Source organism: Dulcicalothrix desertica PCC 7102 (assembly GCF_003991905.1).
In the GTDB taxonomy this organism is placed as follows: Bacteria; Cyanobacteriota; Cyanobacteriia; order Cyanobacteriales; family Nostocaceae; genus Dulcicalothrix; species Dulcicalothrix desertica.
Map to the genome: position 1 here is coordinate 46,638 of NZ_RSCL01000021.1, position 57,671 is coordinate 104,308.

Sequence of the window (57,671 nt, forward strand, 5' to 3'; positions counted from 1 at the left end):
TGACGCTGCACCTGTAGCATTAACCGCACCTGCGATTAACGGTTAATAGTTGAAAAACAACTAAACAACTGATAAGAAAGCGCTCCTAGAAATAGGGGCGCTTTTTGTATTTCAAATAGGCGCCGTTAAAATTCTTGTAGGTTGGGTGGAGGCTTTGCGTTTACGTAGTACGCCGTAGGCGCAACCCAACAAAAAGCTCAAAAGTTTTTTTAGGTTTTCCTCATGTTATGACAACAGTCGGCAACTACACACGGCTTTCACTCAGCGAGCTTGAACCGCTTATTGCAAATCCATATAAGTTAGATGACTTCTTATGTGAGAATGCTAATAGTGAGCGCAGCCTTTATATTAATATTTTTTGGCACTTAATTCATTTGTTGCTTACGGGTGATGCATGGAACGGCGATGAAGTTTTACGAAATTTAGTTCTTGGAGGAGAAGAACTAAGCGAAAATGAAGTTGGCTTCGGTGAGTCAGTTAGATACTTGCTTCCCAACCAAGTAAAAGCTACATATGAAGCAGTGAAAAATGTTACTTCAAATCAATTATGGTCTCGTTTTGATAGAAAAGTGGTTACAGATGCGTATATATATCCAATCGGTTATTGGTCTGAATCATCAGAAGAATCTGTAAAGGAATGTGTATTAGATTACTTTGAGAAATTAAAAGAGTTTTTCAAAATTACTGTAGAACATGAACAAGCTATGCTAATCTGGTTCTCTTGATAACCGATAAGCAGTTAGTTCAGTAATTGACTTGTTTAGCGCAGAACTAGATTCAAGTAGGGCTTTGGGTTAAATAACATCTGGCATCAAAAAAACCGTAATGCTGCAACTGAGAAATGCTCATCAGCTAGCCTGCTGAAGTTCAGAATGCAGGGGCAAATTTAACAGGACATTCAATCGCAATACTACGTCTTTACGCCTTAATTCGCTCAATTTCATGTAGCGTTTCTGTTGTAAAATAGCTAGCTCCACAATTAGAACAGCTAATAAGCGGAATATTTTCTATAACCAGTAAATTATCACCTTTGCCGTAAGCTCTGGATATTTTACGAATACGGGCGCCTTGTTGTCCACAAACATCACAATTCATTACCACCCTCCTCTTCTAATCAAGCATATATAATAAGGGGTCAACCTCACTATCATCTTTGGATTCCCTTTCAGATCGAATTGCATCAGCAATCTCTTTAAAGTATGGGTCGTCTTTAAAGATACCAGCAAATCTAACCCAAGGATTTGGAGAAACTTGAGCATGAGATGCCTCTATTTCTAAAGGAACTATTTCCGCGTTTTTTAAACGACTATCTAAAAGTTGCTTTATAGCTTCAAACGCTTGTTGACGATTCGCTGCTTCTACTTTATAAGCGGGAAATTCTATAACAGAGGCAGTTATTGTACCATCTTCTTTGTCTTCTAACAGAACATTAAGCTTTAAGTTAGCAGCATGTTTCATAATTAAGTTTTGATTGGTTAAATAGTTTATATAATTACGATGTTTAAGCACATTTGCTAGATTTTAGCAAATATTCTTTGACAAAAGCCAAATTTCATGAATATTGCGTACTTAGCGTGCTAATTTAGTGAAACATTAGCTTAAAATCCTTGTCGGGCTTATATTACAGCCATTATTATCTTAAAAATGGTGTTCTTGTCTGAAATTAAAACTATAAGCGTCTGTAAGCCTTGTAAATAAAGCATACTTATAAATTTTAATTAAAATTTAGCACGCTATGTACGAAAGAACCGTTTTTTTACCTTCTTCGGATATCACAAAAAAATCAAAATTAGATATATCCTCATCGGCATGGACATCATAAACACGATGAACCCTTCTTATTCCTCCTTCTTCATCGTATTTATTTTGATATTCAGCCAATTTTATTTGAAGCTTTGTATCAGAAGATTTTTCGCCAATTGTAATACCTTCTTCTTCAATTCGGGGTAATTTATAGCCAAAGAACAAGTGCCGCAAAAAATTACTGCTTGTATTTTGGGAATATGGGAGAGCAACACTTGACCAACTTTCTTGCCGAGCTTCTACAATATCAAGCAAAGTGCTAGGTGATGCGTTGCTAGCATAGAGCTACGACTGCTTCAATAAAAGCACTTTTGCCAGCATTATTTTTACCGACGACCAGGTTGACTCGGCCTAGTTTTTCTACTTCTATATTTTGAAACAGTCTAAAGTTGCTGATATGGAAGGATTTCAGCATATACACTCCCGTGCGTGTTTTATGTTGGGTTGTGCCTCCGGCATACTGCGTAAACGCAAAGCCTCCACCCAACCTACAATATTATGGAAGCTGGTTGAATTTTAGCAAAATTATTGAGCTAGAATTCTCTAATGGTGTCATTATAAGTAAAGTACAGATTTACTGGAGATACGACTACGGTTTACGCACGCCCTTTAGCACGGTTAATTGAACAGTTGCAACGCTTACCCGGAGTTGGACCCAAAACTGCCCAACGTTTAGCGCTGCATATTTTGAAGCGTCCCGAAACGGAAGTCGAAGCTCTTGCACAAGCTCTTATCGAAGCTAAAAAAAAGATAGGTTTGTGTAAGGTTTGCTTTCATCTTTCCTCTGAACCTGTTTGCGAAATTTGTCGGAATAATACGCGCGATAATACTACTTTATGTGTTGTCGCAGACTCACGCGATGTGATTGCACTTGAAAAGACTCGCGAATTTAAAGGGAAGTATCATGTTCTAGGTGGTGTAATATCTCCTATTGATGGTGTCGGACCCGAACAGCTTACTATTCAGTCATTAGTACGACGGGTTAGTAAAGACCAACCTCAAGAAGTCATTTTGGCTATTAGTCCTAGCGTTGAAGGAGAGACTACTACTTTATATATCGGTCAACTTCTCAGACCTTTTACAAAAGTTACACGTATTGCTTTTGGTCTACCTGTGGGTGGAGATTTAGAATATGCTGACGAAGTTACACTCGCGCGCGCACTTGAAGGGCGCCGGGAATTAGATTAATCATGTCTAAAATATCATTTATAATTAGGCAGCTAATTAATAAGTAAATATCAAAGTGGAAACACTACGTCCTTTCGTTGAAAAAGAAATTTTAGAAAATCTCGCCAAGCAGGTTCCGGAACTTGATGTAACCTCCGTCGAAACTTGTTTGGCTTTTCTTCATACTACTGCCGAAGTTTACACTGCTTTAAATACTCATTTCGCTCGCTACGGTCTCTCGATGGGTAAATTTACCCTATTAATGCAGCTATTTCACGCACCCGAACAAGGTTTAACACCATCTGAATGTGCAGAACGTGCAAAAGTTACGCGCGCTACCATTACTGGTTTACTTGATGGACTCGAACGCGATGACTATATCAGGCGCCAACCTTCATTAACAGATAGGCGCATGTTAACTATACATCTAACTGAAAAAGGGCGCCTGCTATTAGAGAACATGTTACCAGACCACTTTTGCCGCACTACTAAACTAATGGCTAATCTATCTTACGCTGAAAAGCTCATGCTAATTGAATTATTGGCAAAAGTAAGTGCCGGAGCGCCTGCCATGAGTTAGTAGGTTGGGTTCTGCAAAGCCTCTACCCAACCTATTTTTTACCACAGAGGACACAGAGAAAAGAGGTTGCTTTTTCATACCTTTAGAGATTAAATATAATTAGCTCCCTAATTATAAACTAGCTAATCATATGAAGAAATTGAGTGTAAAACCCAAAAACTGGTTACTATCATTCCACGTCGCATCAGGAGGAATATGGTTCGGTGCCGCACTATGCATGGTAGTTGTCGCGCTCTTCAAAGGAGGTAAAGCCGGCAACGGTGACGAGCTTTACGCGATTAACTATATATTGAAAGTACTCGATGATTTTGTAGTGATTCCATCTGCTAACTTATCGTTATTAACGGGTGGATTACTTAGTTGGCTAACTATATGGGGATTTTTTAAGCATTACTGGGTAATTTTCAAGTGGGTTGCAACAGTGACGCTTATAGTTAGTGGTACTATTTGGCTGGGTCCGTGGGTTAATGCCATGACGAGTATTTCTGAAGCGGAACGACTACAAGCGCTGCATAACCCTTTATATTTATTTGACCAAAGAGGCGCCTTAATTGGTGGTGCAATTCAAACAAGCTTAATTTTGGTTATTATCGCAGTTTCAGTTATTAAACCTTGGGGTCGAAGAATATTGAAGACTAAGCCATCAGAAGAACCAAGTGCTTCTACTAGTTAAAGTTTGTTTAAAACTATCTGGGTGTTTCGCATCCAGAGACTGAAGTATCTGATAACGCACAATTTGGGTTATTGAAAGATGAAGGTTTTGGTCTACTAAACCAAAACAATAGAGGAATTAAGGTAAGCAATGAGGCAAGCAGAAGCTTAAGTCGATGCTTTATTAAAAAATGAGCAACGACTTTTTTGTCAATAGAGCCAGGAAATAAATCGATTTTTCCATGAGCAATTTCAGCAGCACGCATTGCCGCTTCAGTGGCACGTTGAGCGGATAATGCTGCGATTTTAGCTGTTTCGGCTTCCTGTTTGGCAGCTAAGGCATCTGCTTGCGCGGTTATCGCACCAATTTTAGCTGTTTCAGCTTCTTTCCAAGCTTTTTTGGCTTCTGCCCTAAAAGTTTCGGCTTCTCGTAAAGCTGCTTCAACCAAAGCTTTGGCAATTTCGATTTCTTTAAGAGCAGTTAGGGCACCAGTTTTAGCAGTTTCGGTTTGTTTGAGAGCAATTTGGGCGTCAGTTTTAGCATCTTCGGTTTGTTTGAGAGCAGTTAGGGCGCCAGTTTTAGCAGTTTCGGTATCTTTGAGAGCAGTTAGGGCGCCAGTTTTAGCAGTTTCGGTATCTTTGAGAGCAGTTAGGGCGCCAGTTTTAGCATCTTCAGTTTGTTTGAGAGCAATTTGGGCGCCAGTTTTAGCATCTTCAGTTTGTTTGAGAGCAATTTGGGCGCCAGTTTTAGCAGCTTCGGTTTGTTTGAGAGCAATTTGGGCGCCAGTTTTAGCAGTTTCGGTATCTTTGAGAGCAATTTGGGCGCCTAATTTTGCAGTTTCCTTGTTAGCTTCAGTATCATTTTTGGGAATAAGAGGATTGGTAGTTGGTTCTGTGGATAGGTTTTCTGTTGATACTTGTAGGATTCCAAATAAAGATTGAAAAACATCCCAATTATCGAGCTTGGAATGTTCTATTGTTGGCTGTTCGATTCCCAGAAATAGAGATTGCAAAACTTCCCAATTATCGGGAGTGCTTTTTGGAACTGCTTCTGATTTTTTACTTGTCATTGAGTCCCCCCTCTCCCTAAAATTTTATTACAAGTTATACCTCTAAATAATTACCACTATTCTAATTCACTATTTTTCATACTTACTGTATCAGGGTTGTGTCTAGCCAATCTTGCGCCTCTTCTGCACCTACATAAGGCGCCATGATTGTTCCACTACTAGGCTGAGGATTCCATCTTGCGTGCGCTAAAAATACTGTAGTACCACGTTTTTCGCTATAAGGGCAAGCTCCATATGTAGATATGTTCCATTTTGTCTCATCATGAACTTTAAAGTCTTGTCCATGTCTTGTACTAGTAAGTCCTGTCTGAGGCCATCCTTCTAGCTGTAAAAAAGTATTATAGTCACCAATAATTGGCATAGACCAGGCTGTACGACCAATTAAAAGTGATACTATAAATGGACAAACGTTAGGTGTTATTTCACCAGTAACAAAATCTGGGTAAACTTTCGCGGTCTTCAAGTTTCCTGCTGAAACTGGCTTAGAAGCAATAACTTTTGCATAGTGAGAGTGGTAAAGTGCCCAGGCGTTATTGAGAGGAAATTGATCATAAAAATTAGGTATTTTTTGTCCATTAGTACGTTCATTATCTCTGGAACTATCAATGATAACAAAGTGCGCTCCTACTGCGAGTAGTTTTAATAAATCCTTAATGTGTTCTGGATTTCCTTGAATAGAGTTTATATTTTTCTTGGAATATCCAGTTAATTTGTATTTGACTTTATTGTTAACAGCATTGATTTTTTGGAGGTCTGGTACATACATGCATAGTTTGTGATTATTTATGTACTTACATAAATGCGTTATGATGTTGATGTCACTTGGGTGAGTTTGATTTAAAAGGTTTTGGTTAACTTGGGTAGTTGGTCGTATGATGCTAGGGTTTGTCATCTCTTGAAGTGTTTTGTTCCATACGTTAAGCCAACACCCTAATATTATTTCCTTTTCCGAACTAGTAATCAGCCAAGCTTCTTTTTGGTCTGGGTTCAAATTGATAGCTTTCTCAATTTCGGCTTTCCAGTTTAAGCGAACATCTGGTTGAAACAGGCTATTTACAAACTTATGAATATCTTGCTCATTATTAAAATTTTCTTTAAGTATAGCATTTGAGGGTCGAGCGAATTGTTCGGCAAAATTTCCTTGACTTAGAGATTCCGCAAATGATGAGCGCTTTTCAGTTCGTCTCAATGGATTCTTATTAATTAAGCCTTTTTGGAGAGTTTCCTGTCTTGACTTTAAAGATTGCTCTAGTTGAAGCAAACGATTTTCTGAAATTGACTCTGAGTCATTTTTATTAAATTCTTTTGTTTCAGAAAATCCTGCTTGAGATTGCTGTTTTATTTGTTCAATTTGCTTTGCCAAACTAAATAGTTTATCACTCATGGTTCAATTTATCACTCTTACTTTTTTGTTGACTTTTTGAAATATTTCTGTTGGGTTACGCAAAGCCTACCCTGTGGGAAAACTCGGTTTACACCCAACCTACACAGTAATATTGCACTATACGATTTATATAAATAGGTTTGGGTCTATAGCTCCACCAAGATTTTGTGCCATTGCATTAATTGTCACTGCTCCACCTTGATTGGCAGTTTTTAGTTTAGCGGCAACATTTGATAATTTGCCTGACAAATTTGGTACTGTTGTTAGGTCAAGCAACATAAATCCTGTATTTCCAGACCCAGAAGGTTTTGTCCCTATCTTGTCAATTTTTAATCCACCTGTTGGCGACATCTCTGCTTCTTTTCCACTAAGGTCGTGTGTATAGCCAAGAGGATTTGTTGAATTATATTTAGCATTTTCAACACCAATCAAAATTCCTCCAATTTTTGTGTTTTCGGGTTTACGGTAGCCAAGATAAAGATGTCCGTAAGAACCGTTGGGTAAAATCGGATTTCCATTAACATCTAAATTACCAATTCCACCTACTGCCAAGTCCAAAGCGTAGTGCGTCATGGCAAAGTTCGCAATTACTTTTTTCTCTTTGAATTGACCACCTTGCTTAATTTTTAAGTCATGGGTAGAAGAGAGTCTAGTGCCAACACCTGCTTGTTGTTGAATTGCAGGACTCACAAATAGCCAATTTAAAATGCTATCATCTGTATTTGCAGGGAGTTTGACATTGACTCTACCACCGTGAGAAAGTGCAACGGCAATATGCTGTGTCCAAGCTTGATAGGGATTATTACCATTTCGATATTGTAAACCTAGATGTAACAATGCAAAAATACGCTGTAAAATATCTCTAGTTGCTGTGTTAATAAGAAGTTGTTGCTGTACATTAGACGGAATTCTGGCTATCGCAGCTGGGCTGGGTTCACTGAGAGTACGAATCCAAATGTCGCGGTCACGGTCATAGATAGCTTGTCTTGATGTAGCAGCAGTTGGGCTGGCTGGATTGGAATTTGCATCTATAGAACGAGCTTTCCAATATCCTGGCTTGTTGCTCATGTCTACAACAGGTGGATTGTGGGCGCCCCATTGATGAGTAGCCACTTGCAAACGTGTAGGTTTAGGAAGTTTTTCCCAATAACTAAAATTAGTACCATTTGCATAATTAACCATTGCTTGATAATCCATCAAGCCACGGTCGGTTAATGCTTTAGTTCCAGATGCTCCAGCTGCGGCGCCACCTTTACTTAATCTTTGTATTTCTGCTATTTCAACTGGTGTTAAAAGTCTTGCAGGAGTAGTATTAGTACTATTATAAATATCAGTCAAACCTTTTAAAGAAGGTAACGTACTAGTTGCAGCTGTTACAAACGCTCCACTATATGTCAAATTCTCAGAAAGCAATCGCTGCATCTCCATTTCTGGCGATTCTGGGTCGGGAGTCTCTGCTATCTCATCTGAACTTAATGCTTTGCCAATTTCTTCTACTGGAATTTCTTCGTCTGAAGAGTTAAAGCTATCAGATACACCCAAAGCAGCTAAATCTGCCGCCATTTCCTCTTCGTCAAAAGCTTGATATTTAGCAGATTTATCTTCTTCAACATAAGCTAGAGATTCGCTGTCTTGTTCATCTAACATCCGGTCAAACTCATCAAAGCGTTGCTCTAACGAGAAAGTACCCAAATCAAAGGCAGTAGCATGAGATACATTTCTGCCCATTTGGTCAAAAACATCATGAGGACGTGGTTGCTTGGGTGGTGCAGGTGGGGTTGAAGATTGAGGAACAGGCGTTTCTTTGGGAGGTGGGGCTGGTAATTGAGGTTGGACGGGCGTTTGTTTTGGAGGTTCGTAAACTTTTTCACCCCGTAATATAGATGCTAAATCGGCTGTAAATGCTTCTGCATCTGATGCACGTCCTTCTGTTGACGCGCGTTCAAATTCGTCAAAATCATCATCGCTTAATGCTTCAACTGCTTCAGGCGCCTTACTTGGTGGGCTAGACCAGTTCGCTATGTTAACATTAACGGGGTCTTCCTGATAATTAGATTTTTTTTGATAAATAGGTTTTGGTTCATCATCAGCATCAAAACCATATGCTTCAGTATTATAAGATGCTTCTGCTACGTAGTCTGATACATAATTATTATTATTATTATTATTATTATTATTATATTTGCTTGAATATTCGTCATTTGTAGCTTCTACCTGCGGTTCTTCCACTTCAAAGGCTTCCACTTCATAGGTCGGTGGTTCATCTTCCACACCAAAACCATAACTTTCATTGCTGGGAAGCCAATCAAAAGATTGAGCAGTAGGATAAGCGGATTCTTCGTATTCTAAAGCAATTGCTTCATCCCAATCAAATGCCTGCGACTCTACAGGTTGGCTCTCTGGTTCTTCTTCGTCCTCAACTGAAAATTGCACGGATGGTTGGTAGGCTGCATTAATTCCCAGCACACTTTGCTCTAAGGCAAACAGGGAATTAGATTGAGAAAGTGGGTCTTGATCATCAAGTGTGGGTTCTGCTTCTTGGACTTCAAAAGCTTGGACATCGTAGGTTGGAATATTTTGTGCCAAATCCATTTCGATAGCTTCGTCCCAATCAAATGCTTGTGCTTCTATATGTTGGTTGAGATGTTCCTGTGCCTCAAGAGACTCTTGGGGTGGAAATTGCTTTGGTGCTAATAAGCTTTGCTCAAGGGTGAGAAGAGAATTTGGGTTGTAGCCGTTGGAGTTAGACATAGATAGCTAATAAAGATGAAGTAATTATTTTTACCACAGAGACACGGAGGAGGGAGTAAGAGGCGCCTTGCCATGACATTTAATCTTTATTCTCTGTTTCATCTGACTCTGCTGAGTCGGCAAACTTGTTAAGTCTTGCTTCTTGTAATGCTTTAAGTAAGGAACTATAAGATGCTTCGCTGTCAGAGAAAGTAGTATCAGAAACTAAGCTAAATTCAGTTAAGTCTGGTTCTGGAAGCTCAATTTCTGGTAATTCTAATGTGGGTTTAGGTGTTGGTTGCTTTATGGTTGTAACTTTTTGATGTAAATCAGAATAAGATTTTTTAATAGTGTCTGACGAAAAACCAAACATTTGTTCACGAGGTAATGGCGCCAATTCATCCTCTTGTGTTTCAAGTTGAGCTATATTACCGTTAAAACGTTGACTGGCATTGTTGGATAATACTGATGCTAAACCGGAGTAAGATAAGTTATCTATTTTTATAAATTCATCCATATATCTATAATCTAATGGCGCCGAATCTTTTTGAGGTTCCTGCTGTTCAAATTCTTCATCTATATTTATACCATCTGAATTTTCTTCTATAGTTTCTAATGCATCTCCTTCCGCTTCCTGTAGAGTTACTGGAAAAACAGGTTTATTTTGTGGCACCTGCTTCCATTTGTACAGTTCTTTTTCAAGGGCTAAAAGGCGATTTTGGCTAGAATCGTTAGACATATTTTTGACCTTGTGTTGTATTATAATTTGAGAAAGTCGGTTTATTCCGCAGTCCGATTAATTTTTATTTTTTAAGTTTTGTTATAGGCAATTGTAAATTCATAGTCACAATAGCATAAGGGTCAAGAGCTATTTGCAACTGACTTTGTTCACCTTGTAAATAATTATCATTAACCTGAATTTTTAATTCTTTCGCGTTTGCCGAAATTACTTCCACCACTTGACTATTAATAGCCGCAGCCGGAAATTGCTCGCTCGATTGGGCTATTGCTAAATTTTCTCCCTCTAATGTTAAAATAGTTTTACCTTGCGATTTGGAAAAACTTGCTTTGGAAACTGTAGGTGCCAGTTGTTGGCGCCGGGACTGGTTAATTAAGTTGGCAAGTCCTTTATAATCAACTTTTTTGTCTGTAACCTTTTCAATATCGACATTTTGGTCTTCGATAGTGCGCCTTAAATCCTCGGCTGAACGAATCCCCAGCTTTTTAAGCTCTCTTTTTTCTGGTTCTGGGAGGTTAATTTCTTCAAGAGAAATATCACCGCGCGTTAGAGGTTTTCTAGAAACTTCTTGGATTTGATGGTCTCTAATTGACCCCAGTAAAAAAGTCACTTTAGATGCTCCTATCTCACCTGGTTGAGCAGTGACAAAGCGAACTGTTTCACCATCAAATTCTGGAAATATTTGTAAGTCGAGGGAGACATCTTTCACAGTATATGTTAATTTTCGATTCATTCCTTTGACAGACAGTGTATCTTGAGCTTTATCCAACTCATAGATTAATGAATCGAGAAAAGTTTCTAAATTCCAGGTGCGGTTGTTACTAGTCGCCATCTCTAACTATCCGTAGTCGCATTTGATGAAAAACAGGCATAACAGTAGTTTTAACAAGTTGGGTTGGGGGTGAACCCTTAATGTTAACTTTACCATCATTATTGACAGTCACTTTTAATTCAATTGGCATATCCACAGTTAGCTGCTCAATTGTCATGGCTAATCCCGTTTTGTAATCAACTTGCTGTTTTTCGTAATTTGTTAGTTCCTCCACAAGTTGAGCAAATGGCATTAACAAACTGCGGTCATTTTGTTCTGTTGGCGGTTTTGTTGTTTTAACGGCATCAAACATATCAAGTTTTGGCAGGTTTGATTCACTTGGTTTATTTTCAGGCGCCATTACGACGTGCTTCCTCTTTTGATTCAAGATTTACAGGGTAAAGTCCAACAGATTGGTCAAAGATAACTTTCATGCCATTCAGCAAAACTGGTTCGTTGGCTAGAGCATAGTTGAGTCCCGAAGGCGCCCAAGGGAAAACTGAATTAGCATTAGATAAGGCGCCTGCAAGAGTAAAGGGGTTAAAATGGAAGCCAAAAACATGTGCAGATTTTTTAGTATCTACATACTTTTCCAAAAATTCATCTTCCTTAAGTTTGCTTAATTTATCTAAATGTTTTTGGTCAAATGTTACAATATCTGGCTTTTTATCAGAGATATATCCTACGCCATTCATCCCTCTTATTATAATATCTTGACCATATTTTTCCTTTTTCAATGTTTCACTCACTAAAAAAGTTATGGCACCTACTGTACTCACCTTTCCTTGGTCTGCTTCATTTCCACTATAGATAAGAGTTTTCATACTATTCAAAGCACCAGCAGAGATATTAATAATTACTTCTGGAGGGTCTGCAACTCGCTGGTAAGTATCAATATTTAATGCTGACTCACAACACCAAATGCTGATTTTATTTATTTTTAAATTCAAAATACAAAAAATAATAAACGGTGTAATTTCTTCAATTTTGTACCCACCTATTCTTCTAGCGCTTAGTGATAATCCCTTAAGCTTGCTTATATTTTGATCGTGAAAAGGGGTGTCGCTTGGAAAAAAGCGTGAATGACCTGTAATTATCAATTCATTAAATTTTTTCCCATCAATGCTTGTGTGAGCATACTTCGGTGATATCTCGCTAAACTTGATGACAGTTACAGTATTTTTCTGAACATTTTTTTCGTGTTTTTCTATAGCACTAGTCATGCGCCACATTTCACCATCACTATCATCTTTAAGACATGCCACAATCAAAACGTTTTCCGGCATTTTTTCCTCACTTGTATATACTGTATTAGTTTTCTGACCATGAATAATTACATCAAAATTTATGTTGACTGATTAACCTGTACTCACCCCAATAAAATGAGCGGTTGCGGGCATGGGAAAATAAACTGGATGTTCTCTCAATCCCAGCACATGACCATGAGCATTAGTATTTTCTGCACGCTTAAGTATTACCTGTTGCAGTTTAACTTCGGGATATATCCACAGTGCAACTGTTTCTCTGGGTCGTCCTTGAAATTTTACCTGGGTGCGAGCTGCATTATTAAACCGTTGTCTAAATTCTGGCGCCATCAGTGCTGATAATTCACCCGAACTTAGTCGAGGATGTTGGGAAATTTGTCCCAGCAGTTCGTTCAACACGTAAGGCGCCATAATTAAACCTGATTTTAGCCTGCTCTTTCGACCCGCTAAATCTTCTTCTAAAACCTGCGTCACTGTCTCCATGCGAGCGTTTTCAGTGCGTTTCGTTTCTAGCGTGTAGTAATATTTACAATCAAAATTCACTCTGCGTACATTTTCAGTTAAATCTCCCTGCCAAACTTTGTGCCAGTAAGAACGGAATTTCTCTACATTATTTAGCGGTATTGTTTCACCTGAACTTTCTACACGGTCAAACAAGTATTCGCCTACCAATGTAAACATTTGTACAGTACTTGTTCCCAGACGTTTAACTTGTTGTGTCTTTTTAGATCGACCCTGCCAGACTAATGCGGCACAAACTAAATATTCTTGATTGGGAGCTAGTTTTTTCAGATGCTCTTTACTAATTCTGGGTGCTACGCTTAACATACCAGAAGTGGCGCTTTCAATTTGATAGTTTTGCTCGATTAATATTTTTAATGTTTTTGGGTGTTTAACCAGCAGTTGCAATCGTGCTTTTCTAACTGGCTGGGGTGTTTGTAATTTTAGTGGGAAGGCAATATCCTGGTCTTGGCGATATAAAAAACGTGAACGTCCGTGCATCATTACAGGTTTTACATCGCTAAATTCTAAGGTAACGGCGCCTACTCGTTGGTATATTAAGTCTGGTGTTGCAGATGCTGCCATTGCCAAACTCAAAGCAATTAATACTGCCTCATCCTCTGCATCTTCTCCATCAATGCCCAGCATCATACTCATTTGACCAGATGCTGCTGTTTGAGGATTGAGTAACGACGTAAACATATTCATCAGTTGAGGGCCAAGCGTTGAGAGTAATGTTGGCGCCAGAGATAGCAACTTCGGTGCAATGGTAGATAATATGCCACCAAGAGCAGGCAGAATTGCGCCGATAAACATTGACTCCGCGTATTCAGATGACATTGCATCTGCATAATCTGAAGATAGGGAAAGACCATAGGTATCTGCCTCATCCTCATCTTCATCAAAGTCTAAGCTTGAATAGTAATTTTGTGCTGATAATGCTAAAGATTTAGCTCTTGATACCCCACGTTTTTGAGCAGGCGCCACACGACTCATAACCGGTTGAGGTCGAGGTGTTGTAGTAACTCTAGGTTGTGGTACAAGTGCGCTAACTATGTTTGCGACGTTTGAGGTAGCTGGTGCTGATACTGGTGCTGTTTGTTCTGGCGCCGCGACAGCACTGCCGACTTGTTGGAGCAACCCAGTTAAAATACTCGTTAACTGGCTAGCATCTGGAGGTTGTCCTGTTGCGGTCGGGGTACTTCCATCTGTAGAAGTGGTGCCACCTGTAAGTTGGGGTAATAATCCGCCAATAACACCCGCTAATTGCGGCAATATTGAACTAAGTATACCAGTAATTCCACCAGATGCTCCACCAGATGCTCCACCAGTAGCTATTCCCGTAACTGCACCAAGAATAGGCGCCGCAACGCTTTTGACTGCATTTAGTATTCCACCCAAAAACATCGCCTCGCTGACGGGTTGAACTTCTCGATATTGAAAGGGTACTGTTTCGATTGGAGCTTTATCCATTGCCGTTTCCATTGCTGTTGTTAAGCTAAACGAAGTTGCAGGTGTAGTTCCAATCGCGACCGTGACAATTTCTGAGATGGCAGGTCCAACCCGTTGACGGTCGCGAAAGCTAGTAATTTGGATGGCACGGTGTTTTGTATCAAATTTGTTGTTGGGAACTTCAAAAATTGTTCGTCCTAGGTTTTCAGGTGATAAGGTAAGTAGCTCGGAGGTATAAATAGGGCTTTGTAGCATTTTTAAGCCATTGACATCATGCACCTCTAAGCCACCAATTTGATATTGATAAAACCGATTTGTGCCTAAATCAATTTGAAATCGGCTTTTGGCGCCGTCACTTTCTAAAAATCGCAGAATTGCCAGTGCCATAGCTTCTGGTTGTTAAGGGGTTGTTGGTGGAGGTGCGGGTGGTAATTGTTGCGGAGGTGTTGCTGGTGGAACTTGGGACTGTGGTGCGGGAACTTGTCCTTGACCTAAATCGAAGATTTCTCTGAAGTTATCCAATTTGAAGTAGTCTGATTTAAATTGAATTTCTACAAAACCTTCCATTTGTGCTGAAAGTTCTGAACCCATCTCAGTGTTTGATGTGGCAATGCTAACTTGTGATTTTTGCCGTGAGAAACCTCCACCAAAACCAAAAAATCCGGTGTTGAAGGAAGACCCTTCGTTTCTACTTTCTTGCGCTCTATCATCGTTAACGGTATCTTCGTAGGCATCAATATTAAATTTGACATTGGCGCGGATTACACCTTTTTCAACAACCATACGGGAAACACCCATTAGCAAAGTTTCTCGCAGTAATGTTCGTCGCTCCTTTGCCAAAGCCAATCTCGCATCCAAGATTTTAGCTTGAATGGCAGCATCATTCATATTGGCTTCTTTACCCGTTGCCTGGTCAATAAGAACGGGTTTTGGTGGTTCGGCGCCTTGGGCAGGTTCATTTGCGTTTCGTCGTCCTCCTCCTCGGCGCCTACCAGTACCTGCTTTGCTCATTGACAAACGATATTGATTATTACTTTCTACTAAACGTAGCAAAGCTTCTTCATCCCCAACTTGTCGGACATATTCAGCAAGTGACTTAGTAGCTTGCTTCATTAAATCCATAAATACCCGCATCTGCCGCTCGTTGGCATCTTGGTTCGCATCGAAAACACCCACGAGCAAATCCCGTACAAAGCCAGGAAAATTCACTTTATTAACGAGTTTGCCTAAAGTATCCGCAGCATCCTGATTTGCATCCCCAATACGACGATTTATATGTCGGTTTGCGTCAATCATATCACCAGCAGCCATTTCAGTTGCTAGTCCTTGTTCTTCGGCTAAGTCGTTGTAGTTGGCATCAACTAATTCTTTGTATAAGGACATTTGTTCTTCTCTATCCATCGCGCGGAAAGATTGCGAGTGAGATAGAAGAGATCGAGTTTTGGCACGAGCTTGTTCTTTTAGTTCTTGTTGATTGGGCATGGTAATAACTTCCTACAAAATTACTTCTACAAAGTTGATAAATGAGAGAGTTTAAACATCCCAATCATCGAAATCATCATTGCTAGACCGTTTTTTTGGTTTTGCTGCCGCTAACCGATGAGAATTTTTATGGCTTCTGCCGTTGTTGCTGTTTCTATTACCGTGAAACTCACTGTCATGACGAGCTGACTCCATCGATGCTTGGGAAATAATCCAAGACTCTGCGGCACTTAAAAGCATGTCAAAATCAACTTCCCGTACTCCACCTTCAGATTCAAAGCCGGCAATCCATTGAAAAATCTTGTTTCCTTCAACTGCAATAGTTCTGAGAGGAGCGGTTGGCACTGTAGTACCTAAGTCTTCTTTTGCTACTCGCTCAATTACACTCCAAAGAGTTTTACGTCTTCCACCAAAGTGATTAATAATATCTTCTGACCGAATAATATCAAGGGCTTCTTGCAAATGAGCATAGTCTTCTGTCACTTGGACGTGGGACATACCAGTCATATGCTCGGTTAAATTATATTGCAAATTTTTGGTTGCTTGATATAGAGGCGCCCGTGATACCCAAACGTCTTTACTACGTTCTGATTTGCGAATATATTCCACTACTTCTGCCATCAATTGATGCCAGAGTCCTGCAAAAGCGGTATTTGCCACCATACTAGAAAGTAATTTACCGTTACCTCTATTTAATACGCGCTTATAAAGCATTGCCCTTTCTGCTGAGGTGCTTCGTTCATTACGTAATTTATGAAAGCGGTAGAGAATACTTGCTGTTTTTCCTTCTGGAACATCAAGCATTCCACTTGCCCAACGCAGTACTAAAGCATTTGCTACGTCAAATACTCGCATTCCTTCACCAATGAAGTATATGTAGTCTAATGCTCCTGCTGCCTTAATATTTTCTGGAATTATACCTTGACGGTCAACAGCATCAAAGTTGTCTACTACAAAATTCCAAGTGACTTGACCACCCTTAATACGTGCGGTATCAATTGGGTCATCGGCAACGGCGCTCATTTTTTGAGCTTCGTTGTATGCTAGGGCAAGATATTCATCATTATTTTTAAAGTCATCATCCGATCCAAACTTCACCCCTAACTTAAGCAGGTAATCAATCATTGATTGCTTAATAGCTGGAGTGAACGAGCTTTCTTCTACGGCGCCGCTTCTAGCATATAGTTCAACATAGTAGGGAACTTTCCCTTCTTTGTAGACAATATTTAAGAGCGCAACAACCGCAGAGCGAACTTGACCCGCACGGATATCAATACCTTGCTTACGAGTAAGTTCAACCAGTCGAGGCCAGTTTTTATTCGGGTCGTTTAGGACAACTTGAACGTTTAAGTCATCGGTAACATTCGCTAGTATCCTTGCAAAAAAGTATTGCTTAGGAACATTATCAATTCGTAACACAACGGCATTTGCTAAACCAACAATATCATCTGACTTAACAGAATCAACTGCCTGTAATAGTACAAAAGCATAAATGCTAGAACTAGATAGCAGTAACCTAGGTATATCTCCCAGTCCGTTTGTATCAAGTTTCTTGGTTAGCTGGTCAATCTTATCAATTGATAATTTTTTTGCTAGGGTATCTTTTGCGGTTGCCTCTAATGTGCTTCCTGGGTTTTCCTTTATATATTCCCCTTTATACTCCTCCCACTTAGCCGTTCTTATCCACTCTTCGGTTTCCTTCAAAGCAGATGCTGCATAGGAGTCAATACTGGTTGGCGCCCTAAAAGCCAGCGCTCTATCGACAGCATAGCTTTGGGGAACGCCATTAGAATTGTTGCTTGTTGTAGTGCTGGGTGTTGCCATAATGTAATACTTTTAATTAGGGTTTAATACAATCCGAAATATGTTTTCAGTACTTCTTAACTAAGCAGAACCTTTGATTTTCTTTGTTTTTAAATCAAAGAACTCCTCAAAATCATCCCAATTTGTTTCGTCTGGCGGCAATTCTTTTTTCTTGCTTTTGCTTGTGCGGGTAGTATCAGTATTGTTCTCAAACAATTCCCAGATATTTTTAAAGTTAGGACCTTCTAATGGAGTTGAGCTTTTGGGTACATCTAAACCACTTTCAGCAGCTTTAGCCAGCTTGTCAACCTCTTGTTTTATTTTCTCAATCTTTTCTGGAACTAATTTAAGTTCTTCTAATGGCTTGCTAATTCTACCATACGCAGCTTTTGCTTCTTCTTCCTTTTCAGCAATATTGTTTACTGAAATTTTTAATATATCTAATTCGGTAAATTTATGGCTTTCTTCCTCCTGATTTTCTACATCTTGAACTGCTGTTTCAGCGTTTTTAACTTCATTTACAATTATTGTAAAAATTGTTTCAGCGTTTTCCAATTCTTTTTGAACAATATCATCCTGTTTTATTGCTTGATTAGCAGCTTCATCAGATGCTTTTGCTTTTTCTGCTGAAAGTTTACTTAATGCCTCGGCAGCAGCCTCTCTAGCTTGTTTAACTACACTTTCGACACCACTCCTTAATGCCTTAATTTGATTGTATATATTTGTTGCTTCTGCCAACTTAATAGAGGCGCCTCTTGCAGATTCTTTGGCTTTGACTAGGGAAGCAGAAGCCTCAGCTCTATAAGCTTGTATTTGTGCTGTTTTTCGTGCCTCCAAAACAGTGGTTTGTACTTCAACTATTCGATTTAATAATGGCTCAACTTCTTTTTTAACTTCTGCAACAACACTATCTTTAGCCTCATTAACATCTCTAGTCGCTTCATTTTTTGCTACATTAATCTCTTTGATATTACTATCTTTGACAACATTGACTTCTTTAACTGCACTATCTCTTGCTCCATTAACACCTTTAACCACGCTATCTCTAGCAATATTAATATCTTTTATTACATTGTCTTTTGTTTCTTTAATTTTTTCAATTGCTTTATCTTGGCTGCTATCGACCTCTTCAATAACTCTATTTTTAGCAGCATTAATCAATTCAATTGCACTATCTTTTACATTGTCGATAGTTTTGACTGAGGTATTTTTAGCGTCATCAATACTTTTAACGGCGTTATTAATTTTTCCTAAATTTTCAGTGGCACCAGTTATCGCTGTATTTACATCACTAATCGCAGTGTTGGCGTTATCTTTAGCAGTGTTGATTTGTTTAAGTATTTCTTGAAATTCACTATCTGTTTGATTCCATATTGGTTCAAATCGTTTAATTAACGCTTCCCAAGTTTTATCACCTACCTCACCATCAACTTTAAGTCCTGCATTTCTCTGAAAGTTTTCAACTGCTGTTTTGGTTGCTCCATCAAAAGTATCGCTGATATTTTTAATTACATTAGGTTGCAAAACCTTTAAATATGATTGCAATATCTTTACAAGTAGACCTTTTGAGCCTGATTTCAGTGATTCCATATTTAACCTGTCAATAGTTAAGTTTATAATCAAGAAGTTTTAATGCATCGATTAGGTTTAGTCTCCCAAACCCTGCTTTTCGATGCTTAAAGCGACTATCAATTTTGTCTGCTGTATGTTGAATTAGGTGTTTAACCTGTCTATCTTGCAGACGAATACCTTTCTTTTTCAGAGCGTAAGATTTTAGTAAAGCTACTGCACCTGCTACAAAGGGAGAAGCGTGAGAAGTTCCTGTGGAGAAGGCATATTCTTTGTTCAAGTAGGTACTGTAAATATTAGTACCTGGCGCCACAAAATCGAGCTTGCCATAAGTAGAAAACGGCGCAATATTTCCCATCTCATCAGTGGCGCCAACAGCAATAACATAAGGCAGTGAACCAGGATAGTAGAGTTGCTCAGTACCATCATTGCCAGATGCTGCAATGATAGTTACTCCTTTGCGTTGGGCATAGTCTACAACTTCTTGGTGTGGTAATCCTCCACCTGCATGTTGAATACCTAAGCTCATATTAATGACATCAGCACCTTTATCTATAGCCCACTTAATACCTGCATTGATGTTGTCTACCAAACCGGCGCCGACTCGTTTATTACCTCGCTGCATTGCCCCTAACACCCGCACAGGTAGAATTTTACAATTGGGCACAACTCCAGAAGGCATTGATTCACCTTGAGCCGCAATAATACCTGCCACATGAGTTCCATGTCCAACTTCATCCTCTGGTATTTCATCGGCACCTAAATAGTCACCTAAAAATTTTCCAGTTCCATCAATAATGTCAACAAAGTCATGTCCTGGCAACAATGCATGAGCAAATTCTGGGTGATGCAGCGACACACCCGTATCCAATACCGCAACAGTTATCTCTGGTGTACCCTGAGTAAACTGATGCGCTTCAGGTAAATAAATTGCTTGGCGAGAGCGCATATCTGTTGTCATACTCATTGCAGCAGATTGCATTGTTGGTAAATGTGCTTCTCCTACTGCACCAACTTGCACCGACTCGACAATCTTGCACTTCCGCATTTCCTGGATAAGGCTATCTGGCACTGTTACATTTTGCTGAAGAATAATTCGGTAAACACGATTAAGCCCACTAGCGATTTCTTCAATGTTCCAATCTTTCCCGCTAGGCTTATACTCTTGTGTCACCCAAACTGGCAACCTATATTTAGTAAAAAACGTATCAATCTCAGGATGAAGATTTGTAACAGCTTGTGCTTTATTTTGTAACAATTGCTGCCAATGGGGTGCATTAGCAAAACAGGCATGTTCCTTTAATTTCAGCCTTATATGCGACTTCATTTGAGTAAACTAAGTCCTTATGGAGTTGGTAAATGCTACAAGTAAATGCACATAGTTAGTTTTTGTATAATATTTTTAAAAAAAACACAAGCGATTTTTTAAATTGAAATAACTCGAAACAACTTGAAACAAACTGTCATATTTCAAACATTGACCAGAAAGATAGAGTACAGATACCGTAAAAATATAATGTGTATAAATAAAAACTTTTGTCTAAGTATGGCTCTTTGTTGCTAACTAAATATACCTATACCTTTGTGCTGACTTTGATTTGCGTCTTGTGATAGTGTATAGCAAACTACGACAAGCTTAGGCTAAGTATGTACATGGTGTCTTTATGAGAGGAATACTATTATGCCAGCAGGTCGCGCAAATCACAAAGGAACTTCAGATAAGCCAAACGTTAATGCTAACGGTCAACTGAATATGAACTCAGCTGCGGATAAGTCAGTAGACCCCAAAGACGTTTTACCAGAAGGTATTACGACAAACACAACTCGCACCCAAGAATACGTAGATTTTCCACCTGCAACTCAGCGTCCAGGTGAAGATATAAAGGAAGAGTAAAGATTTTGAGGGTAGGTGCTGCCTACCCAAGTGTTAGTTTGGGCGACTTTGCAACTGGCAGTTAATATGTATTTAAGCCAAGTCATTAATATTGTCTCTCAAACTAACAGGAGATTAGACGGTGAGTAAATTAGGCAAAAAAAGATTAGAAGCAACTTCGGTAATTGTAACTTGTGCGCTCGGTAATGCCAGTGTTTCTGTGGCGCCCACACCTGGTGTAGAACTTCCCAAGCAGTTTCTTTTGACTGCTTCGGATATTTTAATGTATTCCCGTATATGGAAAACTTACTTTGAAGAAGATTTATCGAGCAAAGGCATTTTAGATATATTAACAGAATTAGGTTTAGTTTGTGCAGTTGGCGCCGGAACAGGGTATGTAGTAAGCAAAGCGTCAACAGCAGTATTAAAAGAAATTATCAACTGGACTGGCCCGTTAGGTTGGGGAGTTACCGCAGCTGTAGCTGGTTCTGTCTCAGCAATGTTTGGCGCCGCATGGGCATTATACTGCGATAAGACCTACCAACAAAAACATCCACAAGAGAGTGCTGAGTTCTGAGTGCTGAGTTCTGAGTGCTGAGTGTTGAGTGTTGAGTATTAAATAGTAAATTACTACTACACTTTACAGCCGCACTCAATTACTTACCTCGCTTCAACTATTTATGCAGCTAGCGGTGAATTGTCGTATTGTGCTAGTAAATCAGCAGGGTTATCGTAAATAGCGATAGCTTTGCTTAACTGACTATCATCAAAACCACCGCAGCGAAACGCGATAACTTTTACTCCAGCTTTACCCGCAGATTCTATATCGTAAGGAGTATCGCCTAACATTATAACATCAGGCGCCTCTAATCCTACTTTCTCTAATGCTGCTTCAACTATGTCTGGTGCGGGTTTTGAGGACTTCGCATCACTTGAAGTTGTTGCACTGTCTTCACTCAACAGGTCATCAACACCTGCTGCTTTTAGTAGTACACTCAGTTCTTCAGTGGTTGCCGAACTGGCTATCATCGTTTTTAAACCCTGATTTTGCACCTTCATAATTAAATCGTGTGTTCCAGGTGCTGGCGCCAGAGTTTTACCAAATTTATTAATTATCAACTCCTTACGACGGTCGGCAATTTTTTTACCTTCACCTTCTTCACCCGATAAACCAGGAGCAAACTTGGGTACTACCTGGTCTCCACCCATCCCTATTAAAGGACGAACCTGGTCAAACTCGACTTTATACCCAAAGTCAGCAAATGCTTCAACCCAAGCTTGTGCATGAGCATCATTACTTATAACAAGCGTGCCATCAATATCTAAAAGTACACCCTTAAGTGACATTGTTTTATTCCATCAATTAGTGCCTTTAAACTACTCCCTAAGCTGATGGAAAAACCTCATCCTATGGTTTGTATAATTTGAGCATGTAATTTGAACCATTGGCAAGATGAAACCAAACACTCAAATATTTTGTTACACAATGGCACAGTTTTACGTTAGGTTATTCAAGTTGGAAATATATATATAGAGATAAGAATGCAAGTAGCCCAGAAAAGGATGGCTAAGAAAACTAACAAGCTAGCGGTTAATTTGCTGCTTGGGGGACTGCTATTTAGAAGTTTTATTGCTTTTTGGCTTTATCCGAGCTTTGATGAAGCATATTACTACGTTTACAGCCTGCACTTAGACTGGAGTTACTTTGACCATCCACCGCTTGTAGCTTTTTCTACTGGTTTGGGACCCTGGTTGACTGGTAATGTATCCCAATTTACTATTCGCTTAGGCGCCTTGATTTTACATACAGGTAGCTTAGTACTATTGTATTTAACAAGTGCTAGATTATTTTCAGTTAAAGCCGCGACATTAACATTAGCAATTGCTACAGTAACACCTATATATCAGCTTGCGTTTGGTACATTCGCTTTACCCGATAATCCGCTAATGTTTTTTTGGTCAGCAAGTTTATATTGTGCAGTTTGCGAGTTTTTTAAGGAAGATTTTGATTTTCCACCGGGTAAATATATTCCTAGTTACCGTTTGACTATTCTTTCGGTTTTAGTGGGTTTAGCTTGTTTAAGTAAATATCACGGTTTTATTTTAGGATTTGGACTAGTTGGTTTTTGCTTAACGAGTCAGCAGCATCGTAGAGTTTTTAGTTCTGTTTGGACATGGTTAGGTGTTGGATTATTTTTGCTAACTATATCACCAATTTTATATTGGAATATTCAACATGACTGGGTTTCGTTTCTTTTTCAGTCAGAACGCGCAGTGCCTAGAGTCGGCTATAATTTTCTAAATGTTTTACTAGTATGTTTAGTTGGTATTGGTTATTTATTTCCCACTATAGGGTTTCCATTGTGGCGCATTACATTAAAAACCACAATAAATCAAATTCGTCAAGTATTTTCTAAAAAGTCTATAGATACAGATTGTAAAGAATTAAAAGAATTTAAAGACCAAAAAAACATATTTATATTGTGGTTATCTTTACCCTTAATTTTAGGATTTAACTTAATAGGAGGATACCGTCAGATATTACCAGCTTGGTCAATGCCAGGATTTTGGGGAGCAACTTTATTACTAGGACAGCAAGCTGTAATTTGGTATAATCGTTCTAAACGTTCAGTATGGAGATGGTTAACAGGTACAGGTGTTGCAGTTTCTACAATTTTACTATTTCTCTTACTACATATTACAACAGGTACACTGCAAAAACCTAGTAACTTTGCAATATTTGGTGGATTTGTGGCGCCGCAAAATGACCCATCCTCGACAGAATTAATAGACATTCAACAAGTACGAAGCGGTTTTGCTGAGTCTGAGGTATTACGCGAAGCTTTAAAAAATTCTAACTTTATATTTACCAACCGCTATTATTATGGTGGACTCATCGCAATGGCACTCCACCCCATATCTAACATACCAATTACCTGTTTCGATATTGGTTATGATATACGTGGGTTTGCATTTTGGTCAAAACCAGATGAATGGCTAGGCAAAGACGCTTTATATATTACCACCGAAGCATTTATCACCAGAAAAGATTTAATGACAAGCTACAAATCTCACTTCAACAGCTTCAACGAAATTGCAAAAGTCCCAATTAAACGCGGAGGTGTAGTTGTAAACAATATTCACGTATATCAAGCAAAAACACTACTAAAACCTTACCCACGTGCATATGGTATATAGTAACTTGTAGGCTATTCTTATAGAATACTCTTGTAGAATACTTTTGTGGAGCGGGCGTCCCCTTCAGCTATATTGGGACAGGCAAGGATGCCCATCCCACAAGAATGTTTAATGACTAGTAAGTATTAATTTGACATCACTGGGTTGGTAATTGCTGCCAAATTTTTCGGCACAATATCCAATCTCAACAAATTGGTTTGGTGCTAAACTTATTCCAGAATCTTCTGGTATGACAGTTATTGTTGGTGGTTGTAGGCAAAATTTACCATTCCAAATTTGATTAATTTGTACTTGACCGGGAATAAATGATAATTTCCACTTTGGTGCCAACTTCTCACCACTATTATTTGTGACTCGAAAAAGTACACATAGTCTTTTATCCCAATTTGATTCAATAATTATCTCTATGTCCAATATACTAGTTGAAGCTATTCGAGTTACATTAGATAGTGGCGCCTCAAATAAAGTTGTTGCAAGCAAATCTTGTTTCTCCTGATTTATATTTATCCAGTCGTTTTGTAATATTCCGCTCGTATAACCGTTATTAGGATTCCAAGACCAGTAAGTGTAATGAAGTTGGTTTTGTTGAATATACTCAACCAACGCTCTCTGCCATAACCCTTCTACTGTATCTTTATTTACACTGTCGCCACCAAATTCTCCAATTAGAACTGGAGCAATATTTTCAGAAGCAATATAATTAAAACCCATTTCCCAACGGTATTTGAGAAGGTCTAATATTTCTGATGTTGGTTTTTGAAACCATTCTCGCGCTAAAACTCCGGCGCCGTACTCGTGTACAGAATATACCAACTTATTCGCAACCGATAACCGAACGGGGTTATTGCGAACACCTTCTAAATTACTACCCCACCAATGTTTTGAAAGTTTTTGCCCTGCAACAGAACCGGAAATCCCTTCGACTACAATTAACCAACTAGGATTTACAGATAAAATGGCATTTCCACAACGTTCTGCCGCTAGTTTCCAATCTGTCGCGATATCTCCACTACCCCAAGTCGCGGCGCCATGTGGATTATTCTTCAAGTCTGCACCAATAACATTTGCTCGGTTTTTGTACCGTTTCGCTAGTAATGTCCATGCATCAATCCAATCTTCTTCAGAAAAACCATCTCCATACCATAACTGCGGAGTATAAAAGTCATTAAGTCGATGACAATCTAAAAGAATCATCAAACCTTGGCGCCCAGCTTCTTGAATAACAAAATCCATTACTTCCAAAGGTTTCTTATCCTTCAAAGCTCGGTTTTTACCATTCTTAAAATCAATCCCCGTTACCCAATTAGAACTCAAACATTCTACAGAAAAAGGTAAACGGATAACATTATAACCTAGCTTCTTAATCTGAAGCAGCATGTCTGTACAATCTCTTGCCCACAGTCCGTGCGGTGCATGATTATCTGTTTCAAACCCAGACCAATTAACTCCACGCAATAAAATAACTTGCCCATCTGAATCCACTATCTGCGAACCATTAGTCACTAAGGGAAACTGAATTGTCATAGGTAGTACTGAGTTGCGTATGTTTCCACAATACAACTATGCACTAATTAAGTATTCCGTAATTTTGCGTGTTTTAATACAAATGTATTTTAACTAACTCAGTGAAGCTACTGAATATAATATTTAAAATTATCAAAAATATACATCTTGTGGAACAGGCATCCCTGCCTGTCTCAACCTAACTATATTATTAATTAAAACTCTAAAAAACACTATTTAGTTTTTCTAAGCGGTGGTGACATAATCAGTAAACCTCTAACAACTTCTTCTGGAGTCGCTGTGCCATTTGCTACTTTAGGCGTAATTCGCATAAGTTCTAACGCCAAATCTGTAGGAATTCCCCATTCTTCCAGGCGCCTTAATTCCAAAACATCAACACCTTTTTCTAGTCCCTCTAAATACTCTTCTACAGTAATCCCATAGTCTTCAATTTCAGGCATACATATAACCTTTGTCTCATTATTCCAAATATTATATCGATTTTGAGGTAAATTTGAAATGGCATAAAACAAAATGTTACCAATGCAGAGCGTTCCGGTCTAAATCCAAACACCAGCCCAATCACTAACTTTAATATTTTCTTGTGGAATGGGCGTCCCGCCCGTTCATTCAAAGGAGGTGTTTGCTTGGATGCCCACTCCACATTCCGGGAGAATTAAATTTTTGGAAGTTTCTTATTGGGCAAAATTAATTAGTTTCAATATTAACAGTTTCAATGAACTGCTTGGTCTTAGGAATAGTAGACTTTTTAGTAGAAACTACTTTTTGACGCTGGGACTTTTCTACAATTTGTTGCCCAGTTAAATAGTTACTACTAACCAAAGTTGAATCGCCATTACCACGGTCAAAATCAAGGATATCTTTACCAATTAACACAAGGCGCCCAGATGATTTATCTATCCAGAAACGATGTTTAGTTTCACGAGCAAGTCGTGAACCACTTAGTTGAGATATTGTTATAACACCTTTTTTAATCTCTATATTTGAACCTACCCCATCTGATCCAGCTAGTAAACCTCCACAAGACGAACATAGTAGAAGTTTATTTGCAACAGCTAGGCGCCGTAACTGCCCATTCGATTGCTTGACTAAAACTACTAATCCACGCACACGCTCATCATTTTGTGTCCCTGCTTGGATTAATGTTAATACTGTATCTAGTTGACGGTCGTTGTTAATATCTCCATCTACCTTATCCTGAAGCTTCCAACCTGATGGTACAAAATCTTGAGCAGTTTTTCCTGACTCTGGGACTAAACTTGGATTTAGATTTGTGCTGCTATTTGCATTTACTACCGATGTAAAAATAAAAGATATTGTAGTTGATAATACAAATCCACAAGTCAAAAAGCTTAGGTTTTTCCACTTCATAAAAAATTTAGTCCATAAATATCTACCTTAATTTATACACTCACATGCGCGCGCATTACAGACACCACCCATTAGTACATTTTTATGTACATGGAGTGGCGCCAACACTGATAAAGTTGACCATATTCGACTGTTAGGTAACAATACCTTTGGTTTTGAGGATTTAGCTAACGGTGGTGATAAGGATTATAACGATATAATTGTCAAGGCTAATTTGACACTTGTATAATCCATGTAAGAACCAGGTTTCTCAAACACCGAATCGTGTCACAACTATATTTTATAGTTTGCTATGCTATATACCCAATCGCATATAGCATAGCCTTGGCGCCGAATTAACCAAACGTAAATCAAAACATTGCCTTGAAAAAATCTGCACTAATTGTAGGGGATTATCGTTACTTACTCAGCCGTAAGTGGGACGCAAGTAAACCGAAAATTACCTTTGTAATGCTCAACCCAAGTACCGCAGATGCAAACCAAGATGACCCCACACTCCGTAAATGCATCAATTTTGCTCAATCTTTGGGTTATGGTTCTCTTAAAGTAGTTAACCTGTTTGCTTACCGCGCCACTAAACCTTGTGAGCTTCGTAAAGTTGCTGACCCTGTAGGCCCAAAAAATAACTACTATATTCAGTTAGCAACAAGACGTGCCTCTTTGGTTATTGTAGCATGGGGTATTCATGGTAGCTTTCAAGGTCGAGATAAAGTTGTACATAATCTAATTTATCGTGACCAGAGTCTTTATTGCTTAGGTGTTACGAAAGATGGATATCCACGTCATCCACTGTACCTTGAAAAAACTACAATACCAATAATTTTGAGGTAAGGGGAACAATAAAATACGGCAAATGGTCAGAGAAATTAAGTTAAATTTCAGTGCTTACCAGAGAAAAGTTAGCATGAATGAAGCAAACATGCAAAAAATTCGGAATGATTTTGATAGCATTGCTCTACATGACCAAGAGGGATGGGATCACAACAATCATTATCACCACTTTTTGCTCAAACAGTTGCCATCCCAATGTAAAACAGTGCTTGACATTGGCTGCGGAACAGGTGAATTTTCACGTATGGTTGCTAAACGCTGTGAAATGGTTGTTGCCATCGACCTGTCTGCTAATATGATTGAAGTTGCCAAGCAGCGTTCAGAAAAGTTTTCAAATATTAATTTTCAAGTTGTTGACGTTTTACAGTGGGAGACGCCAATTGAGCAATTTGACGTAATTGTTTCTATTGCTACACTTCATCATTTGCCTGTTGAGAACTTGTTACTTACTTTAAAGGCAGCTTTAAAACCTGGCGGAAAGTTATTGATATTAGATTTGCTCGAATATGAGAGTTTGTTGGATAAATTAAGTGATTTTGTTGCTGTTCCTTTAAATTGGCTATTTCAGACAATCAAAAATAGACATATTCAATTATCACCTGAAGCAGCAGCAGCGATGAAAGAGCATCTTCGTACAGATAACTACCTAACTTGGAAGCAAGCACAACAAATTTACACAAGTTTGTTGAGGAGAGCAAAAGTCAGAAAGCATTTATTCTGGCGTTATTCAGTGGTCTGGCAAAAGCCAGAGGTATTATAAAAATCTGTGGTAATAATATTTGCCATCAATCTAAAAATTTTTACTACAGTCTCGCGATTAATAACACGCCTATTATCATATTTTACTTACCTCAGCCGTTCTCAATTTTTGGAATTCCCAATACTTGTCTCGCTCTTCAGGTAGCGGGTCACTTACTTGGAATAACTCTGTGTTAATACGAGTAAATAGATTTTGATGAATATGATGCTCTACAACGCTTTCTTGCCCTGGTTTAATATTAGATACATTAAGGTAAAGTCCACTTTCCCAAATTCTGCCTGACTCTGTAGGATTTGTTGTTTTCATCCCAATAGTCAAATGTGGTAGGGTAATATTTGAGTTATTTTTAAAGGCAAATAAAAAGATAAATGAGTTTTATTAACATGTAGCAGTTATTGAATGCGATGGGAGGGAGAGTTATAAAAATATAATGATTCCTCCTCTGTGCCCTAATTTTCCCAACCCAACAGACAAAACGAATAAGAGTATTATTTAATACACATATATGTATTTGGTGGGTTACTGATAATGTTCAATAAAAATGCTAATATATCGATAGGTAAAAATCGATTTAAATGAATAATTCTATTTATGCAATATTCAATCGAACAAATTTCCCTCAACTTAAACAAAATTATTCAGGAAGCCGAACAAGGCGAACCAATCCAAATTACTCAGCAGGGCAAACAGATTGCTGTTATACTTTCTCATGCAGAATATGAAAAATTACTTAACAAAACACCAAACTTTTGGGAATCTGTAGAAAGATTTAGACAGGAGTATGATATAGAAGCAGCAGATATAAATCCAGATGAGCTTTTTGCTAATGTAAGAGATAAATCATCTGGGCGTGAGGTAATATTTTAATTTTATGCGCTTTCTTTTAGATACTAATATTTTCTCAGAGCCGTTACGCCCCCGCCCAAATCCAAACGTAGTCAGGATGCTACTGCAATATTCAGGCGAAATAGCTACTGCAACTGTAGTGTTTCATGAGCTTCTATTTGGCTGTTACCGTTTACCAGTAGGGTCTAAAAAGCGCCCGATTATTGAAGCATATTTATATGCAGAAGTGAAACAGAAAATACCTCTCCTTCCCTATGATACCGCAGCTGCCGAGTGGTTTGCTGTGGAACGAGCAAGACTGACAACAATTGGTAAAACTTTAGCATATGCTGATGGACAAATTGCTGTAATAGCTTAAGTAAATAACCTAATTTTAGTTACAAATAACGTTGCTGACTATTCTGATTTTGAAAACCTAAAAATAGAAAACTGGTTGGTAATGAATTGAGTAGAGCTTTTGGTACAACAAAAAAATAAATACTCACTGCTCAATGCCAAGGTTGTTGCGTCCAAACACCAGCCCAATCACCCCAATGTGTTTGTCCTATATAATATACATAGTAGTCAAAAAGTCTATTTTCTGTAATGTTAATCAAGTTTTGCTGTAATACTTGAGACAGTCTTTGAGTTCTTTCTAATATTCTATAATCACAATTTTGCTTTTCAAATCCATCAAAAATAGTATTACATAAATTGTCATTATAATACTTTTACCAAAATTACTTTTTCAAATACTTCACTATTCTCTCAAAACCGAATAGACTGGCGCGAACGGATGGTGTAGTGAAATAATTTGACAACGACTCGTTGTCAAAATTTAGCGAGTAAAGGATTTGATAACCAATGGTTAACAAATTAACCTCGTGGGCTGCTATAGTGGTGGGGATACTTGAAAAATTGCATATGTATAGTATAGAAATCCCTAAAGCTCGAATTTCACCCTTTAGACCGTGGTAAAGTCAGCATTGCCCCAGACTTTGATGCTCCCCTACCGGATGATGTTTTAAATAGTTTTTTCAACCCAGCAGACGAAGACGAAGAAGGGTATTACTTTATACTCATGCATTTATTGGATGGATTACTGATAATATCTAATAAGATTGCTAATATATCGATAGGTAAAAATCGATTTAAGTAAATAATTTTATTTATGCAATATTAAATCGAACAAATTCCCCCTAATTTAGACAAAATTATTCAGGAAGCTGAACAAGGCGAAACAATCCAAATTACTCAGCAGGGCAAACAGACAGCTGTTATACTTTCTCATGCAGAATATGAAAAATTACTTAAGAAAACACCAAACTTTTGGGAATCTGTAGAAAGGTTTAGACAGGAGTATGATATAGAAGCAGCAGATATAAATCCAGATGAAATTTTTGCTTCGGGAAGAGATAAATCATCTGAGCGGAAAGTAATATTTTAATTTTATATCTCATAATTATGATTCATACAATCTTTAAAATAACTATATAACTAGCTGTACATTGCTTATAAAATAATGAATTATATCTAACTAAGTAGCGATGTATATTATATTTTTTAACGTAAATTATAAAAAAAATGTTACTGCTTCTTCAGAATTTACAATTACCTGTAGTGACTCGGTTGGGATATTCGTAACCAATTTTTATGTAGTTTATACGTACTCATTAAGCCCAGACTTTGTAAAAAGCTTAAAGCAATTCTTGTACAATAGGTGATGCCTCTGCAAATGAATGGATTTATAAAGAATTCCATTAGCAAACTTTACATATTGTTGCTTAGTGTTACGATACTTAACGCTGAATTCACTGCTAATCACACTTACTATGTAAGCAGGTCAAAACAAGAGGAGGTAATTATTTGTGGAATAATTACCCTTACTGCTCTTATACTTCTTATCGCCAAAACAACGTCACCTTGAATTATTAGGGTAAGAGCGTGGTCAAGTAAGCATTCCCCTAAAACTTTAATGCTTCTCTAGTAACTATGTCTTACGACCGCGCTTTTTTAAACTTGAGGTGGGTATTGCTAGACATTGCATGGTATGCAGTATACTAATGGCAATGTCAGAAAGCTTAAAAACTCTTTTCTGACTTTTAGGTAATTTGTATAGAAGGTAATATGGAGCAAAAAGCAGAAAATATTTAGTCGGTGTTAATAACGGTAAATCAAGCTAGGAGAAAAATCTATGCGAGTAAGGCAAGAAACTTTTGATACATATTGGAAATTTGCTGCCATGCGTCAGGAAGTATTTTTCAATAAAATTAACAATCCACTTCCCCCCTGGACTAATAATCGTATTCTTAATACTTACAAGTTTTGCAATGCTTATCGAGCAAGCGACCGCGTTTCTCAGTATCTTATTAAAAATGTAATTTATGACCCAAATAGGAGTAATAATGAAGAAGAAGTCATCTTTAGAATTTTACTATTTAAAATTTTTAATAAAATCGAAACTTGGAAATATTTAGAAGAGAAAGTAGGAGACTATATTGTATTATCTAATTTTAACTTTAATACCTATTCTTCTATTTTAGAAGAAGCAATGAATTCAGGACATGCCATTTATACTAGTGCGTATATGTCTTGTGCCAGTAAAGAGTTTGGTTATGATAAAAAGCATCAAAATCATCTCAAATTAATTGAAAAAATGGTTTTTGAAGATAAACTAATTAATCGCATAGTTAAAGCTAAAAATCTTGAAGAAGTTTTTAATATTATTCAAGAATATCCACTACTTGGTAAGTTTATGGCTTACCAATTAGCAATAGACATTAACTATAGTGAAATTATTAATTTTGATGAAAACAGCTTTACCATAGCAGGTCCAGGTGCTGAACGCGGTATCAACAAGTGCTTCATTAATACTGGTGGTAAAAATTACAGCGATATCATTCTTTGGATGACTGAAAATCAAGATAAAGAATTTCAACGTTTAGGTTTAAATTTTCAATCTCTCTGGGGTCGTCCTCTGCAAGCTATAGATTGTCAAAATCTTTTTTGTGAAACTGATAAATATTGCAGAGAGGCATTTCCTGAATTAAAAAGTAATCGTAAAAAAATAAAATCAAAATTTACTTCAAATTTTCAAGCAATTGATTATTTTTACCCACCAAAATGGCATATAAATCATAAAGTTCAACAAACGTTAGCGAAAAGATTGCAAAATCTAGATAATTATAAACTAGAAATTATTGAATTAGAAAATATTCAAACACAAAGAGAAATTACGAAACTTGAAGCATCAAATACTAAAAATTATCAGCAGCTATTTTTGGAAGACACGATAATTGATAGTTTACTAAGCAACATAGAAAAGAATAGCTCTCAATTTTTAGAAAATATGCCAATAGCAAAGAATAAGCAAGAGGCGCATAAAAAAAGTGCAAATAATAAGAGCAAAAAGCAAAAAAATTTACAGAATATGGAGGTCGAGAGTTCTCAACAACTATGTCTATTCTAGGTCAAATAATATGTGTATCTAGAGCTTGACAAAATTTGGTATGATGTGTATGCAAGTATAATAATTATGAGAAAATCTGCACGAATTGTAGGGGATTATCGTTACTTACTCAGTCGTAAATGGGACGCAAGTAAACCGAAAATTACCTTTGTAATGCTTAACCCAAGTACCGCAGATGCTAAACAAGATGACCGTACACTCCGTAAATGCATTCATTTTGCTAAATCTTTGGGTTATGGTTCTCTTCAAGTAGTTAACCTGTTCGCTTACCGCGCGACTAAACCTCGTGAGCTTCGTAAAGTTACTGACCCTGTAGGACCAAAAAATAACTTCTATATTCAATTAGCAACAAGACGTACTTCTTTGATTATTGTAGCATGGGGTACTCATGGAGGCTTTCAAGGTCGGGATAAAGTTGTACAGAATTTAATCTCTAGCAAACAAACTCTCTACTGTTTAGGCGTTACAAAATATGGATATCCACGTCATCCACTGTACCTTAAAAAAAATACTAAACCAATTATTTTTTAATGTTTGATTATAAGACTAACTAGCCTTGGAAAGCTGATTACCATATATTTAACTCAATATTATACTCATAAAAATAAAATTATTCGTAGCTTGGATAGAAGAATTAAACTGAAAAAATACGTTAATTTTAAGTTACACTACTTCGTTTAAGCTCCCGTTAGCGTTTTTTATTTAGCGAGAGTAATAAATGGCGTTTAAATTGTTAATATACAGCCAATAAACAATCGTGACAATAAGTAACCATGTCTGATTTTATGAAAATCATTTGATATACGTATTTATTTTTATATACCTGTCTAACTTTTTTTTTGTATACTAGGTAGTGAATAACCACTTATTTTTTCGTCTTCTTTTACTTATATTTTCTACATGCTCTGGAAAAGCAGCTTATCTAATAAATTTTGTCTAATAAATAAAAAAAGTTTGCTTTTTAAATTTAAACCCAGTCAAACTATCAATAACAGGATTAAATAATGGATTTCCGCCAGTATCAAGAACAAGCACTGATAAGCGACCAAGTTCCAAAGGGTACTGAAAATTCACAAATCGTACCTCTACTTGGTTTAGTAGGTGAAGCAGGTTCACTCCTTTCGGAATACAAGAAATACTTGCGTGATAAAGACGCTCACAAAAATTTTAAATATTGTGTAGCAGAAGAATTAGGAGATTTACTTTGGTATGTTGCCAACGTAGCAAGCAAATTTGACCTAGATTTAGAAGAAATAGCGCAAAAAAATCTAGAGAAGTGTCATGACCGTTGGGGATGGAAAAAGGTAAAGACAGATGGGAAAGCTACAGGCTACAACTTTGATAAAGAATTTGCAGAACATGAAAGATTGCCACGGCAGTTTGTAGTAGAGATTACCGAAGTTAGCCAAGATAACTCTATAAAGATGAAGGCATTCATCGATGGAGAACAGATTGGCAATGATCTTACTGATAACTCTTACTCAAACGATGGCTATCGTTTTCACGATGTTTTCCATCTTTCATATGCGGCAGTTTTGGGTTGGTCGCCGGTCATTCGCAGTAACCTAAAATGTAATGAATTAAAACGTAAACGCAAAAGTAACCCTAGTATTGACGAAGTAGAAGATGGCGGTAGAGCAATAGCAATTGAGGAAGGTATATCAGCACTTGTGTTTAGCTATGCTAAAGACCACGATTTTTTAGCAGGAGTTTCAGAAATAGACTACCAACTATTGAGGACTATCAAAAGCATGACCTCACATTTGGAAGTTTCTTTATGTTCTTTAGGTGATTGGGAAAAGGCAATTCTCATGGGTTATGAAGTCTGGCGACAAGTAGAGAAAAATCAGGGAGGAAAAGTTATTGTTGATATTGATGAAAGTTCTATAAGTTATCAGCCATAATAACAGCGAGCTATCAGTAATTATAATAGGATGTTTTAAAAGTTTCTTTAAATGTTATTAGTCCCGTAGTCCAGCATCTCAGTATTTAATCACACCTTAGATTCTTCGCTGCGCTCAGAATGACAATTTATACTTTACTCGACTTTTAAAACATCCTCTAAGTTTTGTGGGATGGGCATCCTTGCCCGTCCTATATGAGCAGGCAAGGATGCCCACTCCACAAGATGCCCTACTTTACTTAGTTAAATAATTTATTAGTCTTATATTCTCTGGCGCCTAATCAATTGACTAAACAATCCTGGTTGTTGTGCTAGTTGATCGAAGTTACCTTGTTGGACTAATTTACCGTTTTGGAGGACATATATTTTATCAGCGTTGCGTATTGTGCTGAGACGGTGTGCTACTACTATACGGGTAACGTTGAGTTTTTCTAAGCTTTCGCTGACTATTGCTTGGGTTCTGTTATCGAGTGCGCTGGTTGCTTCGTCGAATAGTAATATGCGTGGACGTAATGCTAATGCACGGGCAATAAGTAGTCTTTGTCGTTGTCCACCCGATAAGTTTGTTCCTCCTTCACTGACTACGGTGTGCATTTTCATTGGCATTGAGTTTATATCGTCTGCTAAACCTGCCATTTGTGCTGCTTCCCATGCTTCTTCCATTGATAAAACAGCATTACTCGAAATGTTCTCAAATATAGAAGCGGACATTAAGCGACTGTTTTGTAATACTACCCCTAACTGGCGCCTTACTGCATTGATATCTAAACCAGCTAAGTCTTGTCCATCTAAGTACAAACTTCCTGATTCTGGAGCGTCAAACCCTAATAATAATCTAAATAATGTTGATTTACCGCTGCCACTTGGACCGACTAGTGCTATAAATTCTCCTGGGTCTGCTTTGATGGAGACATCATCAAGCGTTAATGGTCCATCGTTACGGTAGCGAAATACAATGTTTTTAATATCTATTTTTCCTGATAACCTACCTGGGTCTGCTTTTGTTGTGTCTACTTCGGGAGTTGCTTTGAGTATTGGTTGCGCGCGTTCCCATAATGGTAGTGTTTCTAATATATCTACTACAGTGGTGCTTAAACTGGTGGCGCCGCTAATAAATGTTCCAAATGCAGCGTTAAATGCTAAAAAAGTACCTGTGGAGAAACTACCATTAGCTTGTGATGAAGCAAGTAAGCTGGTTGCACATCCAAACATAACAGCAGGAGTTAAGGCAGAAAGTATATTATTAACTACTACTAAGTTATCTTCGATACTTTGCGATGCCATCGTTAATTGTAATTGATGGCGATATTGACTACCCCAGTAAGCAAATGCTCTAGCTTCAGCTCCAGCAGTGCGAAATTTTGATACACCCCCAATAATTTGCACCATCATCCCAAATAGTTTACCTTGTTGGTTTAATAGTGGACGGACTTTTTTAATGGTAAGAACACCAGAAATAATGGTAACTACAACGTTGACTAAAGCTACAAGTGTGGCAACGAGTGCTAGTGGAATGCTGTAGTAAAATAGTAATCCGAGGTTGAGTAGAGAGAATACACTCGAAAAAAAGCTTTTGAGTAAAGTATTGCTAAGTTTTTGACGAATTTGAGTGATTACAGAAACCCGTGCGCTTAAATCACCTATTGAGAATGCACGAAAAAACGATGGTTTGAGTTTTAATAATCTATCCCATACTGCTGCTTGGGTGGTAGTATCGGCGTAAGTTTCCAACCGCATTAATGCAAAACCCTGTGTGAGTTGGAATAATGTGGCGCCTATTGTAGTTGCAACCAAACCTAAAGCAAGCTGAAATAATAGTGATTTATCACCACCCCCACTAGGTATAGCTTGGTCGATAATAAGTGCTGTTGCTTGTGGCGTCACCATACCGAGTAAAGTAGTTGCAATACCACCAAGCAAAATTGTCAGCATCTCCTTAGAACGTCCATACAGAGCAAATTTCATCAAAGACAGAAAATTTTGCGTTTCTGGTAACGGACGATAGAAAGTGTAAGCAACAGGTGATAACGTTGCAGCAATTTTTTGATTACATGGCAAACGTTTTTGTAAAACGGGGTCAATTATTTCATAGCGACTTTCAGAAACAGGTAACAAAGCAATAGGACGATTATCTTCTAATTTATATGCAACGAGCGGTCCACTATCTTGCTTCCACCACTCACCTTGTAGTGTAATGCGACGAACGCGGATATGGGAAGCGCGCGCAATAGCGTCGAGTGGGTCGCGTACTCGTTGTAAATCTTCAGAAGAAGCTGGAGGGTTAATAGTAATACCCAACACTCTCCCAACTATACCCGCAGAAAACAGCAAAGATTTTACATGCAACTTCTCTGCATCTTCGGTACTTATAGGCGCCGCAGGTACGACTTTTGCTTTTTCAGGTTCAAATATACTAGCAAATTCCGATAAAGTGCTAGCTATTGCTTGATTATTTAACCTTTCGCGTTCTTTTGCGCGCGCTAGCTCAAAGAGTGTTTCTTGATGTTCGACTTGACTTATTGCTTGCAGTACAAAACTTTGTAGCTCGTGTAAACCGTTGAGTAAGAACTGAGAATCTAGATATAACCCTCCTTCATTTTCTGTTATACAAGCTGAGTCAATTTCCACTATAGACTCGCGTGCTTGTAACCATAAATTTTTCTCTAAAGGAATTCTGCCTGTATATGGAGTAATTTCTAAATTATCTAACCCTAGTAAATTAGCTTGTCCTTGTAATACTTTTACCCAAATTACTTTTTCATACGGTGGTTGAAATACTTCACCCTCTCCGAATACGGCACATCCCGGCGCCTGTGATGGTGTTGGCAATTTAGATGATGTAATCGTCGATACTGACGTTCCTAGAATATTTACCCATCGTTCAATTAATTGAATTGCTGGAATTTGTTTATTTCTATAAAGATTTATATTAGTATTTTGATTAATGTTACGATTAATGATATTAATATCTCGTTTAATTAAATCGCAAAACTCTGATTTAGAAATTCGTACAAGCTCACTCTCTTCTAAACTCACAGCCAAAATTTGATGCTGTCCATTTAATGAGCATGTCGCCGAAAACATTGCCTCACCAGCTTTGACTGTAGATAAATAACGGCGCCGACCTTTCGGTGTACCATGTTCTACACTTATAGCAAACAATGCTAAGGCGCCGGACTTTACTAGCCAAACGGCGCCAGGGTTGTCAAGTAACAACGGCTCGTTGCTTTTAAAGGAATAAACTTCACCATAATCATTTATATCGATATTATGTTTATGTTCTGCCAGCATTCCTAACATCTCCTTTCCAGTAGTAGCGCGCGTTCAACCGCCCTTTGCTGCTTTTATATCAGCAGAACGTACTGAACGGTTGCTGTTTACTACTATTTCTGGCGAGCAAGAACATATGCATAACCCGTTTGCCTATGAAAACCTTATGAGTACCAAAAAATGAATGATCTTGCGGTGTCATGAGTCGCGAACGTTAACGCAGTTTTCCCGTTATCGAAGATATCCCGAAGGGTAGGGTAGCATCTCAGAGCGTAACTTAAACATAGTTTTCCCGCAAAGTGGGAGATTTGAAGCGAATGTTGTTAGCGACTTAAAACTTGGTGCTGTATCATTTACTCATGCGGAGGGACGCGCTCTTGCCAAGCTAGCAAATGAAATGAAAGTTAGAAATATAACTGGGGGAGAAGCAACTTTATACGTAGATAAACCACTGTGTAACTATTGTCAAAAAGTAGTATTTAGTATTACAAGGCAGTATAATGTAAAACTAACAATAATTTCTCCATAACGATTAAAATTTAATTACGAGGATAAATCATATGACTATATTTAGTAGCAATATTAATCAATTGAATTCAAAAGTTAACCTTTTTCTAGAAGAATTGGATACAATCGCTTGGTTTAAAAATGTTGGTAAATCTATACATAGCCATAAGTTAAACAATTATTTTCTTGGGATGATGCTTGGTCACATCTACAAAACGAGAATTGGATAAATGCTTCATTCCATAATCATATAGATAGTATGAATCCTGTTTGGGATATTGCTTATGATAAAGCATTGCAAGCTGTATCCAAATCAATTTACTGTCACGAGCTTGAAGAAGGAATAAGTGTGGCTGATGCAGTAGCCTATGATGTTGCTGCTGCTGCTGTAGAAATTGTAACAGGCAGTTCTGATACTTTTTTTACTAATCTAATAGAATGGTATCGATTAGGACATTGGCCTTGCGGTTGGGATGGACAGTACCCAGAAGGTAAATTAATTGTTTATTAAAGGAACTGGCGCCTAAGAGTTGTGCAAACAATGCTTATGCACTACGCTTGTTGCTAAAATACTGCTTAAATACTTTATTTTGGTGTTGTTTTCCAATCGTGATGCTATTCAATAGTATAAAACAATGACACGGATTTCATTAACCAAATAATAAATTATTCCAAATTTGCTAGTAAATCTGAAATATCCTCATAGTCATAAGGAGGACGTTTTCTTATCGCTAAAACAGCTACTTGCTGAAACTCTTCGTCAATTGCATAAATTACTCGCCACATACTAAGACGAATCCGCCTAATTTCCCAATCAGTATCGACTTCTTCCAAATCTAATTCAATGCTATTGTAAGGACGTGGTTCTTTTGCCAAAGAATCAATCAAACTCTTCATTCTTTGCCGAATATTCCCTGGCAGTGCTTTTCGCTCATCATAAACGGTAGCTTGCAACCTAACACGATACATCAGCTAAACCTTAATCCTCGTCCCATTGTTCTTTAACTGCATCCCAATCAAGCCACTCTTCACTAGCAGAACCAGAGCGCAGTTGCTTCAACTGGGGGATAGCAGCTTTAACAATTGCTGCATCTTCTTGCTTCTCTACCCAATCAAGCAAAGTTTCCCAAGATGCCATACTTAGCTGTACAGCTACCCGTTGACCATGTGCATCTACCAAAAAATTAGCAGATTTTAAAGCTTTCAAAACATCTGTCATTAGTTTAGCGTATAGAGACTTTATCTTATTCTAAAACTTTTTTCTCTTGTACTCGCGGCTTAACTTGCTTGCCAAGTGTATGAAAGTAACAAAAAATTACATTCGCACTTAGGGACTTCCAATTAAATAAATACCCAAAATTGTCTTGTGGGGTGGGCGTCCCCGCCCGCCCGCGTCTGGAACGGGCGAGGACGCCCATTCTACAATATGGAGATGGAGAATTAAATTTTTGGAAGTCCATTAACAACAGTCCGAGTAGTGCGAGTTGGCATTTACACTTAAGGCGCCATGCTTACGCGATATTACTATAAGCTTTAACTGTAGCTATTAGGACGGCGCCTTAACTATGATGTACCATTCTCTACAACAGTTCTACTTGCATATTTACTGTACCTTAACCATGAAGGTAAAATAATTACATCTGGAACACCCAGGAGAGAATTATGGCATCAGGAATAATGGTTGCAGGTAAGTGGATAACCGATGGTAACGAGCGCACTCAAAACGGTGAGTTCCATGAGATACCAACAACATTTCGCCATTACATAACCGCAGATGGTTCTAGTGGGTTTAAAGCAGAAGCAGGACGCTATCACCTTTACGTTGCCGCTTCTTGTCCGAATGGCACATCGCACTTTAATTATGCATGAAATTAAAGGACTGCATGATGCTATCTCAGTTTCTATTGTCGATCCGATTATGAGCGATAAAGGCTGGATGTTTTCTCAAGCACCAGGAACCATTCCTGACTCAGTAAATAACGCTCAATATTTGCAAGAAATCTATCTCAAAGCTAATTCCAAGTATACGGGACGAGTCACTGTTCCGGTATTGTGGGATAAACAAACTCAAACCATCGTTAACAATGAATCTCGCGAAATTATGCGGATGTTTGATATCGAGTTTGCTTCCTTAGCAACGCAGAAAATAGACTTATACCCACAGGACTTGCAACGGCAGGTTGATGAAACTATAGATGCAATTTATACACCAATTAATGCTGGGGTATATCGCGCGGGATTTGCGACTTCGCAAGTAGCTTACGAAGAAGCAGTGACAGAACTTTTCGAGAGTTTAGATAAATGGGAAATTATTCTTAGCAAGCAGCGTTATTTATGCGGTAATTCCCTTACAGAAGCCGATATTTGCATGTTCGCAACATTGTATCGTTTTGACACAGTATACTACGGTCACTTTAAATGCAATTTGCGACGAATTCTCGATTATCCCAACCTCTGGAAGTATTTAAAAGACCTATATCAACTTCCTGAGTTTAAAGCCACCTGTAATCTCGACCATATCAAACGTGGCTATTATATGAGTATGACCGATATTAACCCCAATCGAATTGTACCTAAAGGACCTATCGTTGATTTTGATATTAAAAAATAAGGTTAGTCTCCTGGCAAATAGAAAGATAAATGAGTTTTATAGACATTATGTATGTTGGGTTGCGCGTAAGCAAAGCCAACCTACGAACATGTGGGAGTTACTGGACGTGTGGAGGGTGTAAAGTTAGGCGCCATTGCTACAAGTTCTATATTGCCATCTAGACTTTTAATCCAACCTTGTGCTTCTAATATAGGAGGTTGTGATGATTGTACATTTGATACCTTAGCTGTGCCATTTCCTTCTAATGTAGCAATAGAACTAAGCTTAGTTGTACCTGGCATTAGTTCAAGAGGACTTGGTGGTAAGCTACCACGTCCAGTAACTGTAAATTCTCCTAAAGGTTTGTCACCTGGGTTTCTAGGACAAATTTGAGCGACCCGTCTTGTTGCGTCTACGACTTCTTCGGGTAGTTCAATAATTGCTTGTGTGGGGTCTATATCTGGTTGAGCAATATTAATTTGTCCTTGTACTCCTAGTAGGGGACTTGCTGTGATGTCACTTTGCGATATTGGAAAAATAGCTGGTTTGATGCCAAATAATCCTTGAGTTCTAATATCTATATTTCCACCTCGTCCTTCAAATGCATTGGCGCGAATATCACTGTCTTCTTTAGCAACTGCTACAATTGCATTTGTATTAATTCTAATATTACCTCCTTGGGCACGGTTATTTGCACTAGCATTAATTTGGCTACCGTTCCGCAATAGTAATATATCTAAGTCACGCAAGTTAATTTCGGCGCCAGTTTGCTGATTCTCTAATCCTGTTTCTGCTGTTAATCTGCCTCTATTAAGTCTAATAAAGTTGGCATTAATATCTAGTGTACCTGCTCTACCTTCAGGACTGCTAACACTGACACGAGAATCCTCGGTAACGTTCAAGGTTTTTGTCTTCATTACTAAATTACCTGCATTGCCTCTATTTGTTGCTTCCACTGATAATTCACTTTGCCCTCTCAAATTTACTGTGGTCGCGTTAACACCTAAATTACCTGCTGTTCCATTGGGTTGAGTTGCACGCGCGGTAATCAAACTATTATTATTTAATAAAAGTGTTTGTATATTTAACGCAATATCACCACCGTTTGCTTGTGAGTCAGTCGAAGCTGTTATTTGTGCGTTATCTAAAACTTGTAATTGTGGTGTAGTGACAAATAAATTTCCAGCAGTCCCAGTACCAGTAGTGCGAGTTGATAGCTGACTACTGTTAATATTATATATAGATGTACCGATAACCTCGACTGCTTGCGATGAATTTACTGTTAAGGCGCCACCTCTCCCTGAACTTTGCACAACTTCTGTTGATACAATTCCACCATCACGAATACTCAAACGTGGTGTATTGATATTAAGATTACCTGCATTTCCTGAACTTTCGGCGCGCGCTGTCAATAAGCTGGGTGCAAAAATACTATTTGCTGACACTCCAACAACTTCTACAAATTCAGACGCATTGATATTTAAATTACCTCCTTTTCCACTCTTAAGGATTTTTTTCTGCGGAGGATTGAGTACACCAACTTGGTATGCAGTATTTTTTTTGTAAAGTTTTGCTCCACCAAACTTAGAGATAAAAGCAATATAGGATGGTGGTAATAATGAACAAAAATCAGGTGATATAGTTTTCTTTATATCTAGTTTTCCTTTCTCTGTTTCTACAACATGAAATTTAAGGGTTTGAATTTCATTAATCTCTTTCTCTAACCATTCGTACATTGTTCTATCGCCTCCTTACCTGATATTGGTTAACTAACAAATAACACAAAAAAACGGTATGGGTTCGCCTTTAATCAAAAATAATGTTCACTCATTGGTAGTCTTTCTTCTTTTACCAAACCTTTGTTGGTCTGTTTCTCCCGTAACGGGGTCTGGAATCATGTGTTCAGTATTGGGGTCGCCAAATGCTGGTTCGACAAACATCGGATCACCACCATCAGCTAAAGGTCTTGGATGGGATGCCCGTGCAAATTTACCAGTGACAGGGTCGATAGGCCAAGGTTCTCCATTTCTTTGTTCCCATCGTCTTTGTGTTTTTGTGGTTAACATAATTACATACCACTGCACAGGCGCCTTGGCCCGTGCTACAACTATCCAGCTTGTCCAATTAAATCGAAATTACCTTGACGTAAAGTGTCAGGGTGTGGCATTTTATTTAAGCGCATTAATTCGGTAATAGCTGCGGTTTCGGTGTCGCGTTTGCTACTGGCTGCTGCTAACACTTGATTGTCTTTTACATAGAAAACAATAAATTCACGTTTTTGTAAATCTCCATCAACAATAATTTCGTCCCATTCTTTAGCATGTCCTACATAGCGCAAAGGGAAATCAAACTGCATTGTCCAAAATACGGGAACGGTTTGAAATCTTACTGATTTACCTAACATGTTGTGTGCGGCAATTCTTCCTTGCTGTGCGGCAATTCTCCAGTGTTCAACGCGCGTATCTTTACCTGTACGCCTATCTGGGAACCGTGCGATATCTCCTGCTGCATACAAATCTTCAATACCTTCAGCAGTACATAAAAGGTGTTCATTAACAGGTATGCTTTTATCTTGATTTAAATCTATACCTTCGAGAAAGTCAGTAGCTGGTTGTACACCAATACCCACAACTAGCATATCAGTGGGTATTCGCTCTTGGTTGTCTAATATTACTGCTTCAACTGTATCATTACCTTCAACACGAGTTACTTTTCTGCCAGTTTTAAAAGTTACACCGTTATCTTCATGTACTTGCTTAAATATTTGTCCTATTTCTTCACCTAAGATTTTCTTAAATGGTATCGAATCAGGTGATATGACTGTTACTTTTACACCACGTTGCGTTAAGCTCGAAGCTGCTTCCATTCCAATAAAGCTTGAACCAATTACAACTGCATGACTTGCTCTTGATGCTGCTGTTAATATACTTTCTGTGTCGGTAGCGCTACGTAAAGTAAATATATTTTTTAAATCGGCGCCATCCACATCTAACTGACGCGCTTTACCACCTGTAGCTACAAGTAAAGCATCATAATTAAGACTTTCCCCATCAGCAAATGTTACAGTTTTAGCTTTTGCATCGACATGTACTACTTGTTTATTTAATAAAACTTTAATATTATGTTCTTGATAAAACTCAGGCGCCCTCAGAGGTAATTGCTCTTTATTAACCTTACCAGTAAAATAATCTTTACTCAAGCAGGTACGGTCATAAGGTATTTGGTCTTCTTGCGTAACCATAACAACACGCCCTTGAAAACCTTCTACTCTCAATGTTTCTGCTGCATGGGCGCCTGCTGCTCCTGCTCCTAATATTATAAATGTACGTTTATCTATTTCAGAATTATACTCAGCCATTGCTCTAGTTCTAGTTTGTGAGCATGATTGAGGTATAGTAACAATTACATCTTCATTTTCTACATGCACAGAATAACAAGGTAAAGAATCTAACCCTGGTGGTTCTTGTTGGTCGCCTGTGTCTATTTGAAAATAAGCGTTGTGCCAAGGACAAATAATGTGATTTCCACTTAAAATACCATCTGCCAATGGTGCTTGATAATGCGTACAATAGGCGCCGATAGCATAATATTCTCCATTTGAACGCACTAGTAGTATATCAGTTTCGTTTACAGTTACTTGTCGCTTTTCTCCATCTTGTAAGTCATTTACCTTTGCGACTACTGCTTCGTTTTTCTGCATAACGTTTCGATATTGTTTAATTACATTTACACAACAAAATGTAGAGACGTGAAATTTCACGTCTCTACACACGACACATAGCATTAACTAATGATTAGTGTTTGCCAAACCACTTAGAAGCGATTGCTCCTAATGCGGCGCCTACCATAGGGTTGCTGAGGAACTTAAAGATTGCAGGTTGTTCTGCCATTACCTCACGGAAGAGGTCAGGATGATTGTGGTATGTAAACGATGCGAGTTTAGATACATCATCAGCAGTCATCCGGTTGGGGTTGTGAGTAGAAAGACCCAATTGCTTTTCTAGATGACGGTCGTCAAGTCCTCTTTCTTTAAGGTGCTTGAAGAATGAACGCGCTACATCGTCTCTTTCGTTTGGTTGAATCTTTTCAATTGCCTTCTTGAGTTCTGGCTCCATTTGGCTTGGAGGAACTTGGTTGTGGTCAATACGACCGAACAATTGGCGCCGTTCTTGGTGTGTTGAACGTTGTGCAAAATCGTCAAAGTTCTGATACTCTCTTGAAGGGTCTCTTGGAGCATCATCAAGAGATTCTGTATTTCCTTGTGCCAAATCATTCATGATTTGACGTTTGTATTGGTCGCTGCTAGACATTTATTTCTCCCTTCATTCAAATTTTATTTAAAGTCAACTAGCTTCTTGTTTTGTTTGAAGTCAATCAAAATCGTTTTATGAGTTGTACGCGATTTGATTTGACTGAGTATCGTACTTAGCTGTTAAAATCAGCTTTTTATCAGGTGCGTATACTAAAACCGTCAAGTCCTGATTTGGAAAGTTCTTGTGGAAACCTTGCACTAAAGATTTTGCCAATGGTCTTACTTCTGCTGGACGAACTTGAGGTGTAATTACAACACCTAATTTGTTGTTATCACGCACAAAAGCATCAGAGACGATTCCTTTTGCTGTTGATACTACCCAGTTGCCAAAGTCTTGACCTTGTGCAGTATTACCCAGTTCTAACTGTGAGTAATTATTGCTATATGTTGCACCTGGTAGCTGTGATGTTGGCTGTTTTGCTTGTACTGAGCTACATGCACTAGTAGTTGTTAGTAGTAGCACTAATGCAAATGCTGTTAAAATACGACGGAAATGCTGAATTATTTTCACGCTTTACCTCCTTGATATGTAAAGATTTTTTAACTTTTTTGATTAAATGCGGTCTTGTTTATTAACGACAGTTCTACCGTCGGTGTCTATATCCAATTCTTCACGACGAATTGTTTCAGTTGCTTCGACTGTTTCATGGTCTACAACTTTTCGGACACGAACTTCTTCTCGTACTACCGCTTCTTTACGAATGTCAGGAACTTCTTCGTAAATATCTACATGCGCTATTTCACCTTCACGGAATGCTGTTGCATCACCAGTAACTACTCTACCTGCATCTGCGGGGGTGACACGCTCAATAACTACTCGCTCTTTCTCAATTGGTACTGCTACACGTGCGGTTTCTGTTTCAACATGCTTACCAATTGCAACTTCACCAGCTTTACGACGCTGTTTGTTGGCTACTAAGCGCTCTTCATAAAGTCTAATAGTTGTATCATCCTGTACGCTGGTGTCGTATAAATCAGCGTCTTGGCTATAGTTATAAGTATTGCGGTCGTAAGTTGGGGTGGTACGTCCAACTCCACCCAGAGGCGCCGAGGCTTCGAGTGGTGTACGATATACTCCACGTACTCGCTCTTCGTAGTCGTAGTCTAGTACTGTATCATCCTTAAATTCAGGTAAATCTTCTGCTTGCTTTTTAGTTAACGCAGTATACACACGCTCTTCTATTGAATCAACTTGAGCGCGACCAAGTGGAAGTAATACTTTCTTACCAAAAATCCAAAAGCCTAAATCAACAAGTAGATAACGGAACTGTCCTTGGTCATCGACTAGGATATCACTGACTGTGCCAATTTTCTCATCACTGCTTCGGCTATAGACACCCATTCCTTTAATGTCTTTACCTTGAATAGTGTTATGGTAGTCTGTGTCGAAATCGCTAATTTTATGGAGTGCCATTAGTTATTTTCTCTAGGGTTATTTACTAACAATATTAAATATCTAAAACCCATGAGCCATCTTTCTAGAGAATGAAACGCCCTTATCTCCAGGTATAAAACACTCTTAATATTTATTAATATTTGCTCAATTTGATGCTTATATCAGCATGTAAGGTAATAATATTTCTCAAAATCTGGTTTTACAGATACCATTATAATGATTAACTATAAAATTGTGACTAGTTTCTAGCATTCTATGTCAATTATAGATAAGTCATTATAGGACTAAAGTACTAAGCAAATTATTAATAATTGTGACTATGTTCTAGCATTTAATGTATGTTACATAACATTGTATTCTAACTTTTGAGAGATACTGTTTCATTCAATTGATTGATGATAAGTTCGCTTAAATATGAGGAGATATAGTTAAATAAATTGAGAATATAACTAAATACTGAAGTTACTATGAAAAAGTAGTTCCGTTTCTTTTTAGCTGTTTTTTAATTATTGGTGCTGCTGTACTGATGTAACTACTAAAATAACCGACCGAGAAGCAACTGATGCAGCTAAAAATGATGCCCAAAGTCAAATCAGGCGCCAGCAGTTAAATGCCGATATTCGTGCGCGTGAAGAGATGAAAGTTACCGTAGCTAGTGCTAAGACTAAGGTGGTGAATAACCAACAGTAGAAAAAACTAGAACAAAAACTAGAACAAAGGAGTCAATTATGGAAACTCAAGAACAAACCAAACAACAAGAATATGCTACTAAGCTTCAAAACGAAGCAACTTCTCAATTCGATAGCCAAGTGCAACGCATTACTCAACAAGTTTCTAATTTTCTCGCAGAGCTACCAAGCAACGTTAATCGCTTCTATCAAGAGTACAAACTTCCTGTCCTTAGCTTTGTTGCACTTGTAGTTGGCATTGTAGTACTCCGTGTCGGCTTGGCAGTTATAGGCGCCATCAATGGCATTCCTTTAGTAAAACCAATTTTTGAGTTAATAGGAATGGGTTATACTGGTTGGTTTGTTTACCGCTACTTACTCAATAGTTCTGCTCGTAAGGAACTAGCAGAAAATATAGACTCGACTAAAAAGGAAGTCTTGGGTAACTAGGTTAGTACTGGGACGGGCAGGGATGCCCGTTCCACAAGAGTTTATATTGTTGTTTGTGGTCTGTGGACAAAGAGTCTGAATAGTACTGTAAACACAATACCACTTAGTACTGTAGCCCAAGTTGCTGGTGACAGCGTTTGATTCATGGCAATTGCAACTGCTGGATTTAATATTCCTTTACTAATTAATAATCCAGCAGTTAAGGCTGCACCTATAGCTATACCACTACCAGAAGAAGGAACATTCTTTTCATAAACTGCTAAAACTGTTAGCATCAAAATACCAAAACCAACAAATTCTGCCAAGCTGTTTGCAGCAAAATAATACGGCGCCAAAACACCGACTAAGTTACCCAACGAACGCGCTAACAACGCACCAAGGATTTGGGCTGCAATATATAATGTACCAGTACTAGCCGTAATACTTCGATTTACAAGTAGACCAATAGTGACGGCTGGGTTTAAATGGGCGCCTGAAATACTTCCAACTGCGTAAACAAATGCTGCAAGCGTTAAACCAACTGCGTAAGGTGTACCACCCAAAAGTGCAGCTAGTGTTAGGAAAAAGGTTCCTATAAATTCAGCAAAAGCAGCTTTAACGTTTGGTTTGAATAAGGCGCCTGTGGAGTTTCTCATGTTGCTATATTTTTAATATAGAAACCGGGTTTCTACGCATTCATTGTCGCAGACAAATCATCATTTTGGTTACAACATCTCAACAAAGAAACCCGGTTTCTAGTTGTTTTTACTATTTATATAGCTATTAAGTAATTATTATAGTTATAGAGTAACTTCAAGTTCGGCAGCTATGCCAAAATGGTCAGATGGATAAATTTGCTCGTTATCTGGCGCCGACTTGGTAAGTATCAATTCACAGTTATGAACTTGTAAACGCTGGTTAATAAATATATAGTCTAGCGTTCCGCGCCACGGTTCAATTTTACGATGTACTAATATATTCACTACACGGCGCCCGATTTTACGGGTTAAACTTCTATTCGGTTTGCTTAAAGGTGTAGGACAAGTGTATTCAGGTTCGTGACCGTGATGTGCTGCATAAGCTGAAATAAAATGTTCACGTATAAATTCTATTTCTGGTGTGTCGGGTGTTGCATTAAAATCTCCGACGGCAATTATAGGCAGTAAAGGTAACTCACTTAACCAATCTACAAGTAACTTAAACTGTTCCATTCGTGCAGGAGTAGCACCAGGTTGCCAGTAATAATGTCCATTACAAAATATCAATGGTTGATTATTTATATAAACAAGTACATACTGAGCTAGGCGCCCTTGACTTTGTAAATCAAGCTGTTGCTGCAAAACAAACGGATAGCGACTCAGTATACCAATTCCATATTCAGGCCCATTTTTATATGGTGGTGCTTGAAAAGGAACTAAGTACATATAAGGCATATTTAGTTGCTGTGCTAACCAATCACCTGTTTGTTCTTGAATATTAATTTCTTGTAATGCGATTAAATCTGCATTTATTAGTTTAAGCTCATCAACGAGAAGTTTACTTCGCTTCTCCCAACACTCCATGTCAAACAAAATATTGACGGTAACAACTTTAACCATAAAATAATTCTACAAGGATAATTTGAATGATTTTCATGCTATTTTTGCATCCAAACGCTGTACAACGAATTCAAGCGAATCTGGGGTAGAAATTGTAAAGCTATCTAATGGTAGTATTTTTATGTTTTCTTAAGGTTCTTTATGAAACAATAATTTAGTGAATGTTCTACACATAGATTTCCCAAAATTTCTACCGAGCGAACATTTTACAGGCGCCTTTCTCACTACACTACCCAGATAGCTGTATTTATGTTTCAACAACACAGATTGAACTTAAACTGTAATAGTTAAGATTTGTATGTAATCCGTGAGTAGACAAATATACACAGATATCCAGCAGTTAGCTAGTTGATTGATGTACATTCTGCTTTGTTTTTAAAAGTACAAAGAAGGATATGGCGCCTTATATGAATAAATCGTAGAGATTGGCGCCTGAATCTGTTCGCATATACTTGTAGTTATATTTGCGTATTGATTATCACTATTAATACAGAGTTAGGCTAGCTGCTTGTGGATGTGTAATGAACAATAACAATTTGAGTGGCGCCACACGTAAAATCAAGATTCAGTGAATTTAGCAGGATTTAAATGACTTTACCTCTAAAAGTCATTATAGTATTTCTACTTAATTAATGCGTCACCCATACAACATCTATCATGAATAGCAAAATTCTGCTCCAAGCTACATTAACTGCAACTACGTTGACTTTAGGTATTGGATTAGAAACTGCGAATGCAGCTCTACTAATCGGAAATACAAGAGGTGACAATGTAGTATTATTCGATGAAGAAAGCGGTAACTTTTTGGGTGAGTTTATTACACCGGGTAGCGGAGGGTTGAAGGCACCGGATAGTTTGTTATTTGGTCCAGATGGTAACTTTTATGTGTCGAGTGGAGACGCTAAGGAAAATTCTGCGATTCTTCGATACGACGGAACAACTGGAAAATTCATTGATACTTTTGCAAGTGGTGGTGGGTTGATTCGCCCTTATGGTAAGGCATTTAGTCCTGACGGTAATCTTTATGTGAGTAGTTTTCTAACAGACCAAATTTTACGCTACGACGGTAAAACAGGCGCCTTTATTGATGTGTTCGTACAAGGTAATGGTAAAGCTGGGGGATTAAATGGTCCTAACGGTTTATTATTTGATTCTGATGGAAATCTCTACGTTACAACTCAAGGTAGCGTGGCAGTAGATGGAAAACCAGATTTTAGCTTTGGTTTACCTTCTCAAGTATTACGCTTTGATGTCGCGACAAAAACATCTTCCGTATTTGTAGACCAACCAGCACCATCACCTGACAGTTTTGGTTTTGTTAGTTTTTTAGGGTTAGCTTTTGGTGCTGGTGATGATTTGTTTGTGAGCGATTTTGCAAATGATATTAGACGTTACGACTCGAAAACAGGAGCTTTAATTGATACTTTATCTACTAACTACACTGATAGCGTACCTTCTAGTAACTTCATTGGTAGTTTAACGTTAAATAATAATAATATCCTTTACAGTGTTGGGTTTGATAATACAGCGAACAGTAGAAACCTTGGCGCCATTCTACGTTATGATGCGCTACTTGGTAAACCATTACCATCGCAAGGTAACAGCGGTTCGGTGTTTGTGCCAACTAACGATAAACTTTTACGCCCAATTGGAATTATTTATACTGATAGGAAAGTTATTCCTGTACCCGAACCATCTTTAACGCTTAGTTTACTTGCTTTATTGTCTTTTTGTGCAATAAGGATATTGAACAAGAAAACTAAAAGTGTTTAACAGTCGTTGGCGCCTCTTAACTTTAATTATAAGAATATGAGTTCAGGATGCAATGAGCAATGAAAAACGGCACCACTGTTATTACAGCGATTACAGCAGTTCATCGCTTTAATCGGCTATGTTTTGCAAACAAGGTCTGGACAGTAAGCCAAATCTGGGGTTAGATCAAGATGCCTCCCCACTTGCTCTTGGGGGAAATTAGTTGAATGGAAACACGAAAATGGTGGAGATACTGTTTGTGCATGGCGCACTCGTCCGCGACGGCGCTTGGTGGTGGCGGCGGGTTGCCGAGCAAATTCATGAGCAGACTGGTGTTGTGAGCCGCGCGGTCGAGTTGCCATCCTGCGGAGAGTTAGCTCCACCCGGTACCGCCGGCTTGCTTGAAGATGCCCAGGCGCTTGCAAGGGCGCTCGACGATGTGGACTCTGCCATCGTTGTCGGGCACTCCTACGGCGGCACGGTCATCGCGGAAGGCGCCGACCACCCAGCCGCTCGTCATCTGGTCTACATAACCTCGTACCTGCCAGACATCGGGCAGTCGCAAGCCGACATCATGAGCGGCGAACAAGACCCGGTTTCTTTTGCGCCGAACGACGATGGCACGGTTCGCCTTGCCGGCTACACCGCCTCCTCGCTCGGCGACCGCTTCTGGCAGGACTTGACAGACGAACAAACTCAAGCCGGGGCGTGGGAGCGCCTGACCGCGCAGTCTGTACGCGCCTTCGGGACTAAGACGACCAAGGCGGCATGGCAGGGCAGACCCTCGACGTACCTCGTTTGCACAGAAGACCGCAGCACCTCAGAAGCCCTACAACGCTTCCATGCCGCCAGGGCGAAGCGCTCAATCGACCTGCATACTGGTCACCACCCGTTCCTATCCCGACCCGACCTTGTTAGCAAACATCTCATTGAAGTACTTGGCACCGACTGAAGGCTTTTACTACTTATTTATTAGAGCGCGCCAATTTAACGAGAACAATCGATTGGCGCCTGTTTTTTTGTTGGTGTAGTTAGAACTCTGTAGTTGGCAAACTTTTTGTAGTTATTCAGGGCGCCGAAATCATATTTAGTGCAAAATAACTACAAGAAAAGTGCAACTGTATCTCGGAACAGTATTCCGATTCCTTCATAGGTATCTTACCTGATATTTACCTTTAACAATATTCAAGGCGAAAAAGGTTGATTTTCATTCTTGTCTGGAAGAATACTGGGTATCGCCATGAAAATTAGCATTATTATATTAGCCACCCAGAACAACATAACTAGCCATAACAAACCTAGCTCAGGTTGACTATAAGAAGTTAAGTGCAATCCTTCCCAAACTTGCCACAAGCGAAAAATTGTGTAAATAGTTCCAATAACAACAACAACACTTTTGACAAGCCAACGGCTAAAACTAACTTCACAGACCAATTGAACTACAACCACTACAATATAGCTGACCAGAAATTGGCGAACGATAGAATTCGACCATGAAGTTATTAACAGTACAAGTGGAACAATTACTCCAATAACTAAAGCGATTTTCACCCAAACCCGTATAAATCGTAATTGTCCCTCAGTGTATGCCATCATTGTTTTGAGCGGTAAACTCCCGGTTTTTACCAACCAACCTATCAAGATGCTGCTGAGTGTGGCGCCTGTCAGAAACGATGCAATAGTCAAAGTGTTATTGGCAATTGGAGTTGTAATGATGTTCATAAATACCTTCACAGAATGCTGTAAGGACAACAGGCGCCTTCTTGAATATTCATGGCACCATTAAAGTGCCATTATACATAGGCAAAACACCTGTAGTTATAGAGTACTTAACAACGATGTCACTAATCGAACACTTAGAAGACGGTGATTGGCGCGGCGCCCTTCGTAGAAGGTTTGAGGGAGCAATTCGTTTATTACAAACAGACCGATTTGGTAGGTGTTCTAGCGCCGCCCTGATATCTAAACGGGCAAGGATGCCCATTCCACAATACAGGATAATTAAATTTTTGGAAGTCTCTTATTGTGTAAAGATATTAGTGCTATTCTAATGTTCCACCTTCACTTTTAACCAGTTCTAAATAATACCCCTCAACTTTACTCAAATCATCATGGGTTCCTCGCTGCACAACTTTACCGCAATGCAACACTATAATCTCATCACAGTCGCGAATTGTACTCAAACGGTGGGCGACTATTAAACAGGTACAACCTCGTAGACGTAAATTTTGGTCAATAATCTTTTCGGTTTCTGTATCTAACGCACTTGTGGCTTCATCCATTAATAATATAGATGGATTATTAACTAGTGCGCGAGCTATCTCTAACCTTTGTCGCTGTCCTCCACTAAGGTTCGTGGCGCCTTCTAGTAAATCTGCATTATATCCACCCGGTAAAGACTGAACAATATCGTGTACCGCAGCATCACGACAAGCTTGTACTAAATTACTATCAGGAATGGTACTATCCCACAAAGTTAAGTTATCGCGTACACTACCACCGAATAACATAATCTCTTGCTCAATCGTAGCAATCGAATTTGCCAAAACTTGAGGCTGTATCTTGTTTTTTGGCTTACCATCTAGATAAATTTCACCCGACCAAGGTTGATATAACCCAGCTACAAGTTTGGCAATGGTAGATTTTCCAGAACCGCTACCACCTACTAAAGCTACACGTTGTCCAGGTTTGAGTGAAAGACTAAAATTTTCAATCAAAGCAGGCGCCGTTTTGCTATAACCAAAGGTAATATTACGGAGTTCAAGATATCCCTCTAGTTTAGGATTATCGAGAATAAGTGACTTTCTTTCCCCGTTACCCCTTTCCCTCTTTTCCTCTGTCGCATTTCCTAAAACATCATCGAGTCGATTTAAATTACCTTCAAGTTCTTGTAAATCTCCCCCCAAACTGACCAACTGGTTAACAGGTTGCATAAACTGTTGCATCAATGCTTGAAATGCTACAAGTTGCCCAATACTGAGGGCGCCATTCATAACTCGCAAACCACCCACACATAACAGTAACATTGAAGCAATACCAGTTAAAAACGCAGGTAAAGTTCCTAACCCTTGGTTGAGACTGTCCATATCTTGCTGGACGTTGATAGATTTAGCATAATATCCAGCCCAACGGTTGAAAAAGTCAGATTCTAAACCCGAAGCTTTTAGGGTTTCCATACTTTGTAACCCTGCTATTGCTACCCCACTCACTTTGCCCTGTTCCTGCATCAACCGTACATTTGTATCGACTCTTAATGTTGCCACCCATTGTAAAGCAACAAGGTTCACAACAACAAATGCAACACCTATCAGTGTTAACACGCGGTCATATTGCCACATCACAACACCATAAAAAATCACCATCACAGCAGAAATTACGGTTGTAGCAAGCTTCCCCGAAAGCAAACTCGCGAGACGGTCGTTAAGTTGAATACGACTACTAATTTCTCCAGCAAACCGCTGGTCATAAAAACTTACAGGTAAATGCAGCAGATGCCAAATAAACTTACTCGACATACTCATCGCGAGTTTAATCTTCAGTCGTCGTAATAGCTGTAACTGTAACCTTGTCAATAAACCACTAATTAAAGCAGTAAACAGCATCCCGAATATTAAAGGACGTATCCATTCTTCGCGGTTATTAATTAACACTTGGTCTACAAAAAACTGTGAAAACGTCGGCATTGCCAAACCAGGTAATACAACAAAAAACCCAGCTAGCACACAATATAGCAATGGTACAAAACTACCCTGCACCCGTGAGTACAACGCCAAAAATAAACTTGGCTTATGACCCCCCTTCTTAAATACCTGGCTTTTTTCAAATACCAATACAACCCCAGTAAAAGCCGCACTAAACTCTTCTACTGAAACAGCACGGCGCCCAGTTGCGGGGTCATTGAGAAAAACTTGCTTTTTACTAAAACCTTCGACAACTAAAAAGTGATTAAAATTCCAAAACACTATATAAGGACAAGCTACCTGTCGTAACCCTTCTAAATTAATTTTGAAACCCTTCGCCTGTAAATCATAACTTTTAGCCGCATTAATAATATTAGAAGCCTTACTACCATCACGAGATATGCCACAAGCAGTACGCAACTCAGCAAGCGGCACAATTCGCCCATAATATCCCAATATCATCCCCAAAGAAGCGGCGCCACATTCTACCGCTTCCATCTGTAACAACGTTGGAGTACGGCGAATAGGCTGGTATTTTGACTTTAACTGCGGAATTTTCAACATAAGCCTTACTGAACCACTATCTATAGGTATTTCTAGGCGCCTTCAACTAATGCACTTCTTGTGGAACAGGCATCCTGCCTGTTAAATACTCCTCTCTGTCCCTAATAAGGTAAATAATAATACCACCTGCGTATACTATACATAGCAGTAAATACCCATGCGCGACTCAACCACTTTGAAAAGTGTCACATTTACAAGCTTTTTCAAGAATGATATGTTGAAAACAACCAAGTAATATTAATTACTCTTCATCAATAAAGTAACTTGCTTTAAAAAATTTAAATATCCAGTGTTAAAAATTTTTCTTTTGTCAGTAAAAATATATACTAGTCTATTTACTTTTGTAACCTTATATATTTATATACTGTTATCAAATGACACATGTGAATTATGTAATTTTCCAAATATTGTTACTAATATCAAATTGATATAAACCTTATAGAAAAAGGATGACGATTGCACGTAGGCGGAAATAACATAGCAAATATCAACCAGAGAAAACACGTACATACAACTATGCAAAAAGCTATGTTACTCGCAAAAATCTTCGCTGCAACAACTCTTGGCTTAAGTGTTCTTACTTTTGCTTCTACAGCAAATGCAACTTCCTTAGTACCTAATAGAGAAGGTGAAATTCAAACAACAAATCTTGGTTGTCTTAATGCTACTCAGTGTATTGATACTACTGCTGCTGCTGCGAATGGATTACCTTTTGGTTATACAGTAACCAGCTTAAAATACGATTTTGATAACAAGGGTCCTAAATTTGTTGAAAGCCGCATATATGTTGATGACCGCAGCACTAAAAACGATTACGGTTTCGGTATTATTTTTAATAAACAAGATGCAGGCACAAACCCAAATCTAAATCAACTCTGGATTCGTCCCTCAGCAATGCTTGGTTTAACAAGCACTTTTGAAAAGGGTCAATTAGAAGTTGGTAGATTCAAGTTTGATTTTCTTGGTAAAAATATTGGTTCCGTGACCTTTGATTTGTTTGACGTCGAAGACAAAGGTACAACCATTTTGGAAGTTAATGGTAAGGCAACTACAATTAATGCTGTTGCTGGCGCCGATAGCAACAGACAGACAATCACTATCCACGATGTTAGCTCGTTTGTAATTCAACTTGGCAATCATGACAGTAAATTATTTCCTAAAACTGGCGATGGTGTATCAATGCGTGTAAGTGTTCCTGAACCTGGCACTGTCATTAGCTTAGGCGCCCTAGCTGTTGCTGGTATAATCTCTGCACGTCAACGTAAAAAAGTAAATATGGGTTAATTATCGTAACCAACCATATATTAACTACATAAAGCTTAATTTTAAAGTGCATCAAAAGTTTTAGATTTTTCCTTCTAGTTTACACATGCGTTGAGTAGATCAAGTTACTAATGGTAAAAGTTATTACTTGTATCTACTCAATTTCTCTGTATACGCCTATCCCGAATAATCATTCTGAAAAAAAAGTATATTTCATCGTTACGCGAGTAGAATGTTCCTTAGTGCTTTATTTGATGGCTGTGATTTAAACTGCCTTTCGCACAAATGACTGAGTATTTTTCGGCTATATTTCAGTTCCCTTACCCTCACACTCTGACAATGATGAATTCAACTGCTGCGTTACCTCCTTTTATCGTCCTCGATAAAATGCTATCTACCTGGCTACTAGAAGATATTGGTAGAGGTGACCGCACTACTCAAAGTTTATTTTTAGCGGATACAGTCGAAGGACAAGCTGAGTGGATAGTTAAAGCCACAGGAGTAATTGCTGGTTTACCAATAGCAGCAAGGGTGTTTCATTTGTTGAATGAGAGAGTTAGTTTTGTACCCTTTGCGGTCGAAGGTCAATACTGTGAGCGAGGTTTAATAGTCGCGCGAATGCATGGTTCGATGGATGCTCTATTAACAGGAGAACGAGTCGCGTTAAATTTAGTCATGCGCTTAAGTGGTATCGCGACATTAACCAGACAATATGTAGAAAAAATTATCGATTTACCTGTTAGGTTAGTAGATACACGCAAAACAACCCCTGGATTACGCATATTAGAGAAATACGCTACACAAATAGGTGGCGCCATTAATCACCGTATGGGTTTGGATGATGCTGTAATGCTCAAAGATAATCATATCGCTGCCGCAGG

56 protein-coding genes and 2 pseudogenes (1 of these 58 only partly in view) are annotated in these 57,671 nt (G+C 38.5%); 23 read left to right on the forward strand and 35 right to left on the reverse strand.

Going from position 1 to position 57,671, the window contains the following annotated elements:
• The first annotated feature begins 227 nt into the window (after positions 1-227).
• Positions 228-725 (forward strand): YfbM family protein, encoded by a 498-nt coding sequence (locus tag DSM106972_RS35580; RefSeq protein WP_145837725.1) that lies wholly within the window; start codon positions 228-230, stop codon positions 723-725.
• A 193-nt stretch (positions 726-918) separates the two neighbouring features.
• Here the strand turns inward: DSM106972_RS35580 and DSM106972_RS35585 are convergent, their stop codons facing one another.
• The 4 genes from DSM106972_RS35585 to DSM106972_RS35600 form a co-directional block, all read right to left on the reverse strand.
• A complete protein-coding gene (locus DSM106972_RS35585; RefSeq protein ID WP_127085118.1) occupies positions 919-1,095 on the reverse strand; it encodes a type II toxin-antitoxin system MqsA family antitoxin in 177 nt (58 codons plus the stop codon).
• 15 nt (positions 1,096-1,110) lie between these two features.
• On the reverse strand, positions 1,111-1,458 hold the full coding sequence (locus DSM106972_RS35590) for a hypothetical protein (RefSeq protein WP_127085119.1): 348 nt from the start codon (positions 1,456-1,458) through the stop codon (positions 1,111-1,113).
• A gap of 267 nt (positions 1,459-1,725) precedes the next feature.
• Positions 1,726-2,058, reverse strand: a complete 333-nt coding sequence (locus DSM106972_RS35595) for a hypothetical protein (RefSeq protein ID WP_127085120.1) — start codon at positions 2,056-2,058, stop codon at positions 1,726-1,728.
• Between the two features lie 19 nt (positions 2,059-2,077).
• Positions 2,078-2,218 carry an AAA family ATPase gene (locus tag DSM106972_RS35600; RefSeq protein WP_127085121.1) on the reverse strand — a complete coding sequence of 47 codons (141 nt, stop codon included), beginning with the start codon at positions 2,216-2,218 and terminating at the stop codon, positions 2,078-2,080.
• A 215-nt stretch (positions 2,219-2,433) separates the two neighbouring features.
• On the opposite strand from DSM106972_RS35600, the gene recR reads away from it, so the two are divergent.
• The 3 genes from recR to DSM106972_RS35615 all read left to right on the forward strand — a co-directional run bounded on the left by recR (position 2,434) and on the right by DSM106972_RS35615 (position 4,223).
• Complete coding sequence (gene recR / locus DSM106972_RS35605) at positions 2,434-2,991, forward strand: recombination mediator RecR (protein WP_233787696.1); 558 nt, start codon at positions 2,434-2,436, stop codon at positions 2,989-2,991.
• A 55-nt stretch (positions 2,992-3,046) separates the two neighbouring features.
• Positions 3,047-3,550, forward strand: a complete 504-nt coding sequence (locus DSM106972_RS35610; RefSeq protein ID WP_127085123.1) for a MarR family winged helix-turn-helix transcriptional regulator — start codon at positions 3,047-3,049, stop codon at positions 3,548-3,550.
• A 130-nt stretch (positions 3,551-3,680) separates the two neighbouring features.
• Positions 3,681-4,223 carry a hypothetical protein gene (locus tag DSM106972_RS35615; protein WP_127085124.1) on the forward strand — a complete coding sequence of 181 codons (543 nt, stop codon included), beginning with the start codon at positions 3,681-3,683 and terminating at the stop codon, positions 4,221-4,223.
• Positions 4,224-4,236: 13 nt separating this feature from the next.
• Here the strand turns inward: DSM106972_RS35615 and DSM106972_RS35620 are convergent, their stop codons facing one another.
• From DSM106972_RS35620 to DSM106972_RS35675, 12 genes are all read right to left on the reverse strand, one after another.
• Complete coding sequence (locus DSM106972_RS35620; protein ID WP_127085125.1) at positions 4,237-5,271, reverse strand: hypothetical protein; 1,035 nt, start codon at positions 5,269-5,271, stop codon at positions 4,237-4,239.
• Positions 5,272-5,353: 82 nt separating this feature from the next.
• Positions 5,354-6,655 (reverse strand): hypothetical protein, encoded by a 1,302-nt coding sequence (locus DSM106972_RS35625; RefSeq protein ID WP_127085126.1) that lies wholly within the window; start codon positions 6,653-6,655, stop codon positions 5,354-5,356.
• 126 nt (positions 6,656-6,781) lie between these two features.
• Positions 6,782-9,406 (reverse strand): hypothetical protein, encoded by a 2,625-nt coding sequence (locus tag DSM106972_RS35630; protein ID WP_127085127.1) that lies wholly within the window; start codon positions 9,404-9,406, stop codon positions 6,782-6,784.
• Between the two features lie 79 nt (positions 9,407-9,485).
• Positions 9,486-10,124: a hypothetical protein gene (locus DSM106972_RS35635; protein ID WP_127085128.1), complete on the reverse strand. Its 639-nt coding sequence runs from the start codon at positions 10,122-10,124 to the stop codon at positions 9,486-9,488.
• A 64-nt stretch (positions 10,125-10,188) separates the two neighbouring features.
• The gene (locus tag DSM106972_RS35640) at positions 10,189-10,956 is read right to left on the reverse strand and encodes a hypothetical protein (protein WP_127085129.1); all 768 of its coding nucleotides are present in this window, start codon (positions 10,954-10,956) and stop codon (positions 10,189-10,191) included.
• Positions 10,946-11,296 (reverse strand): hypothetical protein, encoded by a 351-nt coding sequence (locus DSM106972_RS35645; RefSeq protein WP_127085130.1) that lies wholly within the window; start codon positions 11,294-11,296, stop codon positions 10,946-10,948. Before DSM106972_RS35645 ends, DSM106972_RS35640 begins: the two co-directional genes overlap by 11 nt.
• Positions 11,286-12,221 carry a hypothetical protein gene (locus DSM106972_RS35650; protein WP_127085131.1) on the reverse strand — a complete coding sequence of 312 codons (936 nt, stop codon included), beginning with the start codon at positions 12,219-12,221 and terminating at the stop codon, positions 11,286-11,288. Before DSM106972_RS35650 ends, DSM106972_RS35645 begins: the two co-directional genes overlap by 11 nt.
• 72 nt (positions 12,222-12,293) lie before the next feature.
• Positions 12,294-14,540: a hypothetical protein gene (locus tag DSM106972_RS35655; RefSeq protein ID WP_127085132.1), complete on the reverse strand. Its 2,247-nt coding sequence runs from the start codon at positions 14,538-14,540 to the stop codon at positions 12,294-12,296.
• Between the two features lie 12 nt (positions 14,541-14,552).
• Positions 14,553-15,635: a hypothetical protein gene (locus DSM106972_RS35660; protein WP_127085133.1), complete on the reverse strand. Its 1,083-nt coding sequence runs from the start codon at positions 15,633-15,635 to the stop codon at positions 14,553-14,555.
• A gap of 51 nt (positions 15,636-15,686) precedes the next feature.
• A complete protein-coding gene (locus DSM106972_RS35665) occupies positions 15,687-17,459 on the reverse strand; it encodes a hypothetical protein (protein ID WP_127085134.1) in 1,773 nt (590 codons plus the stop codon).
• A 60-nt stretch (positions 17,460-17,519) separates the two neighbouring features.
• Positions 17,520-19,028 carry a peptidoglycan-binding domain-containing protein gene (locus tag DSM106972_RS35670; protein ID WP_127085135.1) on the reverse strand — a complete coding sequence of 503 codons (1,509 nt, stop codon included), beginning with the start codon at positions 19,026-19,028 and terminating at the stop codon, positions 17,520-17,522.
• 10 nt (positions 19,029-19,038) lie between these two features.
• Entirely contained in the window at positions 19,039-20,334 is a 1,296-nt protein-coding gene (locus tag DSM106972_RS35675; protein WP_127085136.1) for a S8 family peptidase, read from the reverse strand.
• Between the two features lie 354 nt (positions 20,335-20,688).
• Here DSM106972_RS35675 and DSM106972_RS35680 point away from each other — a divergent pair, with 354 nt between their 5' ends.
• Together DSM106972_RS35680 and DSM106972_RS35685 are read left to right on the forward strand one after the other, a co-directional pair.
• Positions 20,689-20,901: a hypothetical protein gene (locus DSM106972_RS35680; RefSeq protein WP_127085137.1), complete on the forward strand. Its 213-nt coding sequence runs from the start codon at positions 20,689-20,691 to the stop codon at positions 20,899-20,901.
• Between the two features lie 121 nt (positions 20,902-21,022).
• The gene (locus tag DSM106972_RS35685) at positions 21,023-21,457 is read left to right on the forward strand and encodes a hypothetical protein (protein ID WP_127085138.1); all 435 of its coding nucleotides are present in this window, start codon (positions 21,023-21,025) and stop codon (positions 21,455-21,457) included.
• Positions 21,458-21,558: 101 nt separating this feature from the next.
• Here DSM106972_RS35685 and DSM106972_RS35690 read toward each other — a convergent pair whose 3' ends face one another.
• Positions 21,559-22,227 (reverse strand): HAD family hydrolase, encoded by a 669-nt coding sequence (locus tag DSM106972_RS35690; RefSeq protein ID WP_127085139.1) that lies wholly within the window; start codon positions 22,225-22,227, stop codon positions 21,559-21,561.
• Positions 22,228-22,443: 216 nt separating this feature from the next.
• On the opposite strand from DSM106972_RS35690, the gene DSM106972_RS35695 reads away from it, so the two are divergent.
• The gene (locus DSM106972_RS35695) at positions 22,444-24,078 is read left to right on the forward strand and encodes an ArnT family glycosyltransferase (RefSeq protein WP_233787693.1); all 1,635 of its coding nucleotides are present in this window, start codon (positions 22,444-22,446) and stop codon (positions 24,076-24,078) included.
• Between the two features lie 108 nt (positions 24,079-24,186).
• On the opposite strand, the gene DSM106972_RS35700 is transcribed toward DSM106972_RS35695, so the two are convergent.
• The 3 genes from DSM106972_RS35700 to DSM106972_RS35710 all read right to left on the reverse strand — a co-directional run bounded on the left by DSM106972_RS35700 (position 24,187) and on the right by DSM106972_RS35710 (position 26,973).
• Positions 24,187-25,602, reverse strand: coding sequence for a cellulase family glycosylhydrolase (locus DSM106972_RS35700; protein WP_127085141.1), 1,416 nt, complete (start codon positions 25,600-25,602; stop codon positions 24,187-24,189).
• A 212-nt stretch (positions 25,603-25,814) separates the two neighbouring features.
• Complete coding sequence (locus DSM106972_RS35705) at positions 25,815-26,042, reverse strand: hypothetical protein (protein WP_127085142.1); 228 nt, start codon at positions 26,040-26,042, stop codon at positions 25,815-25,817.
• A gap of 247 nt (positions 26,043-26,289) precedes the next feature.
• Positions 26,290-26,973, reverse strand: a complete 684-nt coding sequence (locus DSM106972_RS35710) for a hypothetical protein (RefSeq protein WP_127085143.1) — start codon at positions 26,971-26,973, stop codon at positions 26,290-26,292.
• 34 nt (positions 26,974-27,007) lie between these two features.
• Between DSM106972_RS35710 and DSM106972_RS35715 the strand changes: the two genes are divergently transcribed.
• The 3 genes from DSM106972_RS35715 to DSM106972_RS35725 all read left to right on the forward strand — a co-directional run bounded on the left by DSM106972_RS35715 (position 27,008) and on the right by DSM106972_RS35725 (position 28,564).
• Positions 27,008-27,202, forward strand: coding sequence for a DUF4114 domain-containing protein (locus tag DSM106972_RS35715; RefSeq protein ID WP_267901204.1), 195 nt, complete (start codon positions 27,008-27,010; stop codon positions 27,200-27,202).
• A gap of 134 nt (positions 27,203-27,336) precedes the next feature.
• Positions 27,337-27,804 (forward strand): DUF1643 domain-containing protein, encoded by a 468-nt coding sequence (locus tag DSM106972_RS35720; RefSeq protein ID WP_127085144.1) that lies wholly within the window; start codon positions 27,337-27,339, stop codon positions 27,802-27,804.
• Positions 27,805-27,877: 73 nt separating this feature from the next.
• Complete coding sequence (locus DSM106972_RS35725; RefSeq protein ID WP_127085255.1) at positions 27,878-28,564, forward strand: class I SAM-dependent methyltransferase; 687 nt, start codon at positions 27,878-27,880, stop codon at positions 28,562-28,564.
• A 75-nt stretch (positions 28,565-28,639) separates the two neighbouring features.
• Here the strand turns inward: DSM106972_RS35725 and DSM106972_RS35730 are convergent, their stop codons facing one another.
• Positions 28,640-28,870: a hypothetical protein gene (locus DSM106972_RS35730; RefSeq protein WP_127085145.1), complete on the reverse strand. Its 231-nt coding sequence runs from the start codon at positions 28,868-28,870 to the stop codon at positions 28,640-28,642.
• A gap of 285 nt (positions 28,871-29,155) precedes the next feature.
• Here DSM106972_RS35730 and DSM106972_RS35735 point away from each other — a divergent pair, with 285 nt between their 5' ends.
• Both DSM106972_RS35735 and DSM106972_RS35740 read left to right on the forward strand, forming a co-directional pair.
• Positions 29,156-29,431, forward strand: coding sequence for a type II toxin-antitoxin system Phd/YefM family antitoxin (locus DSM106972_RS35735; protein WP_127085146.1), 276 nt, complete (start codon positions 29,156-29,158; stop codon positions 29,429-29,431).
• A gap of 4 nt (positions 29,432-29,435) precedes the next feature.
• Positions 29,436-29,858: pseudogene (locus DSM106972_RS35740) on the forward strand (type II toxin-antitoxin system VapC family toxin).
• A gap of 40 nt (positions 29,859-29,898) precedes the next feature.
• Here the strand turns inward: DSM106972_RS35740 and DSM106972_RS55970 are convergent.
• Positions 29,899-30,090 (reverse strand): nuclease A inhibitor family protein, encoded by a 192-nt coding sequence (locus DSM106972_RS55970; RefSeq protein WP_127085256.1) that lies wholly within the window; start codon positions 30,088-30,090, stop codon positions 29,899-29,901.
• Positions 30,091-30,581: 491 nt separating this feature from the next.
• Here DSM106972_RS55970 and DSM106972_RS55975 point away from each other — a divergent pair, with 491 nt between their 5' ends.
• From DSM106972_RS55975 to DSM106972_RS35770, 4 genes are all read left to right on the forward strand, one after another.
• Entirely contained in the window at positions 30,582-30,836 is a 255-nt protein-coding gene (locus DSM106972_RS55975) for a type II toxin-antitoxin system Phd/YefM family antitoxin (protein ID WP_411675373.1), read from the forward strand.
• A gap of 747 nt (positions 30,837-31,583) precedes the next feature.
• Complete coding sequence (locus DSM106972_RS35760; protein WP_127085147.1) at positions 31,584-32,858, forward strand: nucleotide kinase domain-containing protein; 1,275 nt, start codon at positions 31,584-31,586, stop codon at positions 32,856-32,858.
• 66 nt (positions 32,859-32,924) lie between these two features.
• Positions 32,925-33,389, forward strand: coding sequence for a DUF1643 domain-containing protein (locus DSM106972_RS35765; RefSeq protein WP_127085148.1), 465 nt, complete (start codon positions 32,925-32,927; stop codon positions 33,387-33,389).
• 473 nt (positions 33,390-33,862) lie between these two features.
• Positions 33,863-34,762 carry a nucleoside triphosphate pyrophosphohydrolase family protein gene (locus DSM106972_RS35770; protein ID WP_127085149.1) on the forward strand — a complete coding sequence of 300 codons (900 nt, stop codon included), beginning with the start codon at positions 33,863-33,865 and terminating at the stop codon, positions 34,760-34,762.
• 260 nt (positions 34,763-35,022) lie between these two features.
• Here DSM106972_RS35770 and DSM106972_RS35775 read toward each other — a convergent pair whose 3' ends face one another.
• Positions 35,023-38,052 (reverse strand): NHLP bacteriocin export ABC transporter permease/ATPase subunit, encoded by a 3,030-nt coding sequence (locus DSM106972_RS35775; protein WP_127085150.1) that lies wholly within the window; start codon positions 38,050-38,052, stop codon positions 35,023-35,025.
• A 745-nt stretch (positions 38,053-38,797) separates the two neighbouring features.
• On the opposite strand from DSM106972_RS35775, the gene DSM106972_RS35780 reads away from it, so the two are divergent.
• Complete coding sequence (locus DSM106972_RS35780; RefSeq protein ID WP_127085151.1) at positions 38,798-39,049, forward strand: hypothetical protein; 252 nt, start codon at positions 38,798-38,800, stop codon at positions 39,047-39,049.
• Positions 39,050-39,204: 155 nt separating this feature from the next.
• Here the strand turns inward: DSM106972_RS35780 and DSM106972_RS35785 are convergent, their stop codons facing one another.
• A complete protein-coding gene (locus DSM106972_RS35785) occupies positions 39,205-39,507 on the reverse strand; it encodes a type II toxin-antitoxin system RelE family toxin (protein WP_127085152.1) in 303 nt (100 codons plus the stop codon).
• 10 nt (positions 39,508-39,517) lie between these two features.
• A complete protein-coding gene (locus DSM106972_RS35790) occupies positions 39,518-39,757 on the reverse strand; it encodes a hypothetical protein (protein ID WP_127085153.1) in 240 nt (79 codons plus the stop codon).
• A 443-nt stretch (positions 39,758-40,200) separates the two neighbouring features.
• On the opposite strand from DSM106972_RS35790, the pseudogene DSM106972_RS35795 reads away from it, so the two are divergent.
• Positions 40,201-41,149, forward strand: a pseudogene (locus DSM106972_RS35795) (glutathione S-transferase family protein).
• 80 nt (positions 41,150-41,229) lie between these two features.
• On the opposite strand, the gene DSM106972_RS35800 reads toward DSM106972_RS35795, so the two are convergent.
• From DSM106972_RS35800 to DSM106972_RS35825, 6 genes are all read right to left on the reverse strand, one after another.
• Positions 41,230-42,864, reverse strand: a complete 1,635-nt coding sequence (locus DSM106972_RS35800) for an autotransporter outer membrane beta-barrel domain-containing protein (RefSeq protein ID WP_127085154.1) — start codon at positions 42,862-42,864, stop codon at positions 41,230-41,232.
• Between the two features lie 87 nt (positions 42,865-42,951).
• Entirely contained in the window at positions 42,952-43,194 is a 243-nt protein-coding gene (locus DSM106972_RS35805; RefSeq protein WP_127085155.1) for a hypothetical protein, read from the reverse strand.
• A 41-nt stretch (positions 43,195-43,235) separates the two neighbouring features.
• Positions 43,236-44,828 carry an FAD-dependent oxidoreductase gene (locus tag DSM106972_RS35810; protein WP_127085156.1) on the reverse strand — a complete coding sequence of 531 codons (1,593 nt, stop codon included), beginning with the start codon at positions 44,826-44,828 and terminating at the stop codon, positions 43,236-43,238.
• A gap of 94 nt (positions 44,829-44,922) precedes the next feature.
• Complete coding sequence (locus DSM106972_RS35815; RefSeq protein ID WP_127085157.1) at positions 44,923-45,438, reverse strand: hypothetical protein; 516 nt, start codon at positions 45,436-45,438, stop codon at positions 44,923-44,925.
• Positions 45,439-45,513: 75 nt separating this feature from the next.
• On the reverse strand, positions 45,514-45,951 hold the full coding sequence (locus DSM106972_RS35820) for a hypothetical protein (protein WP_127085158.1): 438 nt from the start codon (positions 45,949-45,951) through the stop codon (positions 45,514-45,516).
• A 42-nt stretch (positions 45,952-45,993) separates the two neighbouring features.
• Positions 45,994-46,854 carry a DUF2382 domain-containing protein gene (locus tag DSM106972_RS35825; protein WP_127085159.1) on the reverse strand — a complete coding sequence of 287 codons (861 nt, stop codon included), beginning with the start codon at positions 46,852-46,854 and terminating at the stop codon, positions 45,994-45,996.
• A gap of 710 nt (positions 46,855-47,564) precedes the next feature.
• On the opposite strand from DSM106972_RS35825, the gene DSM106972_RS35835 reads away from it, so the two are divergent.
• A complete protein-coding gene (locus DSM106972_RS35835) occupies positions 47,565-47,954 on the forward strand; it encodes a CAAD domain-containing protein (protein WP_127085160.1) in 390 nt (129 codons plus the stop codon).
• Between the two features lie 41 nt (positions 47,955-47,995).
• Here DSM106972_RS35835 and DSM106972_RS35840 read toward each other — a convergent pair whose 3' ends face one another.
• Both DSM106972_RS35840 and DSM106972_RS35845 read right to left on the reverse strand, forming a co-directional pair.
• On the reverse strand, positions 47,996-48,589 hold the full coding sequence (locus tag DSM106972_RS35840) for an aquaporin (protein ID WP_127085161.1): 594 nt from the start codon (positions 48,587-48,589) through the stop codon (positions 47,996-47,998).
• Between the two features lie 144 nt (positions 48,590-48,733).
• On the reverse strand, positions 48,734-49,531 hold the full coding sequence (locus DSM106972_RS35845; RefSeq protein WP_127085162.1) for an endonuclease/exonuclease/phosphatase family protein: 798 nt from the start codon (positions 49,529-49,531) through the stop codon (positions 48,734-48,736).
• A gap of 657 nt (positions 49,532-50,188) precedes the next feature.
• On the opposite strand from DSM106972_RS35845, the gene DSM106972_RS35850 reads away from it, so the two are divergent.
• Positions 50,189-51,304, forward strand: coding sequence for a Vgb family protein (locus tag DSM106972_RS35850; RefSeq protein ID WP_186538832.1), 1,116 nt, complete (start codon positions 50,189-50,191; stop codon positions 51,302-51,304).
• A 202-nt stretch (positions 51,305-51,506) separates the two neighbouring features.
• Complete coding sequence (locus DSM106972_RS35855) at positions 51,507-52,235, forward strand: alpha/beta hydrolase (RefSeq protein WP_201800830.1); 729 nt, start codon at positions 51,507-51,509, stop codon at positions 52,233-52,235.
• Positions 52,236-52,468: 233 nt separating this feature from the next.
• On the opposite strand, the gene DSM106972_RS35860 is transcribed toward DSM106972_RS35855, so the two are convergent.
• Entirely contained in the window at positions 52,469-53,005 is a 537-nt protein-coding gene (locus DSM106972_RS35860) for a hypothetical protein (protein ID WP_127085163.1), read from the reverse strand.
• A 320-nt stretch (positions 53,006-53,325) separates the two neighbouring features.
• Positions 53,326-55,527, reverse strand: a complete 2,202-nt coding sequence (locus tag DSM106972_RS35870) for an NHLP family bacteriocin export ABC transporter peptidase/permease/ATPase subunit (RefSeq protein WP_127085165.1) — start codon at positions 55,525-55,527, stop codon at positions 53,326-53,328.
• A gap of 516 nt (positions 55,528-56,043) precedes the next feature.
• Here DSM106972_RS35870 and DSM106972_RS35875 point away from each other — a divergent pair.
• Entirely contained in the window at positions 56,044-56,811 is a 768-nt protein-coding gene (locus DSM106972_RS35875; protein ID WP_127085166.1) for an LEVG family PEP-CTERM protein, read from the forward strand.
• 318 nt (positions 56,812-57,129) lie between these two features.
• Positions 57,130-57,671, forward strand: the 5' portion of a protein-coding gene (gene nadC, locus DSM106972_RS35880) for a carboxylating nicotinate-nucleotide diphosphorylase (RefSeq protein ID WP_019495499.1). It continues 322 nt past the right edge of the window; 542 of the gene's 864 nt are visible here — the first part of the coding sequence; it begins with the start codon at positions 57,130-57,132; the stop codon falls past the right edge of the window.

Coding starts and splice junctions, on each gene's coding strand:
- DSM106972_RS35790 (WP_127085153.1), bottom strand. CDS start 39,757: ATGACAGATGTTTTGAAAGCTTTAAAATCTGCTAATTTTTTGGTAGAT.
- DSM106972_RS35640 (WP_127085129.1), bottom strand. CDS start 10,956: ATGGCGACTAGTAACAACCGCACCTGGAATTTAGAAACTTTTCTCGAT.
- DSM106972_RS35655 (WP_127085132.1), bottom strand. CDS start 14,540: ATGGCACTGGCAATTCTGCGATTTTTAGAAAGTGACGGCGCCAAAAGC.
- DSM106972_RS35810 (WP_127085156.1), bottom strand. CDS start 44,828: ATGCAGAAAAACGAAGCAGTAGTCGCAAAGGTAAATGACTTACAAGAT.
- DSM106972_RS35805 (WP_127085155.1), bottom strand. CDS start 43,194: ATGTTAACCACAAAAACACAAAGACGATGGGAACAAAGAAATGGAGAA.
- DSM106972_RS35840 (WP_127085161.1), bottom strand. CDS start 48,589: ATGAGAAACTCCACAGGCGCCTTATTCAAACCAAACGTTAAAGCTGCT.
- DSM106972_RS35625 (WP_127085126.1), bottom strand. CDS start 6,655: ATGAGTGATAAACTATTTAGTTTGGCAAAGCAAATTGAACAAATAAAA.
- DSM106972_RS35680 (WP_127085137.1), top strand. CDS start 20,689: ATGCCAGCAGGTCGCGCAAATCACAAAGGAACTTCAGATAAGCCAAAC.
- DSM106972_RS35620 (WP_127085125.1), bottom strand. CDS start 5,271: ATGACAAGTAAAAAATCAGAAGCAGTTCCAAAAAGCACTCCCGATAAT.
- DSM106972_RS35630 (WP_127085127.1), bottom strand. CDS start 9,406: ATGTCTAACTCCAACGGCTACAACCCAAATTCTCTTCTCACCCTTGAG.
- DSM106972_RS35850 (WP_186538832.1), top strand. CDS start 50,189: ATGAATAGCAAAATTCTGCTCCAAGCTACATTAACTGCAACTACGTTG.
- DSM106972_RS35735 (WP_127085146.1), top strand. CDS start 29,156: ATGCAATATTCAATCGAACAAATTTCCCTCAACTTAAACAAAATTATT.
- DSM106972_RS35670 (WP_127085135.1), bottom strand. CDS start 19,028: ATGGAATCACTGAAATCAGGCTCAAAAGGTCTACTTGTAAAGATATTG.
- DSM106972_RS35675 (WP_127085136.1), bottom strand. CDS start 20,334: ATGAAGTCGCATATAAGGCTGAAATTAAAGGAACATGCCTGTTTTGCT.
- DSM106972_RS35665 (WP_127085134.1), bottom strand. CDS start 17,459: ATGGCAACACCCAGCACTACAACAAGCAACAATTCTAATGGCGTTCCC.
- DSM106972_RS35875 (WP_127085166.1), top strand. CDS start 56,044: ATGCAAAAAGCTATGTTACTCGCAAAAATCTTCGCTGCAACAACTCTT.
- DSM106972_RS35765 (WP_127085148.1), top strand. CDS start 32,925: ATGAGAAAATCTGCACGAATTGTAGGGGATTATCGTTACTTACTCAGT.
- DSM106972_RS35590 (WP_127085119.1), bottom strand. CDS start 1,458: ATGAAACATGCTGCTAACTTAAAGCTTAATGTTCTGTTAGAAGACAAA.
- DSM106972_RS35635 (WP_127085128.1), bottom strand. CDS start 10,124: ATGTCTAACGATTCTAGCCAAAATCGCCTTTTAGCCCTTGAAAAAGAA.
- DSM106972_RS35650 (WP_127085131.1), bottom strand. CDS start 12,221: ATGCCGGAAAACGTTTTGATTGTGGCATGTCTTAAAGATGATAGTGAT.
- DSM106972_RS35780 (WP_127085151.1), top strand. CDS start 38,798: ATGAATCCTGTTTGGGATATTGCTTATGATAAAGCATTGCAAGCTGTA.
- DSM106972_RS35760 (WP_127085147.1), top strand. CDS start 31,584: ATGCGAGTAAGGCAAGAAACTTTTGATACATATTGGAAATTTGCTGCC.
- DSM106972_RS35585 (WP_127085118.1), bottom strand. CDS start 1,095: ATGAATTGTGATGTTTGTGGACAACAAGGCGCCCGTATTCGTAAAATA.
- DSM106972_RS35710 (WP_127085143.1), bottom strand. CDS start 26,973: ATGAAGTGGAAAAACCTAAGCTTTTTGACTTGTGGATTTGTATTATCA.
- DSM106972_RS35645 (WP_127085130.1), bottom strand. CDS start 11,296: ATGGCGCCTGAAAATAAACCAAGTGAATCAAACCTGCCAAAACTTGAT.
- DSM106972_RS35690 (WP_127085139.1), bottom strand. CDS start 22,227: ATGTCACTTAAGGGTGTACTTTTAGATATTGATGGCACGCTTGTTATA.
- DSM106972_RS35730 (WP_127085145.1), bottom strand. CDS start 28,870: ATGAAAACAACAAATCCTACAGAGTCAGGCAGAATTTGGGAAAGTGGA.
- DSM106972_RS35770 (WP_127085149.1), top strand. CDS start 33,863: ATGGATTTCCGCCAGTATCAAGAACAAGCACTGATAAGCGACCAAGTT.
- DSM106972_RS35785 (WP_127085152.1), bottom strand. CDS start 39,507: ATGTATCGTGTTAGGTTGCAAGCTACCGTTTATGATGAGCGAAAAGCA.
- DSM106972_RS35825 (WP_127085159.1), bottom strand. CDS start 46,854: ATGGCACTCCATAAAATTAGCGATTTCGACACAGACTACCATAACACT.
- DSM106972_RS35815 (WP_127085157.1), bottom strand. CDS start 45,438: ATGTCTAGCAGCGACCAATACAAACGTCAAATCATGAATGATTTGGCA.
- DSM106972_RS35705 (WP_127085142.1), bottom strand. CDS start 26,042: ATGCCTGAAATTGAAGACTATGGGATTACTGTAGAAGAGTATTTAGAG.
- DSM106972_RS35615 (WP_127085124.1), top strand. CDS start 3,681: ATGAAGAAATTGAGTGTAAAACCCAAAAACTGGTTACTATCATTCCAC.
- DSM106972_RS35695 (WP_233787693.1), top strand. CDS start 22,444: ATGGCTAAGAAAACTAACAAGCTAGCGGTTAATTTGCTGCTTGGGGGA.
- DSM106972_RS35600 (WP_127085121.1), bottom strand. CDS start 2,218: ATGCTGAAATCCTTCCATATCAGCAACTTTAGACTGTTTCAAAATATA.
- DSM106972_RS35845 (WP_127085162.1), bottom strand. CDS start 49,531: ATGGTTAAAGTTGTTACCGTCAATATTTTGTTTGACATGGAGTGTTGG.
- DSM106972_RS35660 (WP_127085133.1), bottom strand. CDS start 15,635: ATGCCCAATCAACAAGAACTAAAAGAACAAGCTCGTGCCAAAACTCGA.
- DSM106972_RS35870 (WP_127085165.1), bottom strand. CDS start 55,527: ATGTTGAAAATTCCGCAGTTAAAGTCAAAATACCAGCCTATTCGCCGT.
- DSM106972_RS35800 (WP_127085154.1), bottom strand. CDS start 42,864: ATGTACGAATGGTTAGAGAAAGAGATTAATGAAATTCAAACCCTTAAA.
- DSM106972_RS35700 (WP_127085141.1), bottom strand. CDS start 25,602: ATGACAATTCAGTTTCCCTTAGTGACTAATGGTTCGCAGATAGTGGAT.
- DSM106972_RS35860 (WP_127085163.1), bottom strand. CDS start 53,005: ATGAACATCATTACAACTCCAATTGCCAATAACACTTTGACTATTGCA.
- DSM106972_RS35725 (WP_127085255.1), top strand. CDS start 27,878: ATGAATGAAGCAAACATGCAAAAAATTCGGAATGATTTTGATAGCATT.
- DSM106972_RS35580 (WP_145837725.1), top strand. CDS start 228: ATGACAACAGTCGGCAACTACACACGGCTTTCACTCAGCGAGCTTGAA.
- DSM106972_RS35775 (WP_127085150.1), bottom strand. CDS start 38,052: ATGCTGGCAGAACATAAACATAATATCGATATAAATGATTATGGTGAA.
- DSM106972_RS35835 (WP_127085160.1), top strand. CDS start 47,565: ATGGAAACTCAAGAACAAACCAAACAACAAGAATATGCTACTAAGCTT.